The following is a 54,104-nucleotide window of genomic DNA, read 5'->3' as shown; positions in this document are numbered from 1 at the left end:
TCTGCATGCCTGCGGGCGTGAACAACGGCGCAGAATTTGCAGCCATTGACGATGGACGCACCTAATGCACCAAGCTCGCGGTCAGGGCGGGCAAGCCCGCCTTCGACATACATGATGGCGTTGAACAAGATGGTGCGGGCAAGGTAGCTCTCAGGGTCATGCGCAAGGGTGCGCACATATTCCGAAACTTTCTTGGCTGATGGCGTGACCTTCATCGCTTCAAGCTGTTCCGGCGTGGCCTCGGATAGCTCGACCGGCGCTATGTACGGATGCCAATTCAATGGCTTCAGGCGCACCGCGGAAATCATGCCGTCCTCAACAATCGCAGGCCGGTTGCCACCCGCGTCTGGAAATTGACGAAGGCGATGAGCTCGGAAAGGGCGACGATCTGAGGATTGTTCAATCCAGCTTGGGCGAGCAGGGCGATGTGGCCCGCTTCCGCCTTTTTCGGTGTCAGCGTAATCAGGTCCACATGACGTGCGATGGTCGCCAATGGCTCTTCCAAATCCGTTTCCCCCTGGGCTAAGGCCAGAAGCTGCTCAGTCGGATCGAGCTGAGCCAGCTGCACATCAAATTCGGCCATCAGGACCGGATCGGCATTCAGAGCGGCCATGCGACGGGCCAGAGCAACCCGCAAATTAGGCGCAAGCCCTTGGTCGTTTGCTGGCTGCAGGACGGAGAGGCGACATTCCTCGGCCCCCAGCACGAATTCAGGCCGAAACCGACGCGCGCTGAAAAGCGCATCGTGCGGTGATAGACCGGCGGCCTTGTCCATTGCGTCGATCACAGCGCGGCCTCCTTCTCCAACAAGGGTGTTGAATCGACCCATTCGTCGCCCAGAAGTTCGGGCGTGTCGTAAGCGATCAGGTTGGCGAAGTGGGTTTCGACATCTTCGGCAAACAGCGATGCGGCAATGCCGCGGACCAAACGGTCGGCACCCGCGCTGACGGCTGGGATATCACCGGAGACCTTGCCGTGCGTCAGCATGGCGGCGTCGTTGAAGCAGTGGATATGCGACAGCATCGGGCAGGAGCCGGGGACGCGCTCACGAAACTCGAAGGCGGGACCTAGGTCCGGTGCATCGGACATGCCTGCACGCGCCGGCCCCATGTCCGGTGTATATCGGCCATCCGACCAGGTGCGGATATGTGGCGCGATGGCTGCAAATTCCGGGCGGCCGTTGAAGTCGTTTGAAAAGCCGGTTGCCGCGATCAGGAAGTCGTAGCGCATCAGCCCCTGGGTGGTTTCGATAAGCAGGCCTCCCGCATCTTCCGTGACCGCGACGATGCCGCAGTCGAGAAAGAACCGGGCATTGGGGTGGCGAGAAACGCGAAGCGTCGATGAACGCGGCGGCGGCGTCTGGGTTGAGGCGGTGTAGTCGAAGAACTTCCACTTCCAGGCATCGGGCAATTGATGCATGCCGAGTACAATACCCGGACTGCCGATTCCGGTCAGCTTGTTGATGCGCGGCATTTCCTTGCGCCGGATCAACATGTCCACAGATCCGGCGCCCGCCTCGAGTGCGGTTGCGGCATTGTCCATGGACGAGGCACCGGCGCCGATGACCGCCACACGCTTACCTTGCAGCGCGTCGAAATCGATCTCGTCCGCAGAATGGGCCCAATAAGCGCGATCGATGCCCCTGAGGAAATCGGGCACGGCAAAACCGCCCAGACCAGAGCGGCCGGTGGCCAGAACGAGATGACGGGTGAGAACCCGGCCGGATTCCGCGCCTTCGATATCGATCGCAATCAGATCACCAACCGGTGCGACGCCGGTCATGCGCACGCCGTTGCGCACAGGCAGAGCAAGAACCTTGCGGTACCAGACCAGGTAATCCATCCACTGGCCCTTGGGGATTTTGTCCAGCGACCGCCAGGCGTCGACGCCCCATTGCGCCGTGAACCAGGCGCGGAACGTCAATTGCGGCAAGCCGAGCGACGGACCGTGCAGGGTCTTCGGCGACCGGAGTGTTTGCATGCGGGCAAACGTTATCCACGGTCCTTCGAGCCCAGCCGGCGCCGCATCATAGGCGACGACATTGGTGATCCCTGCCAGCACCAGCTTTGCCGTGGCAGCAAGTCCGCACATGCCAGCGCCAATGACCACGACATCACGGACCGGGGCGCCCTCATGCATGCGTGTGGGGACCCAGGGCTTGGCGGGCAGCTCGACAAAGTCGAGATCCTGCGCAAGCTGGGCTTCCAACGCGGCAAGGCCCGTCGATGCTGCCGGGGTGGGAGTATGCTTCATATTCCAGTTCCGTTATTTGTGCCCGACGCGGGATCGTTCACCAATTGGCTGGCCAAAGCTGGATCGAGCTTCTTGAAACCGACGATCGACCGTTCAGCCACCGCTTCGACCGCATCCATCAGCGCCTGCGCGACTGGGCGAAGGGGACGTTTTGAGGCAGCCACAACGCCCCAATAAAAGAGAACGGTTACATCGATCGGGCGAATGACGACCCCAGGCAGGGCGACGCCATAGGCCGTGAGGGGATCGATGACGGCCGCGACACCAGTATGGCGCACGATCTGCAACGCGCCGTAGGCAGTATTGGTCCGGATCACCGGGCCGGTGTCGATGCCCCGGGCAGCGAGTGCCTTGGCGACATGCAACTGAAACCGCAGCGGATTGAGCAACGTAGCCACGCGACGACCCGCAAAAGCCGAAAGCGGTATGACATCAAGTTCAGCCAGCGCATCGTCCTCCCGCACGGCAGCAACATCAGGCGCCGAATAGAGCCGTAGGACATCCAGACCGGGCGTATCGAGCGGCAGGCTTGAAAACCCGATCTCGGCACGTCCGCTGCGCACTTCCTGGGCGACGATCGAGGGAAGAAACTGCCCGAGATGCGTCTCGTGCGGAAGCTCGACACCCTTGAGCTCGGCCAGGGCCGCCGGGATCAAGCCGGTGCCGATCGCGGAGGTTGTGACAATCTGCAGGATCCGCCCACGGCCGGCGGCGATCATCTTGGCCCGCGCTGCAAGTTCGGTGAAAGACATCAACAATCGCCGCGCTTCCTCCTCGAATGCGACACCCTCTTCAGACAGCTGCACCCGTCGACCGATCCGATGCAGCAATTCGAAGCCAAGTTCGGCCTCGAGCTCCTGAATGGTGCGTGTCACCGAAGGTTGGGAACGCCCGAGCATGTCAGCCGCCTTGGTGATGCTGCCGCTGGCAGCAACCGCAAGGAAGGTCTGAAGGTCCCGGGTTTCCATGTTCTCCCTACATGCGTAATTCGTATGATTGACATCGTCTCATTCATTTTTGATATATGTCAAGCGGAAACTAATAGTCGTTGCGGCGTTTGCCGGCTCAGAGCCGGAGTCCTGATCGAAACGGCTGATGGCAACCGACGTGACTTCAATTCGGATCCTCCCGATGAAAAAACTTGTAGGCGGGGACGGCAAGGATTCTCGAACCATAAAGCCGGCGACAGGAGGAATGTTATGCGCGTGAGTATTCTGGGCGCTGGAGCAATTGCCTATGGCCTTGCGGCCTATTTGGCACAATCGGGACATACGCCAACACTTTGGTCACCGTCGGGAGACCGCACCAGAACGTTGGCGACTGGCGAATTATTGAAGGCGACGGGGGATATCGAGGCGACGGTGCCGGTGCGTATTGCCAATGATTGTAAAGATGCCATCGATCACGCGGATGTGGTGGTGATCGCGCTTCCCGCTTACGGCCACAAGATGGTGATGGATGCCGCGGTCCCTCACCTGGCAGATGGTATTCCTGTCATCGTCAGTTCGCACAGTTCGTTCGGCGCGCTGTATCTCTCCAAGCGGTTAGCCGAGCGCAAGGTCAGGTTGCCGATCGTCGTTTGGGGCACAACGCTCTTGACCGGCCGCCAGCTCGGACCAACAGAAGTCCAGGTCACTTCCATTCGCCAGAAGCTTGATGTTGCGACGCTGCCTTTCGATGCGCTCGATCAAGGGTACAAGCTTTGCACGGCCTTGTTCGGCGATCGTTTCGTCAAGCGCGATGGTCTGCTGGCAATTGCGCTCAGCAACCTCAATCCGCAGAACCATCTGGGAATTGCCCTTCTCAATCTCACACGAATGGAGAGGGCCGAGCGATGGAGCCAGGGGGGAAATGTCACTCCTGCCGTTGGTCGCTTCATCGAGGCTCTGGATGCCGAACGATTGGCCATAGCTGGCAATTTCGGTATCGCGGTTCGTACCGTCCAGGAACATTTTTCATTGTCGTTCCACGTCCCCATGAGCACCGTTTCGGAAATGAACCTGGAGATGGATCGCCAAGGTCGTGGCGGCTTTGGCCCGACGACTATCGAGAGCCGCTATATTCTCGAGGACGTTCCGTTCGGCCTGTTACCAACCGCAGTCCTGGGGAAGATCAGCGGAAATCCGGCGGTTCTCCATGAATCCGGAATTTCCATATTGTCGGCGGCTTATGGCCGGGATCTCAAGGGAGATAATGATATTCTTCCTGGGCTCGGCATCGAGAACATGACAAAGACGGATCTTGAAGCCCTTTGCCGCAAGGGGTTTTGAGCGCGCTCGCGGCCAATGCGGCGTGATTACGCTTTGAGGAAGCTAGCGCGACGCTCCTGTTACATCATTGCGAGCTGATTCTAACCAACGACATCCGAAGGGGACCAACACAGGTTGGATATTATCAAACTGTGTTGGTCCGAGTTGGCTATTTCACCTGCTTGATCTCCCCCGGCGCCAAACGGCGCCGGATAAGACGTGCCGTATCGATCACATCATGCGTTTGATGTCGGTGTACGCGCCATTCGTCTTCAGCGTCACGGTGACGTCGGCACCGGTGCGGTTGCGCCAGAACCAACCGTGATTGCCGTCAAAGGCTGCCTCAAGTACGCCCTCGTCCTCTGCAGCACCGCGTCCCTTCTCGTATGAGATGTTTTCGCCGCCGCCGTCACCATGGGTGTCGAAGTTCACCGCCGCGCCATTGGCTGTCCAAGAGTAGTTTGCCTTTGCGCCCTTGGCCATGACGAGCTTGATCTCAGCTCCTTCGCCGGGCTTGAGGGTGACCGACATTTCGTCCGTCCGCAGTTCCTGGGCAGAGGCGGAACCAATCACCAGTTCAGCGAAGACGCGCTCCAGAAGACTCGACTGCTGATCTTGGCCTGGCACTGCGGTCGGCGTGCCGTTTTGCAATTCGCGAAGGCGGTCTTGCTCGGCCTCTTCGGCGAGTTGTGTCTTGATCTCGCCCATCTCGGTGAGCTCGAGCGCTCGCCCAACGCCGGTGGGATCGATGGCGTATTCGGCCGGCAGCACGATGGTCACAAGGATGGCCGCTGCCGCGACAATGGCGATGAGGGTAGATCGGAGGAGCTGCATGGATGTCGGCAGTTCAGCGCGGGTCGGGATGTCTGTGTTGTACATGGGAGAATTCCTTTTTTGATCTTTACTTGGAGGTTCAGGAGACGACCCAGCCGGTGAGTTGATAGCCGATCAGCACAAACCCGGCGGTCATCATGATGGTGTTGGCGGTGTATGCGTGGCGCCAGAAACTGTCGGTCCGGCGCCAGTAGCCCATGACGATAAGGATAGCAGCGAGCGCCAGAAGCTGACCGACCTCAACGCCGACGTTGAAGGCAAGTAGGTTGGGCACGAGCCCGTCGGGCGAGATGTTGTATTCGATGATCTTCGTCGACAGGCCGAAGCCGTGGAAAAAGCCGAAGATCAGCGTCGCGATCTTGGTGTTCGGCTGGAAGCCGAGCCACCTCTGGAAGGCACCCATATTGTCGAGCGCCTTGTAGACGACCGACAGGCCGATGATCGCGTCGATGATGTAGCTGTTGATGCCAACGTTGAAATAGACGCCAAGCAGCATGGTCGTGGAATGGCCGAGCGCGAACAGGCTCACATAGATGCCAATGTGCTTCATCCGGTAGAGGAAGAAGATCACGCCGAACAGGAACAGGACGTGGTCGTATCCCGTCACCATGTGCTTGGCGCCGAGATAGATGAAGGGCAGCAGATTGATGCCCGTGATCTCCTGGATATAGCCCTTGTCGCCTTCGGCAACGGCATGGGCGAGGGCAGTCCACCCAAGCAATGGGAGGGTCAGGAGAGCAATGAGCACAGGAAGGGCAAACCGCCAGCGCGCGCAAGGCGTGCGTGGCGGACCCTTGTAGAAGGATCCTTGCATGAGAATTCCAATCGTCGTCGTTGAGGATGGCCGCGCGTGCGGCCGCGATCATGCGATGACGATCTGCCTGGGAGGGCGCTCAAGCCGGAAACGGATTTCTAGGTCGGCAAACGAAGGCGGGTAAACCAGCCAGCTCCGGCCTATCGGCGGTGCTGGCTGCGCGAAGCCCGGAAGCGTGCTCGCCGTTTCATGGGTGTGGTCGGCCGGATTGTGGCCGTGGGTATGACCAAAGCTCTGCTCATCGGCTTCGCCATCGTCATGGCTGTGGCCGTGTTTTCCGATCTGTGCTGTCAGCTCTGCGTGACGCGCTGCCTCGGCGGCAGCGAGCGCAATCGGGCTATGCGAGGCCGAACTACCCACTGGGGAGAGCAGCACGCCGAGAGTCATCGCGAACGCGACGATGAGACGAAAGGCTGTGCTAGGGATCCAATTCGGCATGCTTAACGATTATTCTCTAAAATCCTAACGAATGGTGGCATGCACCAGAATCGAGGCCACTTTGAGGCTTGGAATATCCTCTCGGGGGGATAGCATCAAGGGCATGAATGAGCGTCCCCACGTCCACGAAACCCATCCTGCCATCATCAAGCGGCTGAAGCGCGCCGACGGCCATCTGCGCGGGATCGTCGAGATGATCGAGGCCGGGCGACCGTGCCTCGACATCGCCCAGCAACTTCATGCCGTGGAGAAGGCCATCGCCCAGGCCAAGAAGACGCTGATCCAGGACCACCTCAACCACTGCCTTGAAGACGTCGTCGGACCGCTGGCGCTCGAGCAGCGCCGCTCGATCGACGAGTTCAAGGATATCACCAAGTACCTGTGAGAAGCGCCATGATGGACAAAGTTCGCGATTGGTTCGGGTTCGGCCCGATGACGCAAGGCATGGGCGGCCACGGACATGATCACGGCGAGGGCGGCCATGGCCACACGCATGGCGTCATCGACCCGACGATCGCCACGACGACGCGCGGCATCTGGGCGATTAAATGGTCATTCGTCGTTCTGGCCATCACGGCGGCGCTGCAGTTGGTGGTTGTGTTCCTCTCCGGCAGCGTGGCGCTGCTGGCCGACACGATCCACAATGTCGGCGACGCGGTCACCGCCATCCCATTGTGGGTCGCCTTCATGCTGGCCCGTCGCAAACCGAGCAAGACGTTCACCTACGGGCTGGGTCGCGTCGAAGATCTGGCCGGCATTCTGATTGTCCTCATCATCTTGTTCAGCGCCATCGTTGCCGGCTACGAGGCGATCGACCGGTTGATCAATCCGCAGCCGATCGCATTTCTTGGCTGGGTCGCCATAGCCGGCATTATAGGTTTCTTAGGCAACGAGGCCGTTGCAGTGTTCCGTATCCGGGTCGGCCGCGAGATCAACAGCGCGGCGCTGATCGCCGACGGCTACCATGCGCGCACCGACGGCTTTACCAGTCTGGCGGTTGTGCTGGGTGCTATCGGCGTATGGCTGGGGTTTCCGCTGGCCGATCCGATCATCGGGCTCTTGATCACGGTGGCCATCTTCGCGATCGTCTGGCAGTCTTCGAAGGCAGTCCTCACGCGCATGCTCGACGGTGTCGAGCCCGGCATCGTCGATGAAATCCATCATGCCGCCGAGCATGTGTCCGGTATCGAACGTGTCCAAAGCGTGCAGGCGCGCTGGATCGGCCATCGCCTGCATGCCGACGTCGCCATCAGTGTCGCCGACGCGGCGACGGCCAAGGACGTGATGGGCGTCACCGAAGCCCTCAAGGAGGAACTGTTCGCCCACTTGCCGGCGTTGGCTGAAGCGAATGTTCGTCTGGAGAGTTCGGCCGGGTCTGCCGCGACGGGCACGGAACCCTCTCACTCACATGGTCATCATGCGCCGGAGCCCTTCAAGGTCGACTGCGATCTGGCTGCCGGGACATTGGAAATCGTCGACACGCCGGCTGGCGAGCGGATGCGGCTGACCATCGACCGGCATGCCGACGATCTGATGGCAACGGTGATCATCGATAGGCCTGGCGGGCCGGAGACGCTTCGCCTCGAACCCATCGCCGACAACCATCATCGCCTTGAGAGCACCGTGGCTCCTGCTGAGCCGCATGAGTTCCAGGCGAGGCTGGTCTTGGCCGCGAAGGGTCGCGAGCAGGTGCTGCCGTTCAAAATGGTCGAGCCGGAAGGCCACCATCACTGAGATCAGGCCCGCCATTCAATCGCCACGGATCAACGACCCATCGCTCCTCCAAGAAGACAGACATATGCTGCAAGTCCTTGCCAATCGCACTTATCGCCATCTTTTCCTGGCCCAGGTCATCGCCCTGATTGGCACTGGCCTTGCCACCGTGGCGCTCGGGCTGCTTGCCTATGACCTTGCCGGCGCCGATGCCGGCGCGGTGCTCGGCACGGCGCTTGCCATCAAGATGATCGCCTATGTCGGCGTGGCGCCCGTTGCCGCCGCGTTCGCCGAGCGCCTACCACGCCGTACCATGCTGGTTTCGCTCGACCTCATCAGGGCAGGGGTTGCCGTATTCCTGCCCTTCGTCACCGAAGTCTGGCAGATATATCTTCTCATCTTCATCCTGCAGTCGGCGTCAGCCGGCTTCACCCCGACCTTCCAGGCTTCGATCCCTGACGTGCTGCCCGAAGAGAAGGACTACACACGGGCCTTGTCGCTCTCGCGACTGGCCTACGACCTGGAAAGCGTCGTCAGCCCCCTCCTCGCGGCGGCGCTGCTTTCGGTCATAAGCTTCCATAGCCTGTTCGCCGGCACGGTTGTCGGGTTCCTGGCGTCAGCGGCGCTGGTCGTCTCCGTGGTGCTGCCCAGCCCGCAGCCCTCCGAGCCGCGCGGCATCTATGAACGCACGACGGGCGGGATCCGCATCTATCTGACGACGCCGCGTTTGCGCGGTTTGCTGGCCCTTAATCTTGCCGTCGCGGCGGCCAGCGCCATGGTGATCGTCAACACGGTGGTCCTGGTGCAGGCAAAATTCGACCTCTCCCAGAGCGACACGGCATTTGCCCTTGCCGCCTTCGGGGCGGCTCGATGATCGCGGCGCTGGTCCTGCCGCGGCTGCTGGACGGCATCCCGGATCGGGTTGCGATGTTGTCAGGCGCCGGCCTGCTGGTTGCCGGCTTGTTCGCAGGGCCGTTTGCCATCAGCTATCAGCTGCTCTTGCCGCTCTGGTTCGTGCTCGGGCTCGGCTATTCGCTGGCGCAGACCCCGTCTGGGCGGCTGATCAAGCGCTCGGCCGATCCCGTCGACCGGCCGGCATTGTTTGCCGCGCAATTCGCGCTTTCGCACGCCTGCTGGCTCATCACCTATCCGATCGCCGGACTCGTCGGCGCGGCGATGGGCCTGCCCTTCACCTTTATCCTGCTTGGCGTCATTGGCGCCGCGGCACTCTTTGCCGCGATGTGGTTGTGGCCGCGTCACGATCCCGACGTTCTCAGCCACGCCCATGACGATCTGTCTGACGGGCATTCGCACCTCGAGGACGCCGTCTGGACCGAAGCAGGCTTCGAGCATGCGCATGGTTATGTCGTTAACGATAGGCACCCAAAATGGCCGAAAGCGAGCTGAGCGGCCCCAATGCTGGGAGATGTTGGTGCCTTCGGCGCGCTGTTCCTCACCGCGTTCGCCGCAGCGACAATTCTGCCGCTGCAGTCAGAGGCGGTGCTGGCCGGCCTGCTGCTGACCGGAAGCCAGTCACCGGCGGCGCTGATCCTGGTCGCGACGATCGGCAACGTGCTTGGTTCGGTTGTCAACTGGCTGCTCGGCCGCTGCATCGACCGCTTTCGCGACCGCAAATGGTTTCCGGTCAAGCCCACTGCGCTCGATCGCGCCGCGGCGCGCTACCGCCGTTGCGGACGATGGAGCCTGTTGCTGAGCTGGGTTCCCGTCATCGGCGATCCGCTGACGATGATGGCCGGTGTTCTGCGCGAGCCGCTCTGGAGCTTCGTTGCGATCGTCACGATGGCGAAAGCCGGCCGCTATCTCGCGCTCTCGGCGGCGGCGCTGAACTGGCTGTAGGCCGCAACCGCGACCAAGTGGGTCGCTGGGGTAAAACTCTCAAACGGTTTTCCGACTTTATGTCTTATGTCTATACAAATTAGCAAGCGTGCACATGATCGTTGCCAATCAAACAAAAAGGGGAACTAACATGATGACTCTCGACCGCCGCAATTTCCTGGCCTCCACAGCCGGCCTGGCCTTCATTGCCGCGTTTCCACGCGCCGCGTACTCGGAGGGGCATGAAACGTTGAAGGTCGCCATTGCCGCCGAAACCGGCGATCTCGACCTGCTGCAAAACGTCTCCACGCTGAGTTCCTACACGGTCGTGTTCGACGCCCTCATACACTATGGCCAGGACGGCGCGCTCGAGCCCGGGCTCGCCACCAAGTGGGCTGTCGCCGGCGACCAGCTTTCGATCGCCTTCGACCTGCGCGAAGGTGTTGCCTTCAGTGACGGCACGCCCTTCGATTCGACCGCCGCGGAATGGAATCTCAAACGCTGGCTGGGCGTCGCGGATTTCTCATGGATCGGTGTGTCCGACGCATTCGACAGCATCGTCACCGATGGACCCAGCAAGTTGACGATCAAGCTAAAGCGTCCGGTGCCCGCCGCCTTGCTGGAGCTCACCATAGTGCGTCCGGTGCGCTTCCTGTCGCCGAAGGCGGTCGACGCCGGCGGCAAGCAGACCGCTCCGGTCGGCACCGGACCGTGGATCGTCGAAAGCTACGATTCCTCCGGCACCGTGCTGGTGCGCAACGACAAATACTGGGGCGAGAAGCCACTGTTTGCTCGCATGGAACTGAAGGTGGTTCCCGACGAACTCGCCCGCGCCAACGCGCTGCGTTCCGGCGACCTCGACGTGATCGGCGGCGACTGGGTGGCGACGCTGTCGCCGCGCCGCGCCCGCGCGCTTGAAAAGGACGGCATGAAAGTGGTGGCCGAGGCCGGCACCGCAACCATGCTGCTCGGTTATTCGCCGAAGGCCAAGATGATGGCCGACAAGGCCGTGCGCGAGGCCATCTATGTCTCGGTCGACCGCGCCGCGATCGCCAAGGTGTTGTTCGAAGGCTACGCAGATCCGGCGGCGGATCTCTTTCCGACCAACGTGCCTTCCTCGGGCAAGCGGCATAACGTGCCGGTACGCGACGTCGCCGCGGCCAGGAAAATCCTTGCCGATGGCGGTTGGAGCGAAAGCGGAGGCGCCTGGAGCAAGGAGGGCGCGCCGCTGGCGATCGATTTCCTCGTATCGGAGGAATCGCTGCCGGGTTCGCGCCGCATCGCCGAGATGATCCAGGGTCAGCTGTCCGAGGTCGGCTTCCAGGTTCAGGTCTCGTCAGTCGACAACGCCACCATGCACGACCGTCGCCCGGCGTTCGAATATGATCTTGCCTTCTTCACCACCTATGGCGCGCCCTATGATCCGCACGGCACGCTCGGCAACGCGTTCGTATCCACCGCCGACAGCGGGCCGGACGGCAAGATCTATGTTTCCCCGGAGCTTGATGGCGTGGTCAAGGCCGCGCTCGAAGCGAGCGGCGACGAACGCGAAGCCAAGATGCAGGCGCTCTACGACTGGCTGCACGACAACCGGGCGATCTGCCCGCTCGTTGTCAGCCAGCGGCTGTGGGCGCACAATCCTCGCGTCGAGAACTTCGCGCTTCCCGCGACGGACTACGACCTGCCGTTCAAGGCGATCACGCTGAAGGCCTGAACGCCTCGAATCTCCTGGGGGAGTTCCGATGAGACGCACGATTCTGCGAAGGATGTTGCTTGCCTGTCTGCTTGTCGTGGCGGCATCGGCATTGACCTTTACCCTGGTTGCCGCGGCGCCGGGCAACGTCGCCGCGCTCATGGCCGAGCGTGCGGCAGGCCCGGGCGCGGATGCCGAAATGATCAAGAAGATCGGCGAGGACCTCGGGCTCTATGATCCGCTGCCGGTCCGCTACGGCCGATGGCTTTTCAGCGCTATCACCGGCGATCTCGGCGTCTCGCTGCGCACCGGCAAGCCGATCGCGCAGGAATTCGCCGCCAGAATCCCGATGACGGCGGCGCTGCTTGCGGGCGGCGGCATTCTCGCCTTTTTCCTGTCGCTGGCGCTCGGCGTTGCCGGTGCGGTCAGCAATGGTGGCGCGTTGGACCGGTTCCTCCACGCCTTCTCGCTGGTCGGCGCCTCGACGCCGAACTTCTTCGTGGCGGCGCTGCTGGTCATCGTCTTTTCGGTGATGCTGGGCTGGCTGCCCACCTTCGGCGTCGGCGGCTTCACCTCGTGGCTCTTGCCGTGGGTGACAATCGCCCTGTTTCCGGCATCGGTGCTGAGCCGCGTCGTCCGCGTCAACCTCCAGGAGGCCATGTCGCGACCCTTCGCCACGACGGGCTTCGCGAAGGGCTACACGAGGACACAGGTGCTGATGCGCGAGGCTCTGCCCAACATCGCCATCCCGTTCCTGACCACCTTCGGCGCCCAGTTCACGCTGATGATCATCGGTTCGATCGTGGTTGAAACGGTGTTTGCGCTGCGCGGCGTCGGCGCCTTCTTTATCGATGCAATCCGCTTCCGCGACTTCGTCGGCATGCAGTCGGTTCTGTTGCTGTTCGTGGTGTTCTTCGTTGTCGTCAACCTGATGGTTGACGTGATCTGCATGTTTGTCGACCCGCGCATGCGTAGGGCGAGAGGAGCTTGATCCGATGAACACTTCCTTGTTCAGGAGCATGAAGGACTGGCCCTGGCTGGTGCTGCTGCCAGTCGTCTTCTTTGTCGCGGTCGGTGTGCTCGGTCCCTCGATCATGCCTTACGATCCCGGCGCGCAAGACTACGACGTCACGCTTGCGGGACCGAGCTGGGCTCACTGGCTGGGCACCGACTATCTCGGCCGCGATATTCTGAGCCGCATCATCGGCGGCGCCCGCATATCGCTGGTGGCGATGGTGATCGTGCTGGTGGCCGCACTTGCCATCGGCGTCAGCATCGGTTCGTTCGCCGGTTATGTCGGCGGGCGCGTCGAGCTGGTGTTGATCAGCCTCATCGACATCGCGCTGGCGCTGCCAAGCTTGGTGATCGCGCTGGCGCTGATCGGCATTCTCGGCACCGGCTACTGGTCGATGATCACGGCGCTGACGCTGGCGTGGTGGGCGAACTATGCCCGCATGAGCCGCGCCGTGGTCACCGCCGAATTGCAACAGCCCTATATCGAAGCGGCAAGGGTGATGGGCGCCAGCCATCTGTGGATCTTTGTGCGCCATATCCTGCCGCATGTCCTGGCCCTCGTCGTGGTCTATGCCAGCGCCGATGCTGGCGCCCTTGTCCTGGCCATCGCGACGCTGAGCTTCCTCGGCCTGGGCGTCGCGCCGCCGGCGCCGGAATGGGGCCAGATGCTGGTCGACGGCATGAGCTACATTGAGGAATACCCGAGGCTGGTCGTCCTTCCGGGCCTTGCGCTCACTTTGGTGGTGGTCAGCTTCAATCTGCTGGGCGAGACCTTCGCGTTGCAAAAGGTGCCGAGGCCGGTGCGCGGCGGTTTGCTGCGCAAGCGTCGCAAGGCGCGCGCCGTTGAGGAAGCGGAGCGGAACGCCGTCGAAACGGGAACAGCCGCGCCATGAGCGACGAGCCGATCTACTCCATAGAAAACATGGTCATTGATCTCTACGCCACGACCGTTTCCGTGCGCGCGGTCGATGGGGTGTCGTTCAACGTCCGTCCCGGCGAGACAGTCGCCGTCGTCGGCGAGAGCGGTTCGGGCAAGACCGTCATGACGCTTGGGCCGCTCGGCCTGCTGCCCGAGGGCGTCACCGTCGACATCAAGGGATCGGCCCGAGCCGAAGCGAGCGAACTGGTCGGAATGGAGTCCAGGCGCTTGTCTGACCTTCGCGGCCGCTATTTCGGCGTCATTTTCCAGGACCCGATGAGCGCGCTGAACCCGATGCTGAAGATCGGACCGCAACTGGCGCGCCAGGCGCGCCGCTTTGCCAATCTCTCGCATGCGGATGCCCGCAAGGAAGCGGTCTCGCTGCTCGCCCGCACCGGCATCCCTGACCCGGAAGACCGCTACGATCGCTATCCGCATGAAATGTCTGGCGGCATGCTGCAGCGCGCCATGATCGCACTGGCCCTGGCAAGCCGGCCGCGCGTGCTGATCGCCGACGAGCCGACCACTGCGCTGGACGCCACGGTGCAGGCGCAGATCCTGGAGCTCATCCGCCAGATCCAGCGCGAGGAAGGCATCGCGGTCGTGCTGATCACGCACGACATCGGCGTCGTCGCCTCGGTCGCGGACCGGGTCATGGTGCTCTATGCCGGGCAGGTGGCGGAGGAGGGGACCGCGATGGATGTGCTGACGCGGCCGACGCATCCCTATACACGCGGGCTGCTTGCCTCTGTACCGGATTTCCGCGCCGACGAACGCGCCGCGACCAAGGAAATACCAGGTTTGCCGCCGAACCAGATCAGGCTGGAGCCGGGCTGCCGTTTCGCTGCCCGCTGCGAACTGGTTGAGCCCGAATGCCGCGTGCATCGGCCGCCGCTCCAGACGATCTCGACGGGCGGGACGCCGCACAAGGTGGGATGCCCGGTGGTGCTGAGGCGGGAAGGGATAGCAATCCATGGCTGACATTGCGGCGATTGAGGTCAAGGGCCTGAAGGTCCATTTCGCCAACCGCTCCGGAACAGGCGCCGTGCGGGCGGTCGACGGCATCGACCTGACCATTCCGCGTGGTGCCTTCCATGGCATCGTTGGCGAATCCGGTTGTGGCAAGACCACGCTGGCTCGCAGCGTCGTCGGCCTGCAGAAGGAGACTGAGGGTACGGTGCTGATCTCGGGGCGGGATCGCGCCCAGTGGCTGAAGTCGGACCGCAAATCGTTCAGCCGCGAGGTCCAGTTCGTCTTCCAGGATCCGCTGGGCTCGATGAGCCGTCGCCAGACCGTCTACCAGACGCTGGAAGAGCCGCTGCAGATCCATCGCCTCGGATCTCCGGCCGAGCGCCGGCGCCGTATTGGCGAGCTGCTGGATCTGGTGGCGCTGCCAGCGACCGTGCTCGACCGCCTGCCGCGTTCGCTTTCCGGCGGCCAGCGCCAGCGCGTTTCGATCGCTCGCGCGCTTGCGCTGAAGCCATCGATCCTGGTTTGCGACGAACCGCTCAGCGCGCTTGACGTTTCGATCCGGGCGCAGATCGTCAACCTGTTCACATCATTGCAGAAACAGCTTGGCCTTACCATCGTCATCGTTGCGCATGACCTGGCGATCGTGCGCGAGGTCTGCTCAAACGTGACGGTGATGTATCTTGGCCGCATCGCGGAAGCCGGCGTGACGCGGCCGCTGTTTCGCGAGCCGGCCCATCCCTACAGCCAGGCACTGCTTTCGGCGGTTCCTTCGCCGGATGCTCGTATCGAGGCCGGCCGTCGCCGAATCATCCTCGCGGGCGACCCTCCAAGCCCCAGCGCGCCGCCACCGGGATGCCGCTTCAACACCCGCTGTCCTGTGGCGATCGATGTCTGCCGGACCGAGGAGCCGATGTTGCGCTCGGTGCCGCATGGCGGGGTCGCGGCCTGCCACCTGGCCGACGGCGAGCGGCGGCCGGTGATTTGAGTGCCGACTTGATCTGCCCTCGTTGCCCGCTACTTCAGGCCGCCGCCGGCTTCGTGACGGGTGGCCAGCTATGGGTCTCCGCCTTGCGTCGTGAGGCCCAGGCATAAAGCGCATCGTAAATGACGAAGCCGTGCTTCAGGATCTCGTGGTCGTCGGGCGTCACGTCCCGCAGCCCCATGGAGATCGCGAGCAGTCCTGCAGACTGTGGCGTGAGATCGTGCCGATCCGTGTCGGCGCCGCGCACGATCGCGGCAATGGTCACGATCGCCGGGTCGCGATCGAGGCCGAATTTCGAGACGAAGGTGTCGAAGCTGCAACCGTCGCCGACATGGGTGAATTCGACGCCGGGCACGTCGTAGGGTGTCGCGCCCGCTTCCTGGGCAACACGGATCACCTGATCAGGTGCCGCGAACAGGAAATCAGGTTCCTTGTCGATGAAGCGTGCAATCAGCCAGGGGCAGGCGATGCGGTCGATGACCGGGCGTTCACGGGTAACCCATTTCATGACGCAATCCTTTCTTCGCTCATCACCAGAGGGACGGTTGGCGCGCCGATGGCGTGCCAGGCGGCGATGCCGCCTGAGAGCGCCGTTGCATCGACGCCGCGGCGACGCAGTTCGGCGACTGCGTCGCCGCTGACCTGGAAGCCGTAGACGCAATAGACGATGACAGGCCTGTCCCTCGGCAGTTCATCGGCCCAATCGGCAATGGTCTCGGGAGCGCGGAGCTTGGCGCCCGGCAGCATATCGCTGCGTTTTGCCAGATCGTCGGCCAGGCAGACGTCGAGCACGACCAGATCTTCGCCCTGGTCGAGTCGGGCCCGCAGTTCCTCTGGCGCAACAGTTGGAACCTTATTGTCCGATGCAGGTCCTGTTGAAGGATCGCGCTGCGCGACAGCCCGCCGGTGGCGGGCGGCAACCCGCTCCCAATGGATGTTCTTCATGAACGCGTCGACATAGGCGCCAGCCTTGGCGCCAAAATCGAGGTGGTAGGCATGATCGTACATGTCGAGCGCGAGGATCGGCATGCCGCCGGCGAGACAATTGGTGTGATCCGCCGCCCATTGAATCGTCAGCCGATCGCGGCGCTCCGACCAGGTCAGCAGCGTCCATCCCGAGCCTCCGGCCTGCGCCTTAGCACAAGCCATGAACTTGGCGCGCCATGCCGCCACGCTGCCGAAGTCGCGCTCCAGTGCTGCGGCAAGATCGCCTCCGGCATCGCCGGAACCACCGAGCCCATCGAAATAGATCTCGTGCAGGATCGCCGAATTTGCCGCGACCAGCTCTTCGCGCTTCAACCCGTTGATGTCGAAGACGGGTGCTGCGCCCCAGTCGAGTTCATCGAGCCGCTGTTCGATAGCGTTGAGGCGGCGAACCGCACCGCCGTAATTGTTTTCATAATGGCTGGCCAGCAGGCGTTCGGACAGTCCGACGAGCCTGGGCGGCTTGAACGGCAGCGGCATGATCTGGTGCGGCATTGGATTTCCTCGCTCGGCGGCACGGCCATCCGTGAGCAGGCGCACGTTATGCCCAAACGAGAAATGATACAAGTGTTGCATCTTGCTCAGACGTTTGATACCGGTCACTTATGGGCGAGAGGGGATCGATCCCAGCTGCGCCGGGTATTCCACCAAGGACGAGGAGCGAACCATCTGCGGCTGAACCGCAGTCCTCAGGGGCGGCACGCCTTGGGTGGTTGCCACCACCGATGTCGCTTCCGAAAGGCCCGCGGTCACCTCGACGCGACCGTTGTCGGTGACACCAGCCTTGATGGCGAGGCGTGTGATGCGATTGTCCGTAACTGTGTACACGAAGGTGCCGTCGCCACTACTTCCGGGGCCTCCATTCCTGCCGGACGACGTTCGAGGGGCGCCAGATGAGCTTTCTTTCTTCGCCCGGAAGTGCGCTGGGGCGCTTCGACAACCGACGATGAGCTTCGCCCGCATTGAAGTATGGTGTCTCTGCGGATTTTGGCCATTTAGTATGGTTTGCGCATGAGTCATGATACAAGTGTTGCATCTAATTCAGTCCATGATACGGTTCACTTATGAGTGAGGGGCAATCGCAGGAGCAGCGCTGGCTGCTCCTGATTTATCAGCTGCCAAGCAAGCCCGCCTATTTCCGGGTGAAGATCTGGCGACGGTTGCAAGGCATCGGCGCGGTCGCAGTCAAAAGCACCGTTTACGCCCTGCCGGCGAATGCCGAGATGCAGGAGGATTTCGAATGGCTTCTGAAGGAGATCGTCGCCGGCGGCGGCGAGGCCATGATTTGCGAGGCGCGCCTTGTCGACGGTCTGTCGGACGCGCAGGTGCGGGCGATGTTCGACGCGGCCCGTGATGCCGACTATGCGGAGATCGCTGGGGAAGCGCGCGAGCTGGCTGCAGCGATTGGGGCCGACGCGACATCGGAAAAACACGCAGAAGCGCGTCCGCAACTTGGTCGCTTGCGCAAGCGGCTCACTGAAGTGGTGATGATCGACTTTTTTGGTGCCAGCGGTCGCCTCACGATCGAGGGACTGATCGCCGAACTTGAAACACAGCTTACAGAGGACAAGGCCATGACCAAGGAACCGAAGAAGGCCGCCGAGCCGAGCGAGCTCAAGGGCCGAATCTGGGTCACGCGCCGGGACGTGCATGTCGACCGCATCGCCTGCAGTTGGCTGATCCGCCGGTTCATCGATGCTGACGCGATCATCCGCTTCGTAGCGGGCAAGGGATACGTGCCAAAGGAGGGGGAATTGCGCTTCGACATGTTCGAAGGCGAAATCACCCATGAGGGCGATCGCTGCAGCTTCGAAGTTCTGCTTACCCGCGCCGGCATCAATGATCCGGCACTCCAGGCCATCGCCGAGATCGTCCATGACATCGACCTCAAGGACAACAAGTTCGGTCGCGAGGAGGCGACTGGGATTGCCAGTCTGATTGCAGGCATCGCCATGGCGAACGAGAGCGACGAACAGCGGATCGCGCAGGGCGCTCCTGTCTTCGACAACCTCTATCAGTATTTCCGCAAGAAACGCGGATGACCGCAGGGACTCAAACTATGGCCAATCTGGAGCAGTCCGTCACGACGCCGCCATCTCTGGCCGAAACCCACGACCATGACATTTCGTTTGCGGACGCCATGCGAGTATGGGCCCGCGTTGCAATGCTCAGCTTCGGCGGCCCGGCCGGCCAGATCGCCATGATGCATCGGATCGTCGTTGAGGAAAAGCGCTGGATCGGCGAGACGAGATTCCTGCATGCGCTCAACTACTGCACGCTGCTGCCCGGTCCGGAGGCGCAGCAATTGGCCATCTATATTGGCTGGCTCATGCACAAGACCAAAGGCGGCCTCGTCGCGGGAATCCTGTTCGTGCTGCCAGGCGCGGTCGCCATCATGGTCCTGAGCTGGATCTACGCCATCTTCGGCAACGTTGGCGCTATCCAGGCGCTCTTCTTCGGCCTGAAGGCGGCGGTTCTGGCCATCGTGCTCGAAGCGGTCCTGCGGATCGGCAGGAGGGCGCTCAGGAACAATGTGATGGTCGGCCTCGCTGCGGCAGCCTTCATCGCCCTGTTCTTCTTCCATGCACCGTTCCCGCTGGTCATCCTGGTTGCGGCCGTGATCGGCTACGTCGGGGGCAAGATGGGTTGGGCCGCATTCCAGCCAGGCAATGGACATGGCAAGCTTGGTGGCAAGCAGGTCGATGATGTCGACTCGGCGCTTGGCGAAGGGATGCCGGCGCATGCCCGGCCATCCATCGAATGGTCGCTGAAGATTGCGGCGGTGTTTCTGCTGCTATGGTTCGTTCCGGTCCTTTTCTTGTTGCTGTTTCTTGGGCAAGGCAATGTCTTCACCGACATCGCCATCTTCTTTTCCAAGATGGCGGTGGTGACGTTCGGCGGGGCCTATGCGGTGCTTGCCTATGTCGCCCAGCAAGGAGTCGAGCACTATGGCTGGCTGAAGCCTGGAGAAATGCTGGATGGCCTCGGCATGGCCGAAACAACGCCGGGTCCGCTGATCATGGTCACTCAATTCGTTGGTTTCATGGGAGCATTCCGGGAGCCGGGGGTTCTTAACGCGTTGGTCGCTGGAACGCTCGGCGGCCTTCTGACGACGTGGGTGACCTTCGTCCCGTGCTTCCTGTGGATATTTCTCGGCGCGCCGTACATAGAGACGATGCGCAGCAACAAGGCCCTGTCAGCCGCACTGTCGACCATCACGGCAGCGGTGGTTGGAGTGATCCTGAACCTCGCGGTGTGGTTCGCGCTTCATGTCCTGTTTCGCGATTTGCATGAGATCGGCTTGCTGGGCATGAGGCTCGACGTGCCAGTCCTCGGTTCCCTCAACATTCCGTCTCTCGTACTGACCCTCGGTGCGATGCTGGCGGTATTCCGCTTCAAGGTCGGCGTGATCCCGATGCTAGCGGCATGTTCGATCCTGGGCGTGCTTTTCGGCGTCGCGGCGGGCTCGGTCTAGGGCGATCTTTCTGCTCGGATGCGAGCATCGCAGTCTATTTCGTATCGGGGCTGCCTGATGGGCGAGCAAGTAGGAGGCGAGGTATAATGGGCACGAGGCGAGTGGCTTTGGTCTGGCGCGGTGACCGGGAGGCGCGTCGCACGGCGACACCGCAGAACAACCGGTTTCATCGCGTGTTCGAGGAACTCGCTGCGATCGGTGTTCACGCCGAACCGGCCGTTTATGACGAAGAGTTTGCCGAGGAGGTTCGGACCCAGCTCCTGGCGACGGACGGCGTGCTGGTCTGGGTCGATCCCTTGCACGAGGGAAAAACCCGTGCGGTGCTTGACCCGCTGCTGCGCGACGTGGCGGCACGCGGCCCCTGGGTGAGTGCACATCCAGACGTGATCCTGAAAATGGGCGTGAAGGAAGTTCTGCACCGTACGAAGCATCTCGGATGGGGAACCGATACTTACCTCTACGGCTCCGCCGAGGCTTTTCGCGAGGCGTTTCCGGAGCGGCTTCGAACGGCCGGTCCACGGGTGCTGAAGCAGAACCGCGGCAATGGCGGCCAGGGAGTATGGAAGGTCGAGCTGATCGGTTCGCTTCCTGGCGGAGAGCCGGCGGTTCGGGTGCTGCACGCGCGACGCGGCAGTACGCCGGAAGAACTCGCACTGCCGGATTTCATGGCGCGCTGCGAGGTGTATTTGACACCCGATGGCTGCATCGTGGATCAGCCATTCCAACCGCGTTTACCCGACGGGATGATCCGCTGTTACATGGGCGCCGACAAGGTGGTCGGCTTTGGCCACCAGTTCATCAAGGCCCTAATCCCGCCACCTCCTGAAGGGCCAGATTCCGAGGCTGCGCAACCAGGGCCGCGGATAATGCATCCCGCCACGGCCGAACCGTTTCAGTCGCTGCGGACCAATATGGAAACCGGGTGGACGCCGCAAATGATGGCTGTGCTAGGCGTCGATGCCAGGTCGCTGCCGATCATTTGGGATGCCGATTTTCTCTACGGACCACGGACTGTGTCAGGTGAAGACACGTATGTGCTTTGTGAGATCAACGTCAGCTCGGTCTTTGCCATCCCCGATCAAGCGCCGGCCGAAATAGCTCGACTCGTTGCCATGCGATTTTGAATCGACGAAGATTGGCGGTCCGAGTGAGGCTCTGGCCGAACGCGGTTCGGCGGTCAGTCCGATGGTCGCCGGACCCCTGCTTGCCGTTTCCGGTTTCGGCTGACCAATTCTCGTCGCCGGTGGCTTGAACACCATCTACGAAATCCTTTGCTCATGACGTTTCGCAAGATTCGGCCGCCCGAGGAACGTTAGCCTCAACCGGCGCGAGATCTGGATTTGGAAGGTCTTGCTAGGGTGACCGCCCCGGAAGAGCTGAACCCGCCATCCGCTGGAACAGGTCGTCGACCTGGGCCGGCGATAGGCTGGAGTCCTCGGCGATCCACCAGGCAAGCACCGAGAGAAAGGCTCCCGATATGAACTGGACGACGAATTCCAGCGGCACGCCCGCGTCGCCGATCCGCTTGCCAGACAGTTCGGTTCGCACTGCGCGCCGTATGCGTTCACGCAATTGATCGTGGATCGTGTCGCCGCTGCTCGCAAGTAGCGCTTTGTGAAGCGACCGGAACGCCCGCGCGTGCTCGAACATCGGCAGGCTGAATTCGAACAGGCGATTGCCTGTCTTTTCGTCTGCCGACACGCGCCTGCTCAGCGACAGCAGATGCGCCTCAAGGGCCGCGCTGCGCAATTCGTCCTTGCCGGCATAGTGCGTATAGAAGGTCGACCTGCCGACATCAGCTTTCTGGCAGATGTCTTCCACGGTGAGAGCCGCATAGCCGCACTCTGGGATCAGAGCAATCAGCGCGTCCTGCAGCATGGCGCGCGTGCGCGCGACACGACGGTCGATCGTACCCCTGTCGTCGGGCCGCTCGATTTTAATGGTCATTGCTCTTTCCACCGTGCGGTTTGGAACGTTCAGCGGTCCGTTGTCCAGCAACAGCGCTAATGGACAATCTGTCCAGTATGATACGCCGAGTCCAGAAGCTCAAGAATGCCTTGAGCACTCCGGAAACGGACGAGGAGGCAAAAGGAAATGCACCAATTTGGTCATCGGGCTGGAAACGGACAGCATTCGCGAAAGGGTGTTATTATGCTTGCCGTGCTCGTCAAACTGTCGCTGGTCAGCGGTTTTCTACTAATGCTTCATTTCGGGGACGGCTATCTCAATGCCGGTGCTTGGACGGCTGCAGTCCACGGCCTCATCCTCGCTGCGGTCGCGGCATTCGCACTCTGGGGCGGCTTCCATCACATGCGGACTGCCGGCGCGCATGGCGCCGGCGAAAGGGGCATCGGCATCGTCCTGCATAGGGCGGTCGGCTATGACCTGCTTGCGCGCGTCCTGACTTGGGGCCGCGAGGACCGGTTCCGTGAATTCATGCTGCGTCTGGCAAGGCTCCAGCCCGGCGAGGCGATGCTCGATGTCGCCTGCGGTACGGGCACGCTTGCCATAGCCGCGAGACGGTTGGTCGGAGCGGTCGGACGCGTCACGGGCGTCGACGCATCGGTCGAAATGGTCGAGAGGGCGCGCGTCAAGGCTACGCGAGCCGGCGTTGATCTTACCTTCGTCCAGGCGACGGCCCAGGAACTTCCCTTCGAGGATGGCCAATTCGACATCGTGATCGGTACGCTCATGCTGCATCACCTGCCGAAACCCGACCGATCGACCTTCTTCCGTGAAGCGGAGCGGGTTCTGAAGCCGGGAGGCCGACTGCTGCTGATCGACTTCGGAAGGCCGCTGCACGAATCCAGATTGCCGAGGCTCCATCGGCACGGGCATATCGACATGAATGCGGTCGGAACTCTACTGGTCGAGACAGGCTTCAGGGTCGACGATACCGGCGCCGTCGGGACCATGAACCTCGATTATGTGCGCGCGACCACGGACAAGATCCTGCCTGCCTGAGCGCGGCATGCCGCGGCGACCGGACCGGGCGCGCCGCCGCCAGGAACACGCGCGGGCCGGTAGTCGCGGGCCGCGCTGCATTGCGTGCGTAGCCGCCGCGGCGCTATCTTGCCGATTGGCTATCCCGGCCTGCTTCGATACGCGAGTCTACCGAATGCCCAAGACCTACTTGTCCTTGACGCTTGCGGCCGCATGGTTGGCATCACCGCTTGCGCATGCCGATGGCGTCGACCGGGCGCTGGATGCCTTCCACGCGACATGCCTGGCGCACGGCCCCGACTTCGAGCGAACCGCGACATTGGCAAAGACGCGCGGATGGACGCCGCTCGTCGACGGCGCGGCACTTGCTCCTGTGGATGCCATGAAGGCGTTCCGCGGATGGCAGGTCACCGGCGACGACCTTCCGGCCGGAACGATGGTCGCGGTGACCAGGGCTACCATGGACGGCAGGTCCGTCCAGACCTGCTCGCTCAAGCTTTTCGATGTCGACCGCGCCGAGTTTGAAAAACGGTTCTTCCACCGCACCGACGCCGAAAAAATCGGCGAGGAGAGGAAGGGCAGGCAGGTTTCCCGGCTGTTCATACTGATCGCGGGCAATCGCAAGCAGCTCGTGCATTTGACGTCGCCAGCCGTTCGGAGCACAGCGAACGCCATCATAGCAAGTTCGATCGTCGATGATTGAAAAGGCTTCGCGGGCCGCGTCCCAATTTAGCCTGCTTGCGCTGCCAGATCACTCGGTTGGCGCGCAATGACGAGAAAGCGAGCGCAAATGCGACTGACCAGCACGATTTTTGGCATGGCGCTCCTGCTCGCCTCCACCGTCGCGGTCGGCGCTCATCCTCATGTCTTCGCGGAAGCCCGTTTGGACCTAACGGTTGGCGCTGACAAGTCGGTCAAGTCGCTCAAGCATCTCTGGCGGTTCGACGAGCTCTTCTCCTCGACGGTGCTGATGGAGTTCGACAAGAATTCCGACCTTACTCTGGACGCCGAAGAACTCGACGCCGCCGCCCTCACCATCCATGCCTCACTGGAAGAATACAATTATTTCCAAATGGTCACTGTGGAAGGCAAGGACGTGGCGATGACGCCGCCGGCGAGGCTGGTCACTAGCTACGAGAACAATCAACTCGTCATCCAATTCGAGACGCAGCCGAAAGACACGTTGGCGCTCGCCGGCAAGGTGAGCATCGGCGTCTACGATCCGACCTTCTACACCGCGATCGATTTCACCGATGACGATAAGATCGCCGTGGCTGGCCTACCGAAAGATTGCACGAGGGCAGTCGTCCGCCCCGATCCGAATACCGCAATCGCACAGAATCAGACGAAATTGACGGATGCCTTCTTCAGCGATCCGACCGGAACCGATCTCGGCAAGATATTCGCGACACGCCTTGAATTGACGTGCGGTTGAAGCGGCGGAACGGATAGAACGTGTTTTTCCAAACCCTGGTCGAGTTTCAACGCACGATATACTTGGCGCTCGCCGAACAGATCAAATTGCTGTCAGCCGGGGGCGACTGGCTGGCGTTCACTGCCTTCCTGCCGATGGGTGTCCTGTTCGGAGCTGCGCATGCTTTGACACCCGGACACAGCAAAGCCGTGCTGGCTACCTATTTGGCCGGATCGGATGCCAGCATCCGTCGCGGCCTACTGGTGTCGCTGACACTCTCCTTCACCCATGTCACGATTGCCGTTGTGATTGCAGCCCTCTCGTTGCCATTGGTCTCGATTGCGCTGGGCAGCGTCGGCCGGGCGCCGCTTTTGGAGGATGTCAGTCGTGGCCTGCTCGGGTTAATTGGTCTGTGGATGCTTTGGCGGGCGCTCAGCCACGGTCATCACCATCAGCATGAAGGCGAGGTTGTGGGCGTCATGGCCGGCCTGATCCCATGTCCATTGACGCTCTTCGCGATGACCTTCGCGATCTCAAGAGGTGTTCCGGTCGCGGGCATACTCTTTGCAATCACCATGATGGCCGGCGTGGCACTGACGTTGTCTTGCGTGGCAGTTCTGTCGATCCTGTTTCGGGAACGGCTGGTGCATTTCTTCGACCGTCGGCCGCGCCTGTTCGATGTGATATCGCGAACTATCGAAGGTACCGCCGGCCTTATTCTTACTGGCGTGGCTGTCTGGCAAATCTCGTCGAAATGAGAAAGTTTGACCGACCGCCAAGGCCACAGCGATTCTCATAGGGATCACATTGCAATTAACGACGTCGTGCCATTAAGTGCCGGCACGCGTGGTTCGGGTTTGGGTTTAGAACATTGAGCGACCGTCAGAAGATCATTTGGATGATAGCGCTGGCGATCCTCGCCGGCATCGCGGTGATATTGCTAAATCACTGGATCAAAGGCGATCTCTACGCGGCGGGTCCATTGACTTCGACTACCCAGACGCCACATTTAGTTCGGCCGGCATGACCGGTTCTTTTTCTATCCGATTTCTGGCCCGCCGGTTCGCGCCGGCGGATTTTTTGCGGGGGTAGGATACTCAGCGCGGATTTGGCTATCTTGCCCCTGATTGTCAGAGGCGGAGCTGCGGTGATCGCTCCGCAATGATGGCCAACGGCGGTTTCACGACGGCATACGCGCTTGAGAGATGAGAGTGGCTGTTTCATAAAGAGGATATCATGCCTGCGGACGATGGTAGTCTACGCGACATTCTTGGAATTCTGTTGGTTCTCCTACTCGTAGGCGCCAACGGTTTCTTTGTCGCCGCCGAATTTGCGCTGGTCGCGGTTAGACGAAGCCGCGTCGACGAATTGGCTACAGCTGGACGCTCGAACGCCAGCCTCCTTCAACGGGCTTTGGTGAATCTCGATGCGAACCTTGCAGCAACTCAGCTCGGCATCACCATCTCATCGCTGGCGCTCGGTTGGGTCGGCGAGCCTGCACTCGCTCATCTGATCGAGCCACTCCTCTTGGGAGTGATGGGGTCGCTGGCCACGGCAGCTTCGCACACCATTGCCGTCGCAATCGCCTTCATCATCATAACCGCGCTACACATTGTCCTGGGTGAACTAGCGCCGAAAAGTCTGGCGCTCCAGCGCAGCGAGAGCACGGCACTTCGGGTCGTCCGCCCTCTCGGTCTGTTCCTGTTCCTGCTCAGGCCGGCGATTCTTGTTCTCAACGGTCTCGGCAATCTGGTGCTGCGTCTGTGCGGTCTGCGTCCGGGCACAGGCGAGGAGTCCTTGCATTCGCCCGAAGAGCTGAAGCTGCTCGTGGCGGCAAGCCAGGAGGCAGGGCTCCTTCATCAGACGCAACAGGAACTGGTCGAGCGTGTCTTCAACATCGGCGATCGGCGCATTGCCGACATCATGACACCGCGACGCGATATCGACTGGATCGATACCGACGACATCCCTGACGAGATTCTGCGCACCATCCGGCAATGTCGCCATGAGCAGCTTCTGGTCGGCCGTGGGGGGATAGACGAACCGCTTGGCATGATTCTGAAGAAGGACCTTCTCGACCAGGTGCTCGACGGCAAAACGCTTGACCCGATGGCGGTCATCCGAGAACCTTTGATCGTTCACGAGGCAACGCCGATTTTCCGTGTACTCGATCAGTTCAAGCGGACGCCGGTGCGTCTGGCGATCGTCATCGACGAATATGGCGCTCTGGAGGGGATCGTCACCCAGACCGATCTGCTCGAAGCCATCGCAGGCGACCTTCCTGACCTGGACAATGAGGACCCTGATGTCATCGAGCGCGATGACGGGTCCTTGCTCATCGACGGAATGATGCTGGCGCACGATGCGTTCGCTCGCCTAGGATTCCGATCGGGGTCTGCCGAAGGGGATTTTCACACGATCGCTGGGTTCGCCTTGTCAAGCCTTGGGCACTTGCCGGAAGCCGGTGAGCACTTTGACTACGAGGGCTGGCGCTTCGAGATCCTCGATATGGATGGAAGGCGGATCGACAAGCTGCTCGCTCGCCGTGAGCCGCCTACATCCAAGCCGGCAACCAGTTGAGACTGACCGCGCGACAGGCCGGTAAGCCGGCCGGCCTTTTGCGCGCGAATATTCCCACTTTTCGAACCCACGCTCCCACAGTAGTCCCTATCCACAAACGCCCGTCAGTTCGCCCAGGACGCGTATCCGCTGGAGTCACAGTGACTGGTGAGCGTCTTCGCGTCGCGCTATGTGATCAATGGAACCGACAGTTGAGGGTCTAAATGGACGCCAAGAGCGCCGTCTGGCTGATTATTGGGGTCCTGGTGGTGCTAGTGGTGGCCTTTCTCACCGCAATGGCATTCGGGCTGCTATGAGTCAGCCAGGCTGATCGACACTCGCCACAGGCCGTTGTGACCGCCGGGGCGGTGGCACCCCCATTACCACAGCGACTGCGCGACGGAGGGACATGTCGGTTGCGTGTCGACGAACGACCACAGATGCGGCATGCGGCAATTTTTTGCGGCGAAGAATGATTTTTGAATCGTGTACAGAAGTCATGGCCAAGACCAATCCCAAATCCCCTGATTTTCCGCCGCCGCGCCGTTGACCCGCTTTGAGAAAGCCGAGTTCGCGAAGCTTTGCGATCCGAAAGGCCGTCGCAAATCAACTTGCGCCGACAGATGCCTCGCTGGTCTGTGATCTGGTAACGGCGAGGTCGCGCTCATCGCCATGCGAGCCCTGTTCAAGCGCGCTGTGGCCGATTGCAGCGACTCCGAATTTCTTTCGACGAAACGACATCTGCTGTCGATCACCAGCGGCATTGACCGGACAACGGCGGCCACGCAAAAGATGGCCGCGCAATTGGGCGTCTAAGTCCGTCGCTCGCCATTTCATCGGCCGATCTTGATGCGCGGGAGCAATATTGGATATTGAACATCGGCACTTAACCAGTAGGTAATTTGCAATCAGCCAGTTGTGCTAACTCCACGATAGTGCTCTTCTGTCCGAATTATCTTGGGAGGGCGATATGAAATCCACAATTCTTGCCGCCATGGCGGCTTTGACCATGTTGGCATTTTCGGTGGATACCTTCGCACACGGCGGCGGCACCGATGCCAATGGGTGCCATACCAACCACAAGACTGGCGAGTATCACTGCCACTGATATCAGGACCAAATTGCGTGATTTGGGTTCGTGCGAGTAGGCATATTCGCGGCGCCTGGATAGCAGCGTTGCTCACCATGGGGGGGCGCAGATGAGAATTCGAAGGCTGTTCCACTTGGGCACATTGATGCTTGCGGCGGCATCAGCCACGCCATGTCATGCGCAGGGGACTTTCGGAGGAAATGACTGCACCGAAGATTGTTCCGGGCATAAAGCTGGCTACGACTGGGCTGAGCAAAATCAGATTTCCAACGACAGCGACTGCAGCTCAAACAGCCAATCATTTAATGAGGGTTGCCAAACCTTCGTCGAAGACCCGTCTCGCGGTTCGGACGAAGACGATGAAGGCGAAGAGATAGACGACTGAGATACAGCGCTGATTCGGATAAGGATCCAGCCGGCGGCTTCCCGTCGTGTAGGCGCGGTCGCTTTTGGTGTGGCATCTTTCATCGGCTGCGCTCATGCCGAAGACGCGTGCGACCCAAACTACGCGGGAGCCTGCGTTCCAATCGCCAGCGACGTCGATTGCTCCTCCGGAAAGGGCAATGGTCCGCCTATGTACGCGGCCCGGTCACTGTTGTCGGCAGGGATATCTATGATCTGGACCGCGACGGCGATGGGATCGGCTGCGAAAACGGCTAGAGCCACGCTACGGCTTGGACGGCCCTGTCCCGTTCCACTGGATGAACGCCACTTCCTTCCCGGTGACTTCCCGCACGGCTTTCAACAGCACCTCATGCAGGACGCGCGTCTGCCGGTAGTCGTCGCTATGGGGCGATATAAACGGCTGATGATACTTAAGTGCAGTGCCTCCGCTGCCGTCGCAAAGCGCTCAATTTCAGCCTGTGATAATTGCTGCGAACCTTTCGACCTGGCCATGTCCTATCCTCGAAATCTCTCTGTGTGCCAGACGACCTTGCCGTCGATCTTCATCGGCTTGTGGATCATCAAGCGCTTCGGCAGATGCTCGGGATGCACCTCCAAACCAATGGTCGAACCGGGAATTTCCACCACTCTTATCGGGAAAGTCACGCAGCGCATCACCTCGGCGTCAGACGCCCGGCGTGAATCCGACCTTCCAGCAATGCCTCACCGCGCGTCGGCGTGACCGCAGCGGGAACATTCGGCCATGCGGTGGAGGATCAGGTGTGGCGCATCTATAGGAAATCGTCGGCATCTGTCGGCTTAGAAGTGCTGCCCTCAGCAATCAATTGGTCGCCTTCGGAGCCGCCCTGAACGCGATGACGATTCAGCCCAAAGATTAGGGAAATCGGACGTCCCTTCTTCACCGGTTAGGAGTAGGACCAACACCGCCCTGGCGCGTGAGGAAGGTCTGTGGCCGAAATTCAGAAGCGCAGGGCGCAAGCTACAATGGCCCTGACTGATCTTAGCCAATGTGGCGTTCCTTCCGGGTATTCTTTCCAGGCCACGCCCAAGGCGTCCTCGAATGGATTGGGTCTGACCGAAGACCGTCTTCGTTTCACTCCGTCTCGATCGTCTTCTCGCAACGTCGGCGCTGCGTTTTCTTCCCCTGTCCGCTGCGCGTCCATTCCTCACGGTCCAAGAAAGCCTCGCGTCGCCGTCTTCCACTTCGTTTCAGCCCCTTCGGGATGCAGACCGATCGTTTCCGGTCTCACGTCCACCATCGAGGCCGCGATGGGCGCGGCCCGAGAAAACACAAAGGAACATCACCATGGCTACGATCGGCACTTTCTCCCGCACCGCGAACGGCTTCTCCGGCTCGGTCAAGACCCTCAATCTCAACGTCAAGACGGTAACGTTCGCTCCGACGGATGGCGAAAATGAAAAGGGTCCCGACTTCCGCATCTTCGCTGGCGCCACCGAGTTCGGGGCGGCATGGAAGAAGACCTCGCGCGAGGGACGCGACTACCACTCGGTCAAGCTCGACGATCCCAGCTTCCCCGCTCCGATCTATGCGAGCCTGGTCGAGACCGACACCGAGGGTGAGTTCTCGCTCATCTGGTCACGCCGCGCCGCAGAGTGACCCGACAAAACACGAAGCCCCGCCGCAAGGCGGGGCTTTGCCATGTTCAGGTCCTATACAACTTGGCACGTCCGCTAGGTGCAGCGCGTTACGCTTTGGCCGGCGCCTTGCGGACCTTCTTCAGCGGCGACTTCATGGCCGCCGCAGTCGTCGCCGCTGCCGCCGCACGAGTAGCCCGTTTTGGTTTTTCCGCCGCGGCAGACGTGGGCGTCGCCGCCTTGCGCCCGAGCCCTATTGATTTCGCCAGAGCCGACCGGGTAGCCGCGTAGTTCGGCGCCACCATCGGATAGTCGGACGGCAGGTTCCATTTCTGCCGGTATTCGTCGGGGGTCAGGTTGAAGTGCTGAAGGTGCCGCTTGAGCGATTTGAATTTCCTTCCGTCTTCCAGACAGATGATGAAGTCAGGTGTCACCGATTTCTTGATCGAAACTGCCGGGTCCTGTTTTACCACAGGTTCTACCGCCGGCGTGCCGATGCCATTCAGGGCGGCATGGATGTCGCCGATGAGTTTCGGCAACTCGCCAACCGGTACTGGATTGTTCGATACATAGGCGGCGACAATGTCAGCCGTTATCGACACGGTATCCAGTTTGTTGCCTTGCTCGAGAGCAGTGGTCATATGATTTCCCTTTTTTGTATCGGATGAATTGAGCGACGTTTGATTTTTCTAGCCTGCCCACGGCGCAAATAGTACGTTTCTTCGTAAATCCACCTCTTTTGCGCAACATGACAAGAGTAAGTTTCGCTTCTGTTGTCCCATCGGCTGGGATGCTTTTGCCTATCTCATCTAAAGCGAGGAGCTTCCTTCACTTTTCCGCCCGTTCCAGCTGTGCAGAGCAATGCCGCTGGCTCTCACCCTGGCTATAGAGTTTGTATCAATGCGCAGTGTGCATGATCGAATCTGGAGGGCGTGGGAGGTTTCGAGGGCACGATCTGGATTTTGAAGTTCGCTCATAGGGCAGCGCCCGCTTTGACGAGCGTCGCCAACGCGAGCCTTGCGCTCTATATGATCAGGATCAAGGCTCGCGAGAGAAGATTGTCGGCGGTCGCGAGGAGATCGCGAAAGCTTCCTGCGCAAGCGCTTGACTGCGGCGCTGGCACACCGGCGGAAGTTTGCTGTTCCGACTTCGGACTGGCCGCTGCTCGCCAACTGTGGCTATGTTCGCCAGTCCATCTGCTCTTCACGCCGTTCACCATCGAATGCCTGCTTTCCCTTCGCGGCCAAAAGCTCCCGGGCATGCTTACCGTCATGGCCCTGCAGCTTCGCGGCGATCCAGAGCATCGCGCCGTAGATGATTGCGCGATCGTCATTGGTGAGCTCGACAATGCCTGCCTTGAGGACGAGACCGCCAAGCTCGATCAGCTGTCGGGTGCGTTTGCGACGCTCCACCTGCCATGTTCTCATGTCATTGCGAGCCTGTGCCGCCTGCCGGCGATTGCGCGCTGCCCGATTGCGCTGGAGCGCCGCGAGGGTTGCGCTGAGATGCCGAAGCAGTTCGCCGGGACCTGCTCTCGAAAAACATCACCCCACGCTTAGCCCATGCCTCACGCTTTGCCGTGTCTTTCGTCTCAGTGATTGCGACCAGTGCGCCCGCCAGTTCGTCCGCGCTGAGCTGATCGGCGCCGGTGGCGATCACCAGCTCGCCAAGCTGCTGCACCTTTCTGGTTTTGAGCTCTCGCGCTTTTTCTTCCAGGGCTTGAAGTTCTGCGTCGAAGTCCCGCGGTTTGCGCATGGCTGTCTCCATCGGTTGTCGGTCGGAGGATGATAGGGGAGCGGCTGCCGGAAGGCTTCAGGGTCGCCGAGACAGCCCGGGACGGGCTGGTCCATCCCGAGATTTTTTCGAGGGAGGGCGCGCTTATACGTCGTGCCGACGTGGGCTTTGACGTGCAAATGATCTGGTCGCGATGGCGATCTATCATCTTCACGTCAAGGTCATTGGCCGCAAGGCAGGCTCAAGCGCTGTGGCGTCCGCCGCCTACCGCTCGGCCTCGCGGCTGCGTGACGAGCGGATAGAACGCAGCCACGACTTCTCCGCCAAGCGCGGTGTCGTTCATTCCGAGGTGATGCTGCCGGAGGATGCACCGGAGGCCTGGCGCGACCGCGAACGGCTTTGGAACGATGTCGAGGCGTTCGAGGTGAGGAAGGATGCGCAACTTGCCCGCGAGGTCGAGTTTGCGCTCCCGCGTGAACTCAGCCAGGCGCAAGGCATCGAGTTGGCGCGCGACTTCGTTCAGGCTGAGTTCGTAAGCCGGGGCATGGTCGCCGATCTCAATGTGCACTGGGACCGCGCAGAGGATGGAAGCCCCAAGCCGCATGCTCATGTCATGCTGACCATGCGGGCCGTGGACGAGAATGGTTTTGGCGCCAAGGTTCGAGACTGGAATGCTACCCAGCTGGTTGAGCGCTGGCGCGAGCGATGGGCGGAGCTGGCCAATGAACGCCTGGCCGAACTCGACATCGACGCGCACATCGATCATCGCAGTCTGGAAGCGCAGGGCATTTCACTGGAGCCGCAAACCCAGATTGGTGCGCCAGCACAGCGCATTGAGGGCAGTGGCCTTGCTGCTAGCGACATTGAAGCAGATCGCGCCGAACTGCATCGCGACATCGCGCGCAACAATGGTGCGCGCATCATTGCCGATCCATCCGTGGCGCTCGATGCCATCACGCACCAGCAATCGACTTTCACCCGAAAGGACATTGCGAAGTTCTCGCATCGGCACAGCGACGGAGTGGAGCAGTTCAACGCGGTCGTGGCAGCCATCAGCAACGCACCCGATCTGATTGAACTCGGCAAGGACGGACGTGGCGAAGATCGCTTCACCACTCGGCAGATGATCGACACCGAACAGCGCCTTCACCGCGCTGCGGAGCGTATCGATTTGGACGAGAGACACGCGGTGAGTAACGCACATCGCGAGGCGGCACTGGCGCGCGCAGCGCAACGCGGGCTTGTCCTTTCGAGCGAGCAGACCGATGCGCTGGCGCATATCACCGATAGAAACGGTCTTGGTGTCGTCGTCGGCTTTGCCGGAACGGGCAAGAGCGCCATGCTGGGCGTTGCGCGCCAGGCATGGGCAGCGGCGGGCTACGAGGTTCGAGGCGCCGCACTCTCCGGCATTGCCGCCGAGAATCTGGAAGGCGGATCAGGCATCTCATCACGCACCATCGCCAGTATGGAGCATAGCTGGGGACAGGGCCGCGATCTGCTCACAGCTCGCGATGTCCTGGTGATTGATGAGGCCGGCATGGTCGGCACGCGCCAGTTGGAGCGCGTGCTTTCCCATGCCGCCGACGTTGGCGCAAAAGTCGTACTCGTCGGCGATCCGCAGCAGTTGCAGGCGATCGAGGCCGGCGCCGCATTCCGTTCCATCCACGAGCGTCATGGCGGCGTCGAAATCGGTCAGGTTCGCCGGCAGCGTGAGGACTGGCAGCGCGATGCCACGCGCGATCTGGCAACCGGCAGGATCGGCGCCGCGATCGGCACCTACGATGCGCAAGGCATGGTGCATCAGGCTGCAACGCGCGACGAGGCGCGAGCTGAACTCGTCGAGCGCTGGGATCGCGACAGGCAGGCGCATCCAGAGGCAAGCCGGATCATCCTCACCCACACAAACAACGAGGTGAGCGCGCTCAACCAGGCAGCGCGCGAGCGCATGCGCGCTGCTGGCGATCTCGGCGACGAGGTTCAGGTGGATGTGGAACGCGGCCCAAGAAACTTCGCCAGCGGCGACCGGGTCATGTTCTTGCGCAACGAGCGCGGGCTTGGCGTCAAGAACGGCACGCTCGGCATTGTGGAAGAAGTCAGCAAACAAGGCATGACCGTGCGCACCGATGATGGCAGGTCGGTGCGGTTCGACCTGAAAGACTACGCGCACATCGACCACGGCAATGCCGCAACCATTCACAAGGCGCAGGGCATGACCGTCGACCGGACCCATGTGCTCGCCACGCCGGGCATGGATGCGCATGGCAGCTACGTCGCACTGTCGCGGCATCGAGACAGGATGGAGCTGCATTATGGGGCCGATGACTTCGCGACCCCCGAACGGCTGGTCCGCACGCTGTCACGCGACCGCGCCAAGGACATGGCGTCGGATTACGAGAAGGTCGACCCGGCGCAGAGCTATGCCGAGCGGCGCGGCATAACCTTCCGCGAGCGCGTGATAGAGATCGTGCGCCGCATCGTTCCGGAGAAGCTTCGCGACAGGATCGGCGGGCTGCTGGACGGGTTGCGCTCGCCTGGCGACGCCGGGCTTGACCAAGACCTTGGGCGCAGGCCGGGAAGGGAAGACGGTGGAGCGCGAGGCGACGATGCCGTCGCCGCGCCTGGAAGGGAAGCTTCCGCCAGAGGAGCGCAGCGCGACACGTCTGTGCCGGTGGACGCGGAAGCGGCGTTGCGCAGCGCTCGCACCCAGGCGCTTATTCGTCACGCGCGCGCTATCGACGCGATATCGCACAACGGAGATGCGGATGGGCTGGGCAGTCCCGAGCAGATGCGCGAGTTGAGGGATGCCCGTAGGGCCTTCGAGAAGGTGCGGCCCTTTGGCTGGCGCGATGCCGAAGCGGCTTATGTGAAAAATCCCGAACTTGTCCACGAGGCGGGGGCTGGCCGCGTCCGCCGCATCGTGCTTGCTCTCCAGCTTGAGACGGAAATCCGCACCGGGATGGACATCGATCCAGGCCGCCGCGCCGACCGTTTCGTCGAACGCTGGCAAAAGCTCGATCGGACGGGACGGGAGCAATATCAGGCCGGCGACATGTCCGGCTACAAGTCAACGCGCTCGGCCATGTCCGATATGGCCAAGAGCCTTGAACGCGATCCGCAGCTTGAATCCATGCTTGCCAATCATAAGAAGGCGCTTGGCATCGAGGTCGAATCCGGCCGGCGTCTGGGTGTGGAACTGGCATTCAGCCATGGCATCGGAAAGGGGCGGGGCCTTGGGCTCTGACACCCCTCCGATTTGCCACCGTTTTCACGCTACAGGCGGATGAAGCGAAAAATCGGATTGCCTCCGGCATGGGTTCGTCCTGTCTGTCCCAACAGAAATCAGCAACAACCATTCAGGTGGACGCAAGCTATGTCCGAGCCGGATCGTATCGTTCGTCTCAAAACAGTCCTCGCCAGGACCGGCCTGTCCCGCTCGACAATCTATCGCAAGATCGCCGACGGCACGTTCCCGGCTCAACTGAGGATCAGCACCAATGGCGCCGGGTGGCATGAATCCGAGATCAACCGCTGGGTTGAGGATCCCATTCGATGGGGGTCGAAGGCTGAGGTGAAGAGGTCCGATTGAACGGGTAGGTGCAACAACCTGGGGGCTTCCTTGCCGGTTCTGCAAATTGTCAATTTGCACTAGCGCGGTCACACGCTCCCATCGCTCAACCTGTTACTTCCGATAGCTTCTTGATGGCTGACGGAGCGCTAAAACCGAGAATCTCGGCGAGGTTTATAAACTCCACGACATCAACACGTCTCTGTCCGCTTTCTAGTCGAGCTACGAACGATTGGTATTGGCCGAGCCTGGTTGCCAACTCAACTTGCGTAAGGCCTGCCGCTTCACGGTTTTTGATCAGCAGCGCGATCAAAGCTTTGTGCCGATTCGTACCGAGTGTATCGACCACTTATCACCTCATCTGAACTCAGATGGGGGCTTCCTTTATATCTGATTTTCAGTTATCTTAAATTCAGATATTTAGCTGAGGCCGCCAAAGCGTTTGGCTGTATCACCAACCATGCAAAGCTGTTTGGAGCTCGGATCATGGATGATTCCGACGATAGCATGAATTTGTTTTTCATCACCCGGCGGCGCTTGCTGACGGGAACGGCCACGGGCGCGGCGGCATGGCCCTTCCAGGCAAAATCGCTGGCTGGCGAACTGACGGACGGCAGCGCGGCTGATCCTGCTCTTCGTCTGTGTGGGAGCTGGCAAAGAATCCATGATGAGACACTGGCGCTGTGCCGCGAACAGCAGCGGTTGGAGACACACCTCGCCAGGATAGTTGGCTTTCCCTGCGCCAAGGTGCGGCTTGCCGATGGTACGGACGTGACGCTCCATTCCATCGAGAGCCTGAACGATGCCCACTCTCCTGAAAATGAAGTCGAATGGGGCAGGGCGCTTGCGGATTTCGTGGCACACCAGGCGCGCTGGGACGCTGCTGATGCTGAGATCGGCTATTCGAGAACAGACGAACTGATCCGGCAATCGGAAACAGTCGAAGGGGCACTTCTGGATGATCTACCGCAGACAGCGGCCACGTCCATCGAAGGCATTTTGGCCAAGCTCAAGGTCATCCTGCGTGACGGTGAGCACTGGGAACATCCAGACGATTTTCCCTGGCCGCACATCCGATCGGTACTGAATGACCTCGTCCGTCTTCACCGTTTAGACGTTGCGACGAACCCAAGCTCAGAAAAGCAGCAAAACTCACAGAGCAGGTGAAGCCTTGATGAAAATCTTGGATCGTTTTCAAAGCGGTGTGGCACCTAACGGTGAGGTCGGTCCCCATCCGGCCGACCGTCACGTCGGCAGGCAGATCGCGACTCTGCGAGTCCAGTCGGACGTCTCGCAGGCGCAACTGGCCCGTGCGATCCGCATCAGCTTTCAACAGCTCCAGAAATACGAAAGCGCGCGCAACCGCGTCAGCGCTTCCACGCTCTACGAAATCGCCCGCTCGCTGGATGTTCCTGTCAGCCGCTTCTTCGATGGTCTGCCGGGCAATGGCGAGGCAACCGCTCCGCTCCTGACCGTAGACGAACGCCTGGGATTCATCGCCAGCGCGGAAGGCAGACGCTTGATCGAAAGGCTGATGCGACTCCCCCCGCGTGTGCGCAACCGCGTGTCGTCTCTGCTCTTTGAATTGGGAAAGGAAATCGATCCTGTGCAATGCCCAGACGAGTATTAGAAACGAGGTTGAGGAGGTCGTGAGGGCCCGCGCCACTTGTTGCCTACAACCTCGGAAAGACGGCGGTGGGTGTAGTCAGGCGATCCCGCCAGACATGCCTGAGAGCTTCTCCAGAGCCGCCCGGAATAGCTTGCGGCTTGAGGTTGGGACTTACGGATTTCCGAAAAGCACGCCTTGCTATCCAATTCTGCGACTAATCAATTTGATGGCTTTTCTCATCTCCTGCATGCGCGCATCTGGGAGACATGGACCAAGATCATGATCTCGGCAGGATCGAACCAAGCCGCGCATTCTTATTTTCAGCAGAAGCCCAGCCGATCCGTAGCGAGCGCTACTCGCAATGGTTGTGAGGCACCAAAAAAGGGCCTTGTTCCGAGCGCCTGATAGAGCGATTCTGCGCCTTGCAAAAGCACTTGCGCGCCAAGCGGCTCGCGAAGACCACGAGCGTGAACAGGCCGAGAAAACTTATCATGACTCGAACCGCGATCTACGCACGCTTCTCAACCGACCTCCAAAATGAGCGATCAATCGACGATCAACTCGCTTTGTGCCGAGCATATGCAGAACGTGAGGGGTTGAACGTTGTCGCAACGTTTGACGACCGAGCACGCTCCGGTGGCTCCGTCCTGGGCCGTGACGGATTACTTCAGCTCATGGACAAAGCGCGTGAGCACGAATTCGACGTGCTCGTCGTAGAGGCACTTGATCGGCTTTCGCGCGACATGGAAGACCTTGCGGGCATTCACAAACGCCTTTCATTTCTCGGCATCGAAATTCGTGCCGTTCACGAAGGCGTGGTGAACACGGTCTTGGTCGGCCTGCGCGGTCTCGTTGGCCAGCTATACCGAGAGGACATCGCTCACAAAGTCCGCAGGGGCCAAGCCGGCCGAGTCAACAAAGGGCTTCACGCCGGCGGTCTGACCTATGGCTATTCGTACGTGCTAGGCGATCCCGGGAAGCGGATGATCGCAGAGGATGAAGCGGAAATCGTGCGTCGTGTCTTTCGAGAGTATGTCGCAGGGCAAACCCCGCGCGATATCGCTCACGATCTAAACACAGACCGCATACCGCCGCCTCGCGGTCGTGCCTGGAATGCCTCCACCATCAATGGAAATGTGCAGAGAGGGACGGGGCTGCTTCACAATGAGCTTTATGCTGGCCGCCTGATCTGGAACAGGGTCAGAATGATCAAGGATCCTGACACGGGGAAACGTGTCTCGCGCCCAAATCCCAAGGGTGACTGGCGAGTAGTCGCAGTGCCCGACCTCGCTATTGTTCCGTCCGACCTGTTCGACGCAGCACAAGCACGCAAGAAGGCGCGTGCAGCCACTCATCCAAGCCACCAGCGCCGACCACGGCACATGTTGACGGGGCTCCTGAGGTGTGGTGCCTGTGGTGCGGGAATGTCGTCGAAAGGCGTGGACAAGTCCAAGCGCATTCGCATCCGCTGTTCCGCCGCGACTGAAAGCGGAACATGCGCCGATCCCAAGACCTTCTATTTGGATACGGTCGAAGCTGCAGTTCTGAACGGCCTTTCCGCCGAGTTGCGCCATCCCGAAGTGATTGCCCAGTACGTCCAGACCTACCACGAAGAACGGAAGCGCTTGGCAGCCGACACCGATGCCAGGCGCAGCCGTTTGGAGCGACGGCTTGAAGAACTAACTCGGGAGATCGAGCGCCTGGTCAACGCCATTGCCAAGGGCTATGGCGACCCAGCCGTGCTGGGACCGCAATCAACAACGCTGAATGAAGAGCGTAAGGGCATTCTAGCCGAGTTGGATCGGGTGCCCGCCGCTACGGGAGTGATCGCGCTGCACCCTGCGGTGCTCGCTCGCTACGAGGAACAACTAAACCAACTTCGGACCGGGCTTGCTAAGGGCATTGCTTTTGGCGATTCCGAATGTGCAGAGGCAATGCGCGACTTGGTCGAAACCGTCACGGTGTTTCGAGATCCATCGAGGATCGGCGGCGTCGAAGTCGAAATCGCTGGGCGGTTAACGGCACTCTTGGGCGAGGGTGCCTTCCCCCACGGCGTCAAACGAGCGGGGGAATGGTGGTAGCGGGAGAGGGACTTGAACCCCCGACCCCAGGATTATGATTCCCGTGCTCTAACCAACTGAGCTACCCCGCCAGGGCGGCGAAAGGCCCGAAATCCGCCTTAAATCGAAAGGCATTTCGAGGCGTTCGCCAAGGTCGCGCGGATATAAGGTTGGGAGGGCGAGCCTGTCAAGCATCGATGCGCGAGGGGCGCCGGCATATTGTCGCCGGTAAAAGCTTTGCCGGGCTGGCATCTCCGGTAAGCCACCGGGGTTGAGTTCGACGGGGCACGCCGCTATGTCTCGGCCAAGAAATTAGAGTTGAAGCTGATGAAGCCGCGCATTGCAGTCCTCGGTTGCGGATACTGGGGCAGCAACCACATCCGCACCCTCAAGGCGCTCGGCGCGCTGCATGCGGTTTCCGATGCCAATCGGGCGCGGGCCGAAGGCTTTGCCAGCGAGCAGGACTGCCTGGCGATCGAGCCCGACCAGCTGTTCGTGCGTGATGATATCGACGCCATCGTCATGGCGCTGCCGCCGCAGTTCCATGCCGATCTTGCCGTGCGCGCCGCTGAGGCCGGCAAGGACGTGCTGGTGGAAAAGCCGATTGCGTTGACCGTGCCCGACGCCGAGCGCGCCGTGCAGGCGGCCAGGGACAATGGCCGCGTGTTCATGGTCGGCCATGTCTTGCGCTTCCATCCCGCCTTCGAGACGCTGAAGGCGCTGATCGACAATGGCGAGCTCGGCGAGGTCCGCTACATCCACTCGCACCGGCTCGGCCTCGGCAAATTCCACACCGAGAACGACGCACTGTGGGATCTGGCGCCGCACGATCTGTCGATGATCCTGGCCATCACCGGCACCGAGCCAATCGAGGTCAGGGGCGAGGGGGCGGCACTCCTCGACAATCTCAGCGATTTCGCGCATCTGCACATGCGTTTTCCCAACGGGCTGCGCAGCCATCTCTTCACCTCGCGGCTCAATCCCTATCGCGAGCGGCGGCTGACCGTGGTCGGCACCAAGGCAATGGCGGTGTTCGACGATGTCGAGCCCTGGGAGCGCAAGCTGGCCGTCTACCGCCACGCGGTGTGGCAGGACAGCGGCCAGTGGGCCTTCACCACCAACGAGCCGTCCTATGTCGCGGTCGGCCAGGGGATGCCGCTGACGCGCGAGCTCGAGCACTTTATCCAGTGTATCGAGACGCGGGCCGAGCCGCGCACCAGCGGCGAGGAAGCCATCAGGGTGCTGCGCATCCTGACGGCGGGTACAGTCACGCACACAAAGTCCTGAGACCGTTTCGAAACTCTGCCCTTAAGGCAGATCGAAACTAAAACTGTCTCCGAGAGGGTAGTGTTTACTCTGCGGGAATCTGCGCCGGCCTGGCTGCGAGCCGGCTGAGCATGGCTTCGGCCTCGGCGCCGCGCTCGGAGCGCTCAATGAAGCCGCCGCCGAAAACGCGGGCTTCGTTGCCGTCGTCCGAATAGAGCACGCAGGCCTGTCCCGGCGCGATGCCGGACTCGCCGTCGACCAGTTCGACAAAGGTGCTGCCGGCGCGGTGATGCAGCACGGCCGGGCGCGGCGGCCGCGTCGAGCGCACCTTGGCGAACAGCTCCATGCCGGCGGCCGGAATGTCGGACAGCGCGCGATCGCCCAGCCAGTTCATGTTGCGCAGATAGATCTTGTGGGTCTCCAGCGCCTCGCGCGGGCCGACGATGACACGGGCCCGGTCGGCGTCGAGATGGACGACGTAAAGCGGCTCGCCCGAGGCGATGCCGATGCCGCGGCGCTGGCCGATCGTATAGCGCAGGATGCCGTCATGGCGACCGAGCACGCGGCCGTCGATATGGACGATGTCGCCTGGGTTGGCGGCAGCTGGCTTCAGCTTGGCGATGATGTCGGAATATTTGCCCTGCGGCACGAAGCAGATGTCCTGACTGTCCTGCTTGGCGGCAACGGTCAGCCCCATTTCTTCGGCGATGGCCCGCACCGCAGGCTTGGACAGCCCACCCAGCGGAAAGCGCAGATAGTCGATCTGCGCCTGCGTGGTGGCAAACAGGAAATAGCTCTGGTCGCGGTCGGCATCGACGGGCCGGAACAGCGCGCGGTGGGCGCCATTGGCCCCGGAGCGGATATAATGGCCGGTGGCGAGCGCATCGGCGCCAAGGTCCTTGGCGGTGGCCAAAAGGTCGGCGAACTTCACCGTCTGATTGCAAGAGACGCACGGAATGGGCGTTTCGCCGGCAACGTAGCTCTCGGCAAACGGGTCGATGACCGCCTTGCGGAAGCGCTCCTCATAGTCGAGCACGTAATGCGGAATGCCCAGTGTCTCGGAAACGCGGCGGGCATCGTCAATGTCCTGGCCGGCGCAGCACGACCCGGCCCGGTGCGTTGCGGCGCCATGGTCGTAGAGCTGCAGCGTGACGCCGACGACATCATAGCCTTCGCGCTTCAAAAGGCCGGCAACGACAGACGAATCCACACCGCCCGACATGGCGACGACGATGCGGGTGTTTTGCGGGCTGGCGGGAAGGTCGAGGCTGTTCATGGTTCTTTCGTTCTGCGCGGCGCTTCAATGGCAGTGGCGCGAATATAGGTCAACCACACCAGCGGCGCCAGCTTTGCGGCGGTGCCGATTTTGCGGGAAAATTGCGCGCCTGCCCGCCGTTGCCTCAAATGCCGACGAAAAGACTAACGCGGCGTTCATGATCCTTACCTACTCATTAGGGTTCGCTTAGGCAATTTTTAAAGCTGTGGCGGTAATGTGGTGGGGATTGGGTCTTTGAGTTTTTAGTAGAGAGTACGATGACCGATCTTGTTAGACCGCGAGTCAAATATGTTATTGGGCCTGACGGCAGCCCTCTTACGATTGCCGATCTTCCGCCGACGAATACACGTCGCTGGGTTATCCGGCGCAAGGCGGAAGTGGTTGCTGCGGTGCGCGGCGGGCTTTTGAGCCTCGACGAGGCATGCCAGCGCTACAAGCTGACCACCGAGGAATTCCTGTCCTGGCAAGCGTCGATCGACGAATATGGCCTTGCCGGGCTGCGCACGACGCGCATCCAGCAATACCGGCACTAGAGCCAGGACCACAACAGAAAAGGGCGCGGTAACCGCGCCCTTTTGCCTGTCGGTAATGCCTGCTTCAGACCGTCAGCACCACCTTGCCGATCGGCCTGGTGGCGAGAAAAGCGTGCGCGGCGCCCGCCTGTTCGAGCGGAAAGCTCTTTGCCACATGGACCGCAAGCTTTCCCGCATCGACCAGTTTGCCAAGTTCGACGAGGCCTTCACGGTCGGGCACGACGGACATGCGCTCGACGCGGATCCCACGCGCAGCAGCCTTGGCTCGGGTGGTGTCGTGGACATTGAGCAGCGACACCAGGGCGCCGCCGTCCTTCAGGACTGTCAGCGATTGGTCGGCATGGTCGCCGCCCATCGGCTCCAGCACCAGGTCGATGTCGCTGACCTCGGCGGCGAAATCTCCCTTGGTGTAGTCGATCACTTCATCGGCACCGAGCGAGCGGACGAAATCGAGTTTCTTCGGGCTGGCGGTGGCGATGACATAAGCGCCGCGCGCCTTGGCGATCTGCACGGCCAGATGCCCGACGCCGCCGGCGGCGGCATGGATCAGCACGCGCTGGCCGCGCTTCAGGCCGCCATGGTGGACAAGGCCTTGCCAGGCAGTCAGGCCGGCCAGCGGCAGCGCGCCTGCATGAAAGTGATTGATGCCTTGCGGCTTCGGTGCGATTTCATCGGCCGGGGCGACAGCGAGTTCCGCATAGGCTGCGGCCTGCTTGGGAAAATGCGGCATGCCGAACACGGCGTCACCGACCTTGAGGCCGCCATCGACGCCTGGGCCCACCGCCTCGACCGTGCCTGAAATATCCCAGCCCAAAGTGAAGGGCGGTTCGCCCAGCAAAGGATAGTAACCGGCGCGCACCGAGCCATCGACCGGATTGATGCCGGCGGCATGCACGCGCACGAGCACTTCGCCTGACTTGGGCGAGGGCGCGGGGCGATCGGCGATGACGAGGACGTCGGGTCCGCCGACTGAATTCTGGACAACGGCACGCATGGGAGGCTCCTGCTGGGGTTTCTGTGCCACTATCATTTGGATAGTAATATTCCCTTGCCCAGTATGTACCTTTTCCATATATAGGCACCTCATGGATAGTGATAATGATTGCGGCTCCGGCTATGACGCCTTCCAGCGGACGTGTCCTTCGCACGCCGTGCTCGAGATGCTGGCCAGCAAATGGGTCTATCTGACGGTTTGTGCGCTGCGCCGTGGCCGGATGCGCAACGGCGAACTGGCGCGTAAGCTCGAAGGCATCACGCCTAAAATGCTGACGCAGACGCTGCGCGTCCTCGAGCGCGACGGGCTTGTGCGGCGCGAAATCTTTCCGGTGATCCCGCCGCGGGTCGAATATGAATTGACCGAACTTGGCCAGAACCTGGCGGGGCTGCTCACCCAGATACGCTCCTGGTCGGAAGAGCATGTGCCTGACATCAAGCAAGCGCGGGCGAGGGCGGCGGCGAACCTGGACAGGGATTTCGCACGGGCCTGAAGCTGCGGCCGCCTTACGGGCCGGATCAGCAGCGCCGGAGCCTTTTGGCGCGCTACACGCAAAGCAAAGCGCGGCGTCAGGCGGCGCCGGTCGGGTTAAAACTCTGCCGTCAGCCGATCATGGCGCTGCGACCGCCGAGTTCCGCGTCGCGGATCTTGGTGTCGCGCGATTCCAGCATCTCGGCCTTGGAAAGCTCCGCTTCAGCTTCGCCGAGTAATGATTCGGCAGCGCTTCGCTGCTGGGCGAGGTCGCTTTGAGAGTTTCTGAGGTTATCACGGCGCAGACGCGCCGCCTTGGCGAAGGTCGGATAGGCAAAATGATTGATGTCGGTGATGCCGGCCTTCTTCTCCTCGGCGGTGATCTGAAGCTCCAGTTCAACGGCCATGCGCTCGAACTCGGCGATCATCATGTCGAGCTGCAGCAGCTGCCGCCGCTTCTCATTCACCTGAAATTGCTTCAGCCGAACGAGGTTTTCACGTGACTTCATGATTCGGTACTCCCGGAAACGCACACCTGCACATATCGTCCAATCCGCCCGCCAGGGCCTGGCGCCGCCCGTATCCACCGGCATTCCCCGAACTATGGGAAACAAATCCCTAAAGTTTTTTGCCGGCGGTAACCATTCGTTTACGCGCATTGTTAATCATAAGGGCGAGGACTTAAGGCCGGGTAAAAATTCCGGCTCCCGATACGGAAGCCGGCCAGCGAGTCCCTAGAGTCACTTAGTCCGACTTATTAATGTGTAGCATTAGCGATTTGGGTCTGTGATTCATCATTAGATTCAAGAGGGTGTAGAAAGGGGTTAAAAAATCTGGTACCGTCCTTGGTGCGGAATTAGGTTTTGTTAACCATTCGATGGCAGCCTCTGTTCAGGCAATCACTGCTCCGGTCCCGGATGGGTCGTGACATGGTCCGGCGGCAGAAAAGGGGAATGAAATGCGCGTTCTGCTGATAGAAGACGACAGTGCAACCGCTCAGAGCATCGAGCTGATGCTCAAATCTGAAAGTTTTAATGTTTACACGACCGACCTCGGCGAAGAAGGTGTCGATCTCGGTAAACTTTATGATTACGATATCATTCTTCTCGACCTCAACCTTCCCGATATGTCCGGCTACGAAGTCTTGCGGACACTTCGCCTGTCCAAGGTGAAGACGCCGATCCTGATCCTGTCCGGCATGGCCGGTATAGAGGACAAGGTGCGCGGCCTGGGCTTCGGCGCCGACGACTATATGACCAAGCCGTTCCACAAGGACGAGCTGGTCGCCCGCATTCATGCCATCGTGCGCCGTTCCAAGGGCCATGCCCAGTCGGTCATCACCACCGGCGACCTGGTGGTCAATCTCGACGCCAAGACCGTCGAAGTCGGCGGCCAGCGCGTGCATCTGACCGGCAAGGAATACCAGATGCTGGAGTTGCTCTCGCTGCGCAAGGGCACCACGCTGACCAAGGAAATGTTCCTCAACCACCTTTATGGCGGCATGGACGAACCGGAACTGAAGATCATCGACGTCTTCATTTGCAAGCTGCGCAAGAAGCTCGACGCAGCATCCGGTGGGCAGAACTACATCGAGACGGTCTGGGGTCGCGGCTATGTGCTGCGCGAGCCGGAAGACATCCGCGTCAGCGCCTGAGCGAACACCATCCGATTGAATTTAATGAGAAAACCCGGCTCAGGCCGGGTTTTTTGCTGCCCTTCTTGGCCGAGGACGTGCCGAGTCAGGCGGCAACCTTCAAGGTACGAAAACGTTCGAGCAGTTGCGGCCGGTTGAACGGCTTCAACAGATAACCCTGGGCGCCGGCGCGCTTTGCCTTCATGATCGAGGCAACATCGACCTCGACCAGTGAGATCAGAATCTGCGGTTTGATCGTGCTCTCCATGGCGCGAACCTGGCGAATGACGTCGACCGCTTGCATGTCCGGCAGGGCGCCGTCGACGACAATCACATCAGGCATCTCGGCAGCGCACATCTCGACAGCATCAAGTCCAGTTGCCGCTTCGATCACCACCATGTCGGAGCCGCCAAGAATCCGTTTTGCAACCTTTCTGATGACGCTCGAATCGTCGACAAACATGCAGCGCTTCATTTCCGGGTCCTCTTTGCCATGGGGCGAACCGGCGGCATCCGGGTATCGGGATGCACACTAGGCCGATCTGGTAAAGAAGCAGAAAAGCCGTTAGGTAAAGTTTTTACAAACATGTCGTTTGCAGCCCCATTCGGCAGGGGCGTTGCCGGCGCTGAAACTTGCCTGTTCTGAATTGCCGCAAATATCAGCGGGAAAAGATACTTGATTGTTCTTGATGCTCGGCGTCCTGCCGAACGGCTTCGCTCAAGCCGCGGACAGCACGATCTCTTCGGCGGTCGCATGAATCGAGATCGTCATGTTGGCCTCACGCGCCAGCAGCAGCGTGTAGTAGGGCTGGACGGTATGGGCGTCGATAGGCTCCTCGGGCTTGTTGCCGGAATGGAGCTCGAGGAATTTCGGCGGCACGCGCAGCATCGGGCCGCTTGCGGCAAGCGCAAAGCGCGGCTCGGTGTCGAGGTTTTCCAGCGTGACCACCAATCTGCCACCGCGCGGGATGGCGGCATTGGCGACGAGCAGCAAATTGAGCAGCAGCTTGACCTTGTTCTTGGGCAGCAGGGCGCGAACCCCGTTCCAGATCAATTCCGGCTTCTCGTTCTTCAGGAAGGCGATGGCGACGGACTCGGCATCGCCGGTGTCGATCATCATGCCCGCCGAACCGGCGGCACCGAAGGCGATGCGGGCGAATTGCAGGCGGGCCGAAGCGTTTCTGGCGCTCTGCCGGATCAGTTTCATGGCGTCTTCGTCGGCGCCGCCCTCGTCCAGGAGTTCAAGGCCGTTGTTGATGGCGCCGACCGGCGAAATGATGTCGTGGCAGACTCGGCTGCACAACAAGGCTGCGAGATCGGGTGCGGAGAGAGAGAAAAGCTCAGCCATCGGCGAAAAATCCCTGCTAAAATTCACATCCTGGTGGCCGCGCGGCCGACAGCCACGCTCACCACCCGAATCACGCTCTCTCCCCCAGGCATTCTGAATACACAGCGCCCGAGCGTGCAGCAACAATCCACAATTCTTGTGAGAAAAACGGCATCTTTGCACAGGATGGGAGCCCGTGCAGACAGTCAGAAACAGCCTTCGAACCGCCATGTTCATGTGGGAGGTTAATGGTTGAAAAAGGATTACGGCATAGTTTGCCCGTAACAGTCATCCTTAACGGCCGCCTAAAGAGCCGGACGGGGTGCGAGGCGTCGGCGAAAGTGCTCCCTGACGGAGATTGGAAGCATGGTTTCCCGATTCTACGACCGGACGTTTGTCCGCGTCTTCTTCATGGCGATTGCCCTCATGGGCGCTCTCGCTTTCTCAACCTCTGCGTCGCGGGCACAGGAATACACCGCTCAGGAGATCGTCGATTCCGGTCACAAGTTCTTCGGCGCGACGTCGGGCGGTCTCGCAACCGTCGTCGAGAAGATTTTTGCCTCCTACGGCCTGCCCAATGGCTATCTGCTCGGCGAAGAGGGATCCGGCGCGCTGATCGGGGGCCTGACCTATGGCGAAGGTACGCTCTACACCAAGAATGCCGGCGACCACAAGGTGTTCTGGCAAGGGCCTTCGCTCGGTTGGGATTTCGGCGGCGAGGGATCGCGGGTGATGATGCTCGTCTATAACCTCGATGACGTCAGCAATCTCTACAATCGGTTCGGCGGCGTTGCCGGTTCGGCCTATGTCGTGGCCGGCGTCGGCTTCAACGTGCTGCAGAACAACAGGGTGCTGCTGGTGCCGATCCGCACCGGCGTCGGCGCGCGGCTTGGCGTCAATCTCGGCTATCTGAAGCTGACGCAGAGGCCGACCTGGAATCCTTTCTGAGCGATTCCGACCACACTTCGACCCGATCAACAGATTCTGACCCGGTGCAGCTGCGGCAAACCCTTGCCGCAGCGCTGGATTTGCGTCATGCGAACATGGCAAAGTCCAGAGTGGCGGTTGCCGGATAGCGGCCCGCCCGTAACGGGTAGTCACCTTGGTTCAGTCGATCCTGTTCTTCGCCCTCGGCTTTCTGTGCGCAGGCTTTCTGGCGCTGCTGGTCGCGCCGGCCATCTGGCGGCGGGCGGTCGCGCTGACACGCAAGCGTGTCGAGGCGTCGGTGCCGCGAACGCTGGCCGAGATCCAGGCCGACAAGGACAGCTTGCGGGCCGAGTTCGCCATGACGACGCGCCGGCTCGAAATCAGCATCAAGACGCTGCGTGAGCAGGCGAATGAGCAACTCGTCGAAATCAATCGCGGCCGCGAGGCGCTGAAGGGCCTGGCGGTCGAGCGCAAGGACAAGAAGCAGGCGCTTTCGGAGCTCGGGGAAAAAAACGAATTGCTGCTGCATCGCGAGCAGCAGATACAACAGCTGTCGGACAGGCTTGCACAAACAGAGCGCATGATGGAAAAGCGCGCGCTCGAGCTGGAAAAGCTCGAACATATGTACGACGACGCGTCCTTCTCCTCCAGCAATCGTCAGATCGAACTGGTGGCTCGCGAATCCGAGCTGGAAAAACTTGCCAACGACATTTCAGTGCTGCGCGGCCAGCGCAAGGAGGCCGACAGGCGCCATCAGGAAGTCGTCACCGAGGCCAAGGCCACGCGCGATGCCTTGAAGGCCGAAAAGAAAAGAACCGCCGACCTCGACAGAAAGCTCGAGCGTCTGCTCGCCACGCTTGCCGATCGCGAGGACAAGCTCGATCGCCGCGAAAAGGAACTGGCCCGGCTTCGCGAACGGGTGAAGGGCGAGGCTGCGGGAGGCGCCGCGGCTGCTGGCCTGGTTGGTGCGCAAGACAGTGCCCGCGCCAGGAACGAGGACATCGACAAGACGCTCGCCAAGCTCGAAGGCGACCGAGAGCGGCTCGAAGCCAGGCTGACGACGCTGGCCCGCGAAAACAAGCGGATGAAGGCGGAGCTTGGCGGTTCTGGATCCGCGAAGCCCGGGAATGGCCCCGGCAATGGCAATGATGCCGGTTCTGCCTTGCGCGAACAGATGAACAATCTGGCGGCTGAGGTCGTCCATTTGACGGCCAAGCTCGAAGGACCCGATTCACCGATCGCCAAGGCGCTGGCGGCGCCGCAGGAAACGCGGTCAGGAACCACCAGCCTCGCCGATCGCGTCCGGGCGTTGCAGAAGGCGGACTCGCCGAGCTGAGTTTCGAGCCTCGGCTTGGAATTGCCCGACTACCCCTATCAGCGCGAAAAATGATGCAGCGCGATGGCTGAGGCGGCCGCAACATTCAGGCTGTCGAACCCTCCCGACATCGCGATCCGCACCGTCCGCAGGCGAGTGAGCAGCCTCTCCGGGAGGCCCTCGCCTTCGGTGCCGAGATAGAGCGCCAGTCGTTTCGGTCGCGCGGCATCGCGAATGTCAGCCTCACCACGCGGCGACAAAGCGACCTGGCCGAAGTCCAACTCGCCGAGCTTCGCGATGAAAGCTTCAGTGTCGCCGAAGGACGCAAAGGGCACCTTCAACGCGGCGCCGACGGAGACGCGGATCGCCTTGCGATACAGTGGGTCGCAACAGGTGGCGTCGACGAAGACGGCATCGGCGCCGAAGGCGGCGGCATTGCGGAAGATCGATCCGATATTGTCATGGTTGGCGATGCCGATGAGAACGACGATCAACGCTTCGGCAGGCAAGGTGTCGAGCAAGGCCTCGGCGGGCTGTGGCGTGCCCTTGCTGCCGATCGCCAATATACCGCGATGCATGTGGAAGCCGGCGATCCTATCCATGACGGCGCTTGCCGCAACGTAGACCGGCAGGTCGGCAGGGGCCTTGCGCAGGATGTCGTCGAGCCCGACCAGCCGGTTTTCGAGGACCAGGACCGACTCCGCAGCAAAGCGTCCGGCTGACAGCAGGACGTCCAGCACCACCTTGCCTTCGGCGACGAACCGGCCATGGCGGCCGGTGAGATCGCGCTCGCGGATGTCGAGATAGGCGGCGACCCGCGGATCGCGCGCGTCGTCGATCTGGATCGGATCCATCAATACCTCGGCCGGCGAAAAATCGTCAGCGAGGTAAGGAGCGATCGGAGCCGCCAGTCAAGCCCTGCAGGTCAAGTCCCGGCGCGGCGCAGACGCGTTGCCATCTGGGACAAGTCGCCTATCCCGAAAATGCCGTCCAGCATGCGCAACAGTTCGCGCACCGCTTCGGACTTGCAGGAATAGTAGATCATCTGCCGGTCGCGGCGGGTCTCGACAAGATCGAGCGCCCTGAGCTTGGCCAGATGTTGCGACAAAGCGGACTGGCTGAGCATCACCTTTTCGGCGATCGCGCCGACCGACATTTCACCGTCGGCCAGATAGCTCATGATCAAGAGCCGCTTTTCGTTGCCCATAAGGGTCAGAAATGTCGCCGCCGATTCGGCATTGGCGATTAGTTTGGTCGAGACCATCGATGCCCCATGTTTTCCTGCTCATCCAAACGCTATGGGGGCAAATAGCGTTGGCTGCTATAATTCAGCTATGGATCACGCTGCTGATTCAGCGTCGCCTGAATCGTAGATCATTTCGCCCAAATCTCAAGACGTGCTTTTGATTCATGACGATTATCCTTGCGTAGCTGGCGCACGACCGGCTTTGGCCATGTCGACCAGAACCGGCCGCAGGTCGCGCGCGGTCTTCAACGGCTGCGGAAAATAGACCCTGCAAACGGTGTCGCCCGATGCCAGGTCCATGCCATCGGCATCGAAGCCGGTCATGGTCCAACCATCACCTTCAACCTTGGCGAAATGATGGGCATAGACGGCGATGGCGTCGAGATGGTCGGCATTCATGTGGTCGAGAGCGGATTGTTCGCTGGCGGCCAGCTCGTCGACGATCGGCCCCTCGGTGATGAGATCGCCACGGTCGAGCAGGTAGGCCTTGCCGAAGCCGCCATTCAGGCTGGCGCGCTCCGGCTCGAGGCGAAAGATCGAGAAATCGCCGAGCTCGGCATAGAGCTTTGCCTTGGGATTGCGGTTGAGATAGCGCCGCTCGGCGCGGGCATGCGCGCTCGACCCGCGTTCCAGCGGCTGCGCCCGGCAGACCAGCGTTATCCTGGGATGCGCCAGCGGATCGCCCTTGCCGGGTTCGCCGACAAGCAGCGAGCAGCGCGGCTCGGCAAGGATGGCGCCGGTATGGGCTGACAGCGCCGAGACAAGGATCAGAGGCGTGCCATCGATGTCGGTGGCGACTCCGACCCTGGAGGCCAGCGGTGCGCCGGTCGACGGCTCGATCACCGCGAGGGCGCCGAAACGGGCGCTGCGGATCAGCGTTGCGGCCAGCCTGATCGCCTCGGCGTCCGTCGCGCGAATGACGTCCTTCTTCGGCTGGTCCAAAATGCTCACCAGGTAAGTTGATTTTCTAAATCCAGTTACTGGCCCAATCATGCCGGCTTTGACAAGCGCTTTGATCTCGGCTGTCGAAAAGCCGAAGCGCGCCAGCACAGTCTGGGGCAGCTGATCGTCATCTTCAGACATGCCGGCAAGCGCCGGCTGCGAGGCCGAGAAGCGTGGCGCGGGCGCGGGGCGCTCGAGCGCACCGGCCTTCACAAATGCGTGACGCGCCCGGTTGTGCGGATGATCCCTGGCTTCGGCCAGCGACAGAACCGGCGCCACGCAGGCATCGCTTGCGGCAAACAGCGCGTCCCAGTCGTCGCGTGTCTTCTGCCGGAACCGGTCGGCAATGGCCGCGCGCATGTCCGGCCACAACGCCTTGTCGTATTGGCCGCGGACAAAATCCTCGCCGAGCGGCAGCAGCCTTGCGAATGCGGCGAAGAAGCACGGCTCAAGGCAGCCGACCGCAACGTGGCGTGCGTCCGCCGTCTCATAGGTGTCGTAGAAGGGCGCACCGGAATCGAGCAGGTTGGCGCCGCGCCGGTCGCTCCACAGACCTGCCGACATGAAGGCGTGTATGGGGGCCGCCAGCATCGAAGCGCCCTCGACCATCGCCGCGTCGATCACCTGGCCTTTGCCGGAGCGCGAGCGCTCGAACAGCGCTGCAAGCACCCCGGCGATCAGCATCATGGCGCCGCCGCCATTGTCGGCGATCAGATTCAGCGGCGGCACCGGCCGACCTTCCTCCCGGCCGATGGCATGCAACACACCCGAATAGGCGAGGTAGGTGATGTCGTGGCCGGCACGGCCTGCGAGCGGCCCGTCCTGGCCGAAGCCGGTCATGCGGCCGTAAATCAGCGCCGGATTGCGCGCCAATGCAGCATCCGGGCCGAGACCAAGCCGCTCCATCACACCGGGGCGAAAGCCTTCGACAAACAGATCGGCCTTTTCGGCAAGGCGCAGCAGCAGTTCCGTTCCTTTGGCCTGCTTGAGGTCGACGCGCAGGATGGAGCGGCCGTGACGGTCGAGATTGTACGCATCGGAGAGCGGCAGCAGGGGTTGGTCCGAACCGGTGCGCTCGATGCGCAGCACCTCGGCGCCCATCTCCGACAGCATCAGCCTGGCCAGAGGCACCGGGCCGAGCCCAGCCATCTCGATGACTTTCAGGCCGGCCAGCGGACCGGTCTTCACTGCGCCGGCCGCCATGGCCGTCTATTTCGGCGCCATGCGGATTGCCCCATCGAGGCGGATGGTTTCGCCGTTCAGCATCTGGTTTTCGACGATATGCAGGGCGAGCGCGGCATATTCGGACGGCTCGCCGAGGCGGGACGGGAAGGGCACGGCCGCGCCGAGCGAATCCTGCACCTCCTGCGGCATGCCGGCCATCATTGGCGTCTTGAAGATGCCGGGCGCGATGGTGCAGACGCGAATGCCGGAGCGCGCCAGGTCGCGGGCAACCGGCAGCGTCATGCCGACGACGCCGCCCTTGGATGCGGCATAGGCGGCCTGGCCGATCTGGCCATCATAAGCGGCCACCGACGCGGTGTTGACGATGACGCCGCGCTCGCCGCCCTGCAGCGGTTCGAGTTGGGCGGCACGGTCGGCGACGAGGCGGATCATGTTGAAGGTGCCGATCAAATTGATCTCGATCACCTTGCGGTACTGGTCGAGCGGATGTGGACCATCCTTGCCGATCGTCTTCACGCCGATGGCAATGCCCGCGCAATTGACCAGGATGCGCGCTGGCCCAAGTCTCTTTTCCACCTCGGCGACCGCGGCCGCACCGCTGTCGGCGCTGCTCACATCGCACTGGATGGCGGCGCCGCCAATGTCGCCCGCCACCTTCGATGCCCGGTCGATGCCGATATCGAAAATGGCGACGCGCGCGCCCTTGTCGGCCAGCGCGCGGGCGGTTGCCTCGCCGAGGCCGGAGCCGCCGCCGGTTACGATCGCAATCTGGCCGTTCGGGTTCATGCTGCATGCTCCGTGCTGTTCCGGGTCATGCTACGGAGGTCGCCGCCATGGTGCAACCTGACCAATGGGGATCCATCGCGACCGGTGCCGCGACCGATCCTGGAGCTCAGGCCATCACTGGTGCCTGCTCCGCGATCCTGGCAAGGCTGGCATGGCCGACCTCGCCGGAGAGCCGCGCCACGGCACCGGGCACGATCTCGTGCGACAGCAGCCGGTCGAGGTCGACCGGGCGCGGCATGGAGATCTGGCCGCGGGGGATCTTTCTGAAGCCGAGCGGGCCGTAATAAGGCTCGTCGCCGACAAGGATCACCGCCGGCGCGCCGGCCTTGGCGGCCGCCTCCAGCGCGATCGCCACGAGCCGGCGGCCGATACCGAGATTCTTGAAGGCGGGCCGCACGGCGAGCGGCCCGAGCATCAGCGCGCGTCCGGCGCCGGCGGCGATGCGGGTCATGCGCACCGAAGCAACGACGATGTCGCCATTCATGGCGACAAAGGATAGCGAGCGCTCGTGGCCGCCGGTCTCGCGAATCTTGTGGGCGGCCAGCACGAAACGGCCGGGGCCAAAGGCTTCGTCGTTGATGGCTTCGATTTCGGGATCATGCGCCGGAGTTTCCGGCAGGTATTTCACGTCGGCAAGGCTCATGGTCTTCGCGGTCCGATAAAGAGGAAAGGTTGCTGCAAGCGGCAGCGTTCGCCAGTCAGCGCTTTCTAAGCGCGGGCGCCCTTTCGTCGTCGGTCAAACCGGATCAAGCCAAGATCGAACATGCGGAGTGTCCGCTAGCATCAATTTCCGGCGGCTGCAATCGGCTGTTTTCATCCGGCGTTTCATACGAGTGACGCTCTGTTCAGCAGATGACGGCTTCGACATTGCCGCCTTGCGACTACATTGGCCAAGGCACGCAAGGAGATTTCGTATGGGATTGCTGGTCGAAGGCAAATGGCAGGACCGTCCGGCCAATGTCGATAGCAGCGGCAGGTTCATCCGCGCCGAGACGCAGTGGCGTGACTGGATCACGCGCGACGGCGCGCCGGCGCAAGGTCGTACGCGCGGC

At 61.5% G+C, this 54,104-nt stretch carries 57 protein-coding genes, 1 tRNA gene and 3 pseudogenes (2 of these 61 cut by a window edge); 33 read left to right on the top strand and 28 right to left on the bottom strand.

Annotated elements, in window-relative coordinates:
* The 4 genes in view from NLY44_RS15675 to NLY44_RS15660 are tightly spaced (each overlapping or abutting the next) and all read right to left on the bottom strand, a layout consistent with a single transcriptional unit that may run on beyond the window.
* Positions 1-308, bottom strand: partial view of a peroxidase-related enzyme gene (locus NLY44_RS15675; RefSeq protein ID WP_023669869.1) — the 5' portion only. Its footprint begins 256 nt before the window's first position; the window shows 308 of its 564 coding nt (coding positions 1-308); the start codon lies at positions 306-308; its stop codon lies off the left edge, out of view.
* Positions 305-787, bottom strand: a complete 483-nt coding sequence (locus NLY44_RS15670; protein WP_023669870.1) for a CMD domain-containing protein — start codon at positions 785-787, stop codon at positions 305-307. The genes NLY44_RS15675 and NLY44_RS15670 overlap by 4 nt, the downstream gene beginning before the upstream one ends.
* Entirely contained in the window at positions 784-2,253 is a 1,470-nt protein-coding gene (locus tag NLY44_RS15665) for an NAD(P)-binding domain-containing protein (protein ID WP_023804775.1), read from the bottom strand. The genes NLY44_RS15670 and NLY44_RS15665 overlap by 4 nt, the downstream gene beginning before the upstream one ends.
* Complete coding sequence (locus NLY44_RS15660) at positions 2,250-3,221, bottom strand: LysR family transcriptional regulator (protein ID WP_023669872.1); 972 nt, start codon at positions 3,219-3,221, stop codon at positions 2,250-2,252. Before NLY44_RS15660 ends, NLY44_RS15665 begins: the two co-directional genes overlap by 4 nt.
* Before the next feature lie 231 nt (positions 3,222-3,452).
* On the opposite strand from NLY44_RS15660, the gene NLY44_RS15655 reads away from it, so the two are divergent.
* Positions 3,453-4,523: an NAD/NADP octopine/nopaline dehydrogenase family protein gene (locus tag NLY44_RS15655; RefSeq protein WP_031197587.1), complete on the top strand. Its 1,071-nt coding sequence runs from the start codon at positions 3,453-3,455 to the stop codon at positions 4,521-4,523.
* 210 nt (positions 4,524-4,733) lie between these two features.
* On the opposite strand, the gene NLY44_RS15650 is transcribed toward NLY44_RS15655, so the two are convergent.
* Genes NLY44_RS15650 through NLY44_RS15640 form a run of 3 tightly spaced genes read right to left on the bottom strand, consistent with a single transcriptional unit; the run spans position 4,734 to position 6,588 of the window.
* Positions 4,734-5,381 (bottom strand): hypothetical protein, encoded by a 648-nt coding sequence (locus NLY44_RS15650; RefSeq protein WP_023669873.1) that lies wholly within the window; start codon positions 5,379-5,381, stop codon positions 4,734-4,736.
* Between the two features lie 34 nt (positions 5,382-5,415).
* Positions 5,416-6,150: a HupE/UreJ family protein gene (locus tag NLY44_RS15645; protein WP_023713974.1), complete on the bottom strand. Its 735-nt coding sequence runs from the start codon at positions 6,148-6,150 to the stop codon at positions 5,416-5,418.
* A 48-nt stretch (positions 6,151-6,198) separates the two neighbouring features.
* The gene (locus NLY44_RS15640) at positions 6,199-6,588 is read right to left on the bottom strand and encodes a hypothetical protein (protein ID WP_023696825.1); all 390 of its coding nucleotides are present in this window, start codon (positions 6,586-6,588) and stop codon (positions 6,199-6,201) included.
* A 103-nt stretch (positions 6,589-6,691) separates the two neighbouring features.
* Here NLY44_RS15640 and NLY44_RS15635 point away from each other — a divergent pair, with 103 nt between their 5' ends.
* The 9 genes and pseudogenes from NLY44_RS15635 (at position 6,692) to NLY44_RS15595 (ending at position 15,720) form a co-directional block, all read left to right on the top strand.
* A complete protein-coding gene (locus NLY44_RS15635) occupies positions 6,692-6,973 on the top strand; it encodes a metal-sensing transcriptional repressor (RefSeq protein ID WP_023669876.1) in 282 nt (93 codons plus the stop codon).
* 8 nt (positions 6,974-6,981) lie between these two features.
* The gene (locus NLY44_RS15630) at positions 6,982-8,322 is read left to right on the top strand and encodes a cation diffusion facilitator family transporter (RefSeq protein ID WP_023713973.1); all 1,341 of its coding nucleotides are present in this window, start codon (positions 6,982-6,984) and stop codon (positions 8,320-8,322) included.
* A gap of 64 nt (positions 8,323-8,386) precedes the next feature.
* Positions 8,387-9,708 (top strand): annotated as a pseudogene (locus NLY44_RS15625) (MFS transporter).
* A gap of 9 nt (positions 9,709-9,717) precedes the next feature.
* On the top strand, positions 9,718-10,158 hold the full coding sequence (locus tag NLY44_RS15620) for a YqaA family protein (protein ID WP_031197584.1): 441 nt from the start codon (positions 9,718-9,720) through the stop codon (positions 10,156-10,158).
* A gap of 130 nt (positions 10,159-10,288) precedes the next feature.
* A complete protein-coding gene (locus tag NLY44_RS15615; RefSeq protein ID WP_023804777.1) occupies positions 10,289-11,851 on the top strand; it encodes an ABC transporter substrate-binding protein in 1,563 nt (520 codons plus the stop codon).
* Positions 11,852-11,879: 28 nt separating this feature from the next.
* Positions 11,880-12,821: an ABC transporter permease gene (locus tag NLY44_RS15610; RefSeq protein ID WP_023669881.1), complete on the top strand. Its 942-nt coding sequence runs from the start codon at positions 11,880-11,882 to the stop codon at positions 12,819-12,821.
* A gap of 4 nt (positions 12,822-12,825) precedes the next feature.
* Positions 12,826-13,737 (top strand): ABC transporter permease, encoded by a 912-nt coding sequence (locus NLY44_RS15605; RefSeq protein ID WP_023669882.1) that lies wholly within the window; start codon positions 12,826-12,828, stop codon positions 13,735-13,737.
* Entirely contained in the window at positions 13,734-14,744 is a 1,011-nt protein-coding gene (locus NLY44_RS15600) for an ABC transporter ATP-binding protein (protein WP_023669883.1), read from the top strand. The genes NLY44_RS15605 and NLY44_RS15600 overlap by 4 nt, the downstream gene beginning before the upstream one ends.
* Positions 14,737-15,720, top strand: a complete 984-nt coding sequence (locus NLY44_RS15595; protein ID WP_023804778.1) for an oligopeptide/dipeptide ABC transporter ATP-binding protein — start codon at positions 14,737-14,739, stop codon at positions 15,718-15,720. The genes NLY44_RS15600 and NLY44_RS15595 overlap by 8 nt, the downstream gene beginning before the upstream one ends.
* Positions 15,721-15,754: 34 nt before the next feature.
* Here the strand turns inward: NLY44_RS15595 and NLY44_RS15590 are convergent, their stop codons facing one another.
* From NLY44_RS15590 to NLY44_RS15580, 3 genes are all read right to left on the bottom strand, one after another.
* Entirely contained in the window at positions 15,755-16,225 is a 471-nt protein-coding gene (locus tag NLY44_RS15590; RefSeq protein ID WP_023669885.1) for a chromate resistance protein ChrB domain-containing protein, read from the bottom strand.
* Positions 16,222-17,196, bottom strand: a complete 975-nt coding sequence (locus NLY44_RS15585; RefSeq protein WP_023804779.1) for a Fe-Mn family superoxide dismutase — start codon at positions 17,194-17,196, stop codon at positions 16,222-16,224. Before NLY44_RS15585 ends, NLY44_RS15590 begins: the two co-directional genes overlap by 4 nt.
* A gap of 108 nt (positions 17,197-17,304) precedes the next feature.
* The gene (locus NLY44_RS15580; RefSeq protein ID WP_031207872.1) at positions 17,305-17,529 is read right to left on the bottom strand and encodes a hypothetical protein; all 225 of its coding nucleotides are present in this window, start codon (positions 17,527-17,529) and stop codon (positions 17,305-17,307) included.
* 236 nt (positions 17,530-17,765) lie between these two features.
* Here NLY44_RS15580 and NLY44_RS15575 point away from each other — a divergent pair, with 236 nt between their 5' ends.
* The 3 genes from NLY44_RS15575 to NLY44_RS15565 all read left to right on the top strand — a co-directional run bounded on the left by NLY44_RS15575 (position 17,766) and on the right by NLY44_RS15565 (position 21,300).
* Entirely contained in the window at positions 17,766-18,743 is a 978-nt protein-coding gene (locus tag NLY44_RS15575; protein ID WP_023669887.1) for a chromate resistance protein ChrB domain-containing protein, read from the top strand.
* Between the two features lie 17 nt (positions 18,744-18,760).
* Complete coding sequence (chrA, locus tag NLY44_RS15570) at positions 18,761-20,176, top strand: chromate efflux transporter (RefSeq protein WP_031197581.1); 1,416 nt, start codon at positions 18,761-18,763, stop codon at positions 20,174-20,176.
* Positions 20,177-20,262: 86 nt separating this feature from the next.
* Complete coding sequence (locus NLY44_RS15565; protein ID WP_031201381.1) at positions 20,263-21,300, top strand: Cj0069 family protein; 1,038 nt, start codon at positions 20,263-20,265, stop codon at positions 21,298-21,300.
* 229 nt (positions 21,301-21,529) lie between these two features.
* On the opposite strand, the gene NLY44_RS15560 is transcribed toward NLY44_RS15565, so the two are convergent.
* Positions 21,530-22,174, bottom strand: a complete 645-nt coding sequence (locus NLY44_RS15560) for a TetR/AcrR family transcriptional regulator (RefSeq protein ID WP_023669890.1) — start codon at positions 22,172-22,174, stop codon at positions 21,530-21,532.
* 153 nt (positions 22,175-22,327) lie between these two features.
* On the opposite strand from NLY44_RS15560, the gene NLY44_RS15555 reads away from it, so the two are divergent.
* The 7 genes from NLY44_RS15555 to NLY44_RS15525 all read left to right on the top strand — a co-directional run bounded on the left by NLY44_RS15555 (position 22,328) and on the right by NLY44_RS15525 (position 28,567).
* Complete coding sequence (locus NLY44_RS15555; RefSeq protein ID WP_050588535.1) at positions 22,328-23,140, top strand: class I SAM-dependent methyltransferase; 813 nt, start codon at positions 22,328-22,330, stop codon at positions 23,138-23,140.
* A 154-nt stretch (positions 23,141-23,294) separates the two neighbouring features.
* Entirely contained in the window at positions 23,295-23,822 is a 528-nt protein-coding gene (locus tag NLY44_RS15550; protein WP_023669892.1) for a hypothetical protein, read from the top strand.
* 87 nt (positions 23,823-23,909) lie between these two features.
* Positions 23,910-24,554 (top strand): DUF1007 family protein, encoded by a 645-nt coding sequence (locus NLY44_RS15545; protein ID WP_460221597.1) that lies wholly within the window; start codon positions 23,910-23,912, stop codon positions 24,552-24,554.
* A gap of 20 nt (positions 24,555-24,574) precedes the next feature.
* Positions 24,575-25,291: a HoxN/HupN/NixA family nickel/cobalt transporter gene (locus tag NLY44_RS15540; RefSeq protein WP_023669894.1), complete on the top strand. Its 717-nt coding sequence runs from the start codon at positions 24,575-24,577 to the stop codon at positions 25,289-25,291.
* Between the two features lie 478 nt (positions 25,292-25,769).
* A complete protein-coding gene (locus NLY44_RS15535; protein WP_023669895.1) occupies positions 25,770-27,113 on the top strand; it encodes a hemolysin family protein in 1,344 nt (447 codons plus the stop codon).
* A 949-nt stretch (positions 27,114-28,062) separates the two neighbouring features.
* Positions 28,063-28,200: a YHYH domain-containing protein gene (locus tag NLY44_RS15530; protein ID WP_023669898.1), complete on the top strand. Its 138-nt coding sequence runs from the start codon at positions 28,063-28,065 to the stop codon at positions 28,198-28,200.
* Between the two features lie 115 nt (positions 28,201-28,315).
* On the top strand, positions 28,316-28,567 hold the full coding sequence (locus tag NLY44_RS15525) for a hypothetical protein (RefSeq protein ID WP_245263712.1): 252 nt from the start codon (positions 28,316-28,318) through the stop codon (positions 28,565-28,567).
* Between the two features lie 282 nt (positions 28,568-28,849).
* Here NLY44_RS15525 and NLY44_RS15520 read toward each other — a convergent pair.
* Positions 28,850-29,079, bottom strand: a pseudogene (locus tag NLY44_RS15520) (hypothetical protein).
* A gap of 814 nt (positions 29,080-29,893) precedes the next feature.
* On the opposite strand from NLY44_RS15520, the gene NLY44_RS15515 reads away from it, so the two are divergent.
* Entirely contained in the window at positions 29,894-30,205 is a 312-nt protein-coding gene (locus NLY44_RS15515) for a DUF736 domain-containing protein (RefSeq protein WP_023669902.1), read from the top strand.
* A gap of 88 nt (positions 30,206-30,293) precedes the next feature.
* Here NLY44_RS15515 and NLY44_RS15510 read toward each other — a convergent pair whose 3' ends face one another.
* The 3 genes from NLY44_RS15510 to NLY44_RS15500 all read right to left on the bottom strand — a co-directional run bounded on the left by NLY44_RS15510 (position 30,294) and on the right by NLY44_RS15500 (position 31,938).
* Entirely contained in the window at positions 30,294-30,824 is a 531-nt protein-coding gene (locus NLY44_RS15510; RefSeq protein WP_023669903.1) for a Ros/MucR family transcriptional regulator, read from the bottom strand.
* 537 nt (positions 30,825-31,361) lie between these two features.
* Positions 31,362-31,610, bottom strand: coding sequence for a conjugal transfer protein TraD (locus tag NLY44_RS15505; protein WP_023669904.1), 249 nt, complete (start codon positions 31,608-31,610; stop codon positions 31,362-31,364).
* Position 31,611: 1 nt separating this feature from the next.
* Positions 31,612-31,938 (bottom strand): conjugal transfer protein TraD, encoded by a 327-nt coding sequence (locus tag NLY44_RS15500; RefSeq protein ID WP_023669905.1) that lies wholly within the window; start codon positions 31,936-31,938, stop codon positions 31,612-31,614.
* Between the two features lie 172 nt (positions 31,939-32,110).
* Between NLY44_RS15500 and traA the strand changes: the two genes are divergently transcribed.
* Together traA and NLY44_RS15490 are read left to right on the top strand one after the other, a co-directional pair.
* A complete protein-coding gene (gene traA, locus NLY44_RS15495) occupies positions 32,111-35,158 on the top strand; it encodes a Ti-type conjugative transfer relaxase TraA (protein ID WP_023669906.1) in 3,048 nt (1,015 codons plus the stop codon).
* A gap of 129 nt (positions 35,159-35,287) precedes the next feature.
* A complete protein-coding gene (locus tag NLY44_RS15490; protein ID WP_023669907.1) occupies positions 35,288-35,503 on the top strand; it encodes a helix-turn-helix transcriptional regulator in 216 nt (71 codons plus the stop codon).
* Positions 35,504-35,588: 85 nt separating this feature from the next.
* Here the strand turns inward: NLY44_RS15490 and NLY44_RS15485 are convergent, their stop codons facing one another.
* A complete protein-coding gene (locus tag NLY44_RS15485) occupies positions 35,589-35,831 on the bottom strand; it encodes a helix-turn-helix domain-containing protein (RefSeq protein WP_023699715.1) in 243 nt (80 codons plus the stop codon).
* 137 nt (positions 35,832-35,968) lie between these two features.
* Here NLY44_RS15485 and NLY44_RS15480 point away from each other — a divergent pair, with 137 nt between their 5' ends.
* The 3 genes from NLY44_RS15480 (at position 35,969) to NLY44_RS15470 (ending at position 39,172) form a co-directional block, all read left to right on the top strand.
* Positions 35,969-36,649: a hypothetical protein gene (locus tag NLY44_RS15480; RefSeq protein WP_023669908.1), complete on the top strand. Its 681-nt coding sequence runs from the start codon at positions 35,969-35,971 to the stop codon at positions 36,647-36,649.
* A 7-nt stretch (positions 36,650-36,656) separates the two neighbouring features.
* Positions 36,657-37,112: a helix-turn-helix domain-containing protein gene (locus NLY44_RS15475; protein WP_023686247.1), complete on the top strand. Its 456-nt coding sequence runs from the start codon at positions 36,657-36,659 to the stop codon at positions 37,110-37,112.
* Between the two features lie 470 nt (positions 37,113-37,582).
* A complete protein-coding gene (locus tag NLY44_RS15470; protein ID WP_286457583.1) occupies positions 37,583-39,172 on the top strand; it encodes a recombinase family protein in 1,590 nt (529 codons plus the stop codon).
* Here the strand turns inward: NLY44_RS15470 and NLY44_RS15465 are convergent.
* Positions 39,167-39,243, bottom strand: a tRNA-Met gene (locus NLY44_RS15465). The two genes, NLY44_RS15470 and NLY44_RS15465, sit on opposite strands and share 6 nt — an antisense overlap.
* 235 nt (positions 39,244-39,478) lie before the next feature.
* Here NLY44_RS15465 and NLY44_RS15460 point away from each other — a divergent pair.
* Positions 39,479-40,438 carry a Gfo/Idh/MocA family protein gene (locus tag NLY44_RS15460; RefSeq protein WP_023669941.1) on the top strand — a complete coding sequence of 320 codons (960 nt, stop codon included), beginning with the start codon at positions 39,479-39,481 and terminating at the stop codon, positions 40,436-40,438.
* A gap of 64 nt (positions 40,439-40,502) precedes the next feature.
* On the opposite strand, the gene mnmA is transcribed toward NLY44_RS15460, so the two are convergent.
* The gene (gene mnmA / locus NLY44_RS15455; RefSeq protein WP_023683624.1) at positions 40,503-41,693 is read right to left on the bottom strand and encodes a tRNA 2-thiouridine(34) synthase MnmA; all 1,191 of its coding nucleotides are present in this window, start codon (positions 41,691-41,693) and stop codon (positions 40,503-40,505) included.
* 257 nt (positions 41,694-41,950) lie between these two features.
* On the opposite strand from mnmA, the gene sciP reads away from it, so the two are divergent.
* Positions 41,951-42,226, top strand: a complete 276-nt coding sequence (gene sciP / locus NLY44_RS15450) for a CtrA inhibitor SciP (protein WP_013529904.1) — start codon at positions 41,951-41,953, stop codon at positions 42,224-42,226.
* A gap of 64 nt (positions 42,227-42,290) precedes the next feature.
* Here the strand turns inward: sciP and NLY44_RS15445 are convergent, their stop codons facing one another.
* Entirely contained in the window at positions 42,291-43,220 is a 930-nt protein-coding gene (locus NLY44_RS15445; protein ID WP_023728298.1) for an NADP-dependent oxidoreductase, read from the bottom strand.
* A gap of 91 nt (positions 43,221-43,311) precedes the next feature.
* Between NLY44_RS15445 and NLY44_RS15440 the strand changes: the two genes are divergently transcribed.
* Positions 43,312-43,713 (top strand): winged helix-turn-helix transcriptional regulator, encoded by a 402-nt coding sequence (locus NLY44_RS15440; protein ID WP_023728297.1) that lies wholly within the window; start codon positions 43,312-43,314, stop codon positions 43,711-43,713.
* Positions 43,714-43,822: 109 nt separating this feature from the next.
* Here NLY44_RS15440 and NLY44_RS15435 read toward each other — a convergent pair whose 3' ends face one another.
* A complete protein-coding gene (locus NLY44_RS15435) occupies positions 43,823-44,200 on the bottom strand; it encodes a flagellar export protein FliJ (protein WP_023669945.1) in 378 nt (125 codons plus the stop codon).
* A 449-nt stretch (positions 44,201-44,649) separates the two neighbouring features.
* Between NLY44_RS15435 and ctrA the strand changes: the two genes are divergently transcribed.
* Positions 44,650-45,345 (top strand): response regulator transcription factor CtrA, encoded by a 696-nt coding sequence (gene ctrA, locus NLY44_RS15430; RefSeq protein WP_006203583.1) that lies wholly within the window; start codon positions 44,650-44,652, stop codon positions 45,343-45,345.
* Between the two features lie 85 nt (positions 45,346-45,430).
* Here ctrA and NLY44_RS15425 read toward each other — a convergent pair whose 3' ends face one another.
* Positions 45,431-45,799, bottom strand: a complete 369-nt coding sequence (locus NLY44_RS15425) for a response regulator transcription factor (protein ID WP_023669946.1) — start codon at positions 45,797-45,799, stop codon at positions 45,431-45,433.
* 243 nt (positions 45,800-46,042) lie between these two features.
* Positions 46,043-46,672: a histidine phosphotransferase ChpT gene (gene chpT, locus NLY44_RS15420; protein WP_023669947.1), complete on the bottom strand. Its 630-nt coding sequence runs from the start codon at positions 46,670-46,672 to the stop codon at positions 46,043-46,045.
* A gap of 390 nt (positions 46,673-47,062) precedes the next feature.
* Here chpT and NLY44_RS15415 point away from each other — a divergent pair, with 390 nt between their 5' ends.
* Positions 47,063-47,599: a DUF1134 domain-containing protein gene (locus NLY44_RS15415; RefSeq protein WP_245259859.1), complete on the top strand. Its 537-nt coding sequence runs from the start codon at positions 47,063-47,065 to the stop codon at positions 47,597-47,599.
* Positions 47,600-47,753: 154 nt separating this feature from the next.
* Positions 47,754-48,914 carry a coiled-coil domain-containing protein gene (locus NLY44_RS15410; protein ID WP_023804780.1) on the top strand — a complete coding sequence of 387 codons (1,161 nt, stop codon included), beginning with the start codon at positions 47,754-47,756 and terminating at the stop codon, positions 48,912-48,914.
* A 38-nt stretch (positions 48,915-48,952) separates the two neighbouring features.
* Here NLY44_RS15410 and NLY44_RS15405 read toward each other — a convergent pair whose 3' ends face one another.
* From NLY44_RS15405 to NLY44_RS15380, 6 genes and pseudogenes are all read right to left on the bottom strand, one after another.
* Entirely contained in the window at positions 48,953-49,747 is a 795-nt protein-coding gene (locus tag NLY44_RS15405) for a TrmH family RNA methyltransferase (protein WP_023804781.1), read from the bottom strand.
* Positions 49,748-49,818: 71 nt separating this feature from the next.
* On the bottom strand, positions 49,819-50,157 hold the full coding sequence (locus tag NLY44_RS15400) for an ArsR/SmtB family transcription factor (RefSeq protein WP_023669951.1): 339 nt from the start codon (positions 50,155-50,157) through the stop codon (positions 49,819-49,821).
* Between the two features lie 153 nt (positions 50,158-50,310).
* Positions 50,311-51,081 (bottom strand): HugZ family pyridoxamine 5'-phosphate oxidase, encoded by a 771-nt coding sequence (locus tag NLY44_RS15395; protein ID WP_023754968.1) that lies wholly within the window; start codon positions 51,079-51,081, stop codon positions 50,311-50,313.
* 180 nt (positions 51,082-51,261) lie between these two features.
* A pseudogene (locus NLY44_RS15390) lies at positions 51,262-52,284 on the bottom strand (CaiB/BaiF CoA transferase family protein); the annotation flags it as partial.
* Between the two features lie 6 nt (positions 52,285-52,290).
* Positions 52,291-53,052, bottom strand: coding sequence for a 3-hydroxyacyl-CoA dehydrogenase (locus NLY44_RS15385; RefSeq protein ID WP_023686192.1), 762 nt, complete (start codon positions 53,050-53,052; stop codon positions 52,291-52,293).
* Between the two features lie 106 nt (positions 53,053-53,158).
* Entirely contained in the window at positions 53,159-53,695 is a 537-nt protein-coding gene (locus NLY44_RS15380) for a GNAT family N-acetyltransferase (RefSeq protein ID WP_023804782.1), read from the bottom strand.
* A gap of 271 nt (positions 53,696-53,966) precedes the next feature.
* Between NLY44_RS15380 and NLY44_RS15375 the strand changes: the two genes are divergently transcribed.
* Positions 53,967-54,104: the start of a glutathione S-transferase family protein gene (locus tag NLY44_RS15375; RefSeq protein ID WP_023744259.1), read on the top strand. Its footprint extends 849 nt past the window's final position; 138 of the gene's 987 nt are visible here — the first part of the coding sequence; its start codon is at positions 53,967-53,969; its stop codon lies off the right edge, out of view.

Origin of the sequence: Mesorhizobium sp. C089B (genome assembly GCF_030323125.1) — a bacterium.
In the GTDB taxonomy this organism is placed as follows: Bacteria; Pseudomonadota; Alphaproteobacteria; order Rhizobiales; family Rhizobiaceae; genus Mesorhizobium.
Note: the sequence above shows the minus strand (reverse complement) of the source record. Positions and strands in the feature narration are given on the sequence as shown.

What these genes read in the sequence shown, in the direction of transcription:
- NLY44_RS15665 (WP_023804775.1), bottom strand. Translation starts at nt 2,253, where the DNA reads ATGAAGCATACTCCCACCCCGGCAGCATCGACGGGCCTTGCCGCGTTG.
- NLY44_RS15660 (WP_023669872.1), bottom strand. Translation starts at nt 3,221, where the DNA reads ATGGAAACCCGGGACCTTCAGACCTTCCTTGCGGTTGCTGCCAGCGGC.
- NLY44_RS15655 (WP_031197587.1), top strand. Translation starts at nt 3,453, where the DNA reads ATGCGCGTGAGTATTCTGGGCGCTGGAGCAATTGCCTATGGCCTTGCG.
- NLY44_RS15650 (WP_023669873.1), bottom strand. Translation starts at nt 5,381, where the DNA reads ATGTACAACACAGACATCCCGACCCGCGCTGAACTGCCGACATCCATG.
- NLY44_RS15645 (WP_023713974.1), bottom strand. Translation starts at nt 6,150, where the DNA reads ATGCAAGGATCCTTCTACAAGGGTCCGCCACGCACGCCTTGCGCGCGC.
- NLY44_RS15640 (WP_023696825.1), bottom strand. Translation starts at nt 6,588, where the DNA reads ATGCCGAATTGGATCCCTAGCACAGCCTTTCGTCTCATCGTCGCGTTC.
- NLY44_RS15635 (WP_023669876.1), top strand. Translation starts at nt 6,692, where the DNA reads ATGAATGAGCGTCCCCACGTCCACGAAACCCATCCTGCCATCATCAAG.
- NLY44_RS15630 (WP_023713973.1), top strand. Translation starts at nt 6,982, where the DNA reads ATGATGGACAAAGTTCGCGATTGGTTCGGGTTCGGCCCGATGACGCAA.
- NLY44_RS15620 (WP_031197584.1), top strand. Translation starts at nt 9,718, where the DNA reads ATGCTGGGAGATGTTGGTGCCTTCGGCGCGCTGTTCCTCACCGCGTTC.
- NLY44_RS15615 (WP_023804777.1), top strand. Translation starts at nt 10,289, where the DNA reads ATGATGACTCTCGACCGCCGCAATTTCCTGGCCTCCACAGCCGGCCTG.
- NLY44_RS15610 (WP_023669881.1), top strand. Translation starts at nt 11,880, where the DNA reads ATGAGACGCACGATTCTGCGAAGGATGTTGCTTGCCTGTCTGCTTGTC.
- NLY44_RS15605 (WP_023669882.1), top strand. Translation starts at nt 12,826, where the DNA reads ATGAACACTTCCTTGTTCAGGAGCATGAAGGACTGGCCCTGGCTGGTG.
- NLY44_RS15600 (WP_023669883.1), top strand. Translation starts at nt 13,734, where the DNA reads ATGAGCGACGAGCCGATCTACTCCATAGAAAACATGGTCATTGATCTC.
- NLY44_RS15595 (WP_023804778.1), top strand. Translation starts at nt 14,737, where the DNA reads ATGGCTGACATTGCGGCGATTGAGGTCAAGGGCCTGAAGGTCCATTTC.
- NLY44_RS15590 (WP_023669885.1), bottom strand. Translation starts at nt 16,225, where the DNA reads ATGAAATGGGTTACCCGTGAACGCCCGGTCATCGACCGCATCGCCTGC.
- NLY44_RS15585 (WP_023804779.1), bottom strand. Translation starts at nt 17,196, where the DNA reads ATGCCGCACCAGATCATGCCGCTGCCGTTCAAGCCGCCCAGGCTCGTC.
- NLY44_RS15575 (WP_023669887.1), top strand. Translation starts at nt 17,766, where the DNA reads ATGAGTGAGGGGCAATCGCAGGAGCAGCGCTGGCTGCTCCTGATTTAT.
- chrA (WP_031197581.1), top strand. Translation starts at nt 18,761, where the DNA reads ATGGCCAATCTGGAGCAGTCCGTCACGACGCCGCCATCTCTGGCCGAA.
- NLY44_RS15565 (WP_031201381.1), top strand. Translation starts at nt 20,263, where the DNA reads ATGGGCACGAGGCGAGTGGCTTTGGTCTGGCGCGGTGACCGGGAGGCG.
- NLY44_RS15555 (WP_050588535.1), top strand. Translation starts at nt 22,328, where the DNA reads ATGCTTGCCGTGCTCGTCAAACTGTCGCTGGTCAGCGGTTTTCTACTA.
- NLY44_RS15550 (WP_023669892.1), top strand. Translation starts at nt 23,295, where the DNA reads ATGCCCAAGACCTACTTGTCCTTGACGCTTGCGGCCGCATGGTTGGCA.
- NLY44_RS15545 (WP_460221597.1), top strand. Translation starts at nt 23,910, where the DNA reads ATGCGACTGACCAGCACGATTTTTGGCATGGCGCTCCTGCTCGCCTCC.
- NLY44_RS15535 (WP_023669895.1), top strand. Translation starts at nt 25,770, where the DNA reads ATGCCTGCGGACGATGGTAGTCTACGCGACATTCTTGGAATTCTGTTG.
- NLY44_RS15530 (WP_023669898.1), top strand. Translation starts at nt 28,063, where the DNA reads ATGAAATCCACAATTCTTGCCGCCATGGCGGCTTTGACCATGTTGGCA.
- NLY44_RS15515 (WP_023669902.1), top strand. Translation starts at nt 29,894, where the DNA reads ATGGCTACGATCGGCACTTTCTCCCGCACCGCGAACGGCTTCTCCGGC.
- NLY44_RS15510 (WP_023669903.1), bottom strand. Translation starts at nt 30,824, where the DNA reads ATGACCACTGCTCTCGAGCAAGGCAACAAACTGGATACCGTGTCGATA.
- NLY44_RS15505 (WP_023669904.1), bottom strand. Translation starts at nt 31,610, where the DNA reads ATGAGAACATGGCAGGTGGAGCGTCGCAAACGCACCCGACAGCTGATC.
- NLY44_RS15500 (WP_023669905.1), bottom strand. Translation starts at nt 31,938, where the DNA reads ATGCGCAAACCGCGGGACTTCGACGCAGAACTTCAAGCCCTGGAAGAA.
- traA (WP_023669906.1), top strand. Translation starts at nt 32,111, where the DNA reads ATGGCGATCTATCATCTTCACGTCAAGGTCATTGGCCGCAAGGCAGGC.
- NLY44_RS15490 (WP_023669907.1), top strand. Translation starts at nt 35,288, where the DNA reads ATGTCCGAGCCGGATCGTATCGTTCGTCTCAAAACAGTCCTCGCCAGG.
- NLY44_RS15480 (WP_023669908.1), top strand. Translation starts at nt 35,969, where the DNA reads ATGGATGATTCCGACGATAGCATGAATTTGTTTTTCATCACCCGGCGG.
- NLY44_RS15475 (WP_023686247.1), top strand. Translation starts at nt 36,657, where the DNA reads ATGAAAATCTTGGATCGTTTTCAAAGCGGTGTGGCACCTAACGGTGAG.
- NLY44_RS15470 (WP_286457583.1), top strand. Translation starts at nt 37,583, where the DNA reads ATGACTCGAACCGCGATCTACGCACGCTTCTCAACCGACCTCCAAAAT.
- NLY44_RS15460 (WP_023669941.1), top strand. Translation starts at nt 39,479, where the DNA reads ATGAAGCCGCGCATTGCAGTCCTCGGTTGCGGATACTGGGGCAGCAAC.
- mnmA (WP_023683624.1), bottom strand. Translation starts at nt 41,693, where the DNA reads ATGAACAGCCTCGACCTTCCCGCCAGCCCGCAAAACACCCGCATCGTC.
- sciP (WP_013529904.1), top strand. Translation starts at nt 41,951, where the DNA reads ATGACCGATCTTGTTAGACCGCGAGTCAAATATGTTATTGGGCCTGAC.
- NLY44_RS15445 (WP_023728298.1), bottom strand. Translation starts at nt 43,220, where the DNA reads ATGCGTGCCGTTGTCCAGAATTCAGTCGGCGGACCCGACGTCCTCGTC.
- NLY44_RS15440 (WP_023728297.1), top strand. Translation starts at nt 43,312, where the DNA reads ATGGATAGTGATAATGATTGCGGCTCCGGCTATGACGCCTTCCAGCGG.
- NLY44_RS15435 (WP_023669945.1), bottom strand. Translation starts at nt 44,200, where the DNA reads ATGAAGTCACGTGAAAACCTCGTTCGGCTGAAGCAATTTCAGGTGAAT.
- ctrA (WP_006203583.1), top strand. Translation starts at nt 44,650, where the DNA reads ATGCGCGTTCTGCTGATAGAAGACGACAGTGCAACCGCTCAGAGCATC.
- NLY44_RS15425 (WP_023669946.1), bottom strand. Translation starts at nt 45,799, where the DNA reads ATGAAGCGCTGCATGTTTGTCGACGATTCGAGCGTCATCAGAAAGGTT.
- chpT (WP_023669947.1), bottom strand. Translation starts at nt 46,672, where the DNA reads ATGGCTGAGCTTTTCTCTCTCTCCGCACCCGATCTCGCAGCCTTGTTG.
- NLY44_RS15415 (WP_245259859.1), top strand. Translation starts at nt 47,063, where the DNA reads ATGGCGATTGCCCTCATGGGCGCTCTCGCTTTCTCAACCTCTGCGTCG.
- NLY44_RS15405 (WP_023804781.1), bottom strand. Translation starts at nt 49,747, where the DNA reads ATGGATCCGATCCAGATCGACGACGCGCGCGATCCGCGGGTCGCCGCC.
- NLY44_RS15400 (WP_023669951.1), bottom strand. Translation starts at nt 50,157, where the DNA reads ATGGTCTCGACCAAACTAATCGCCAATGCCGAATCGGCGGCGACATTT.
- NLY44_RS15385 (WP_023686192.1), bottom strand. Translation starts at nt 53,052, where the DNA reads ATGAACCCGAACGGCCAGATTGCGATCGTAACCGGCGGCGGCTCCGGC.
- NLY44_RS15380 (WP_023804782.1), bottom strand. Translation starts at nt 53,695, where the DNA reads ATGAGCCTTGCCGACGTGAAATACCTGCCGGAAACTCCGGCGCATGAT.